Below are 56,490 nucleotides of genomic sequence, written 5' to 3' on the forward strand. Positions count from 1 at the left end.
ACAGGCACGGGTATGATGTTGCAAAATCCTCGGGTCTACTTGGCATGGAATTACAAGGAGCAATGGCTATTTTCACCGTTAACTTGAAAAGAATATTGAAATTAATGGCCTAAAAAAGTGACAAACAGAAGCAAAAAAAGACGATTTCCATTCAAGTACCGAATGAGAATCGTCTTTTTTTAATTTGATTTACCGTACTAGTTAGAAAAACGTGAGTTTTTCAGCAGCCTCTTTCATGAAAGGGCTCTTTTTGCATTATGGACCTTTCCGATAAAATTTTTTTGCCGTTCACATTTAAGTGTTTCCATTAGGAGAGGGAATGCAAAAGTTATATGTTAAAATTAAGGTGTTGAAATCAGAAAATATAGATAAAGGAGGGCGAAGAATGGATGTTTATAAAATAGCGGTCATTGCAGGTGACGGAATAGGCCCTGAAGTGATTAATGAGGGTGTTAAGGTCCTAAAAAAAGTGGCTGGGATTGCCGGGGATTTTTCTTTCGAGTTCACATATTTTCCTTGGGGATGCGAATATTATCTTGAGCATGGTAAAATGCTGCCCGAAGACGGGCTGGAACAACTTATGAAGTTTGATGCCGTGTATCTTGGGGCGGTTGGTTATCCTGGTGTCCCGGATCATATTTCATTACGTGAGCTTCTGCTGAAAATCAGAAAGCAATTTGACCAATATGTAAATGTTCGACCCGTTAAATTGCTTCAAGGTGCACCTTGTCCATTAAAAGACGTGACACGGGACCAAATCGATATGATTGTCATCCGTGAAAACAGTGAAGGGGAATATTCCGGCGCTGGTGATTGGCTTTTCAAAGGCAAGCCAGAAGAAGTTGTACTGCAGACGGGGGTCTTTTCGCGAAAGGGAACGGAGAGAATCATCCGTTATGCGTATGAACTGGCGCGTAAAACGGGCAGGACGCTAACGAGTATAAGCAAGGCGAACGCATTGAATTATTCAATGGTTTTTTGGGATCAGGTTTTTGAAGAAATCGGGATTGAGTATCCGGAGGTAGAAACGAATTCCTATCTGGTCGATGCGGCAAGCATGTTTTTTGTCAAACAGCCCGAACGATTTCAAATCGTTGTCACCTCCAATTTGTTTGGTGACATCATCACGGATTTAGGTGCTGCCATTGCAGGCGGGATGGGTTTGGCAGCCGGAGCCAATTTAAACCCGGAACGGATTTATCCTTCGATGTTCGAACCGATTCATGGCTCAGCGCCGGATATTGCCCATCAAGGCATCGCCAATCCACTTGCGGCCATATGGTCTGCCAGTCAGATTCTTGATTTCTTCGGGCATAAGGAGTGGGGTGCAAAAGTGTTGGACGTGATCGAAAGGGTGATGGTCGATAAAAGGGCACTGACGCCTGATATGGGCGGGGTAGCCTCTACAGAGGAAGTCGGAGATGAAGTGGTGGCACTATTAGCCGCTTTATAAATAAATCAGGTATAATCATCATGAAAAATGGGCATCCTGCACAATAACTATCATTATAGTAAAAGGGCAGGGGAAAGCCGATGATACAAGTCAAATTATTCGATTATGAGCATGAAAAGGATCTAGAGGATGAAATGAACGTTTTCTTGGAAGACATTCGTGATAATCAAATCGTTGACATCAAATATAATGTCGCCACTACAGGTGAAGAGGAAGAGGAACAGATCTACTGTTTTAGTGCGATGATCATTTATAAGAAAAAATGAAGGCGGGATTCGCCCTATCGTTTTCCGTACATATAAACAATATGAGACTACCTATTGCTGTAATTCGGGCAAATCAAGGTAGTCTTTTTTCGTGAATATTCCAAGAAAGTGGATTTCAAGGGGGAAGATTATACGATTTGGAAAGTCAGGATGATGTCGTTTCCCCGCCGTTTACATGAAGTGTTTGTCCTGTCACAAAACGGGAATCATCCGAAGCAAGATAAACAAAGGTGGGAGCCAGTTCAAACGGCTGGCCTTGGCGCTCCATCGGGTTCTCTGCTTGTGTCACTTCGTCGGCCGAGAAACTTGCCGGGATGAGGGGGGTCCAAAACCTTCCAGGCGCAATGGCGTTCACCCGGATGCCTTGATCGACAAGACTGTTTGCCAAGGCACGGGTAAAACCGATATTGGCCCCTTTAGTCGCTGTGTAATCAATCAATTGCTTATTCCCATTAAATGTAACGACAGAAGATGTATTAATGATGGAGGACCCCGCCTTTAAATGGGGAAGGGCAGCCCGGGTCGTGTAGAAGTGGGAATAGATATTCACTTTAAAGGTATCATCGAATGGCTCATCCGTAATATCCAGCAAGCTTAATTGCTGAAATTGAATACCCACGTGGTTACAAAGAATATCGAGCTTTCCAAATGTTTCGATGGTGTTTTCCACGATATCGATGCATTGCTGTTTATCCCTTAAGTCACCAGGCAGCAGTATGCAACGTTGCCCAAGCTCTTCAATTCGCGTTTTTGTGCGATTGGCATCCTCATGTTCATCCAGATAAGCGATGGAAACATCTGCGCCTTCTTTAGCAAAAGCGATGGCAGCCGCTGCACCAATCCCGCTGTCACCTCCAGTTATCAATGCGACCTTTCCCGTTAATTTCCCGCTGCCCCTATAATTGGGATTTTCGATGATTGGCCGGGGCACCATTAATTTTTCTACACCAGGTTGGCGAAATTGGCGTTGCTCGGGAACGGTGATGGGGACGTCTTGATAACGAGTTATTTTTCCATAGTTCGGATGCATGGGATAGTCTTTTCCAGATGATTTCCTTTTCTTATCTTCTGCCATGAGGAGTCCTCCTAAAAAAGAATTTAGTCGGATTACTTTATGTAAACCAGGTAAATGCCGTGCATGAAGAACAGGTTTAGGTACGGGCTCGTTGCCGTGCTGTTGGAATATGCTAAAGGATAGGAAAAAAAATTTTGGAGGCCTCCATATGCCATATTATTATAGCGAAAATGTGAAGTTGCTATTGGTCGGACAATCGGATGAAAAAGTGGAGTTGTTATATGATTCCAACCCCAATACCTTTGAATTGCCCCTCATAGGTCCAAGACCGCCATATTATTATAACCCGCGTTATGTACCGTATTATCCCGTGATTTAAATACGAACATCAAATTGGGAAAATACATGAAGAACGAGCCTGTTGAATTGGGCTGCTTGGTCTTTCACCGTGTGGACTAAAAGCAGCCCCAATTCGAATCAACAAATAAAACAGCTGTGGATTTCACCCCTTTAATTAAGAAAAACTGACTATATTCTTCTATGAATTTTACAAACTTGCTGATAATGGGTAAAGTTAAACGTAATACATAGGAACAATTGGAGAAAGTGCATCTTATTAATAATTTTGATTTTTATTGTTTTCAGGGAGACTTCCATCCTTCAAAAATGCTTGAAAAACATCGATACATATTCTAAAACGGAATCAACTCGTGCGGACATGGGGCAATGAGGATCAAGTTAGCGAGCGATAGGGGCATATGAAAAATGAATCGATAAATTGATCAATGAACGAGGATTGATTTCTGTCTATGCTTACGATGACTGTAGAGTGCCTGCTGAGCTTAAAATCGACTTGATCAAGCATCATGGGTTCCTGATAACCGATAAAAAAATTACGATTGGTAAACGGATAGAACAAAGGGGTGAGTAATTTGGAAAGTTTTACAGAACGGGTGATTAAGATCATTCAACATATCCCTTCCGGCAAAGTGATGACATATGGTCAAATAGGACAGCTCGCCGGAAGTCAGCAAGGTGCAAGGCAGGTCGTAAGGATCCTTCATTCAAGCAGCAAAAAACATGACCTTCCTTGGCATCGGGTTATCAATGCAAAAGGCGAAATCGGCATAAAAGCAGAGGGAGCCGCAGAACACCAGAAGGCGATGCTGGAGAGTGAAGGCGTCACATTCACGAAGAGGAATACCGTTGACCTCGAAGCTTTTCGCTATCATCCAGAATTTTTCAATGGAAAGCCGGAATAAAGAGGAAGCGGTCGAATAAATTGCAAGAACGGCCGAAAAACCTGCGCCAGCGCCTGAATTAATGTCCATCAAGCACTGAATGATTATAAATCGCATAAAAAAGAGGCTGATCCAAACGGATCAGCCTCTTTTAGGAATTATGAACGGGCATACATGGCAGCATTCATTCCGGCGAGTCTTCCGGTTACTAATGCCGAGGTGATATTGTAGCCGCCAGTGTATCCGTGTATATCCAGAATTTCACCGCAAAAATACAGGCCATCCATTATTTTGGATGCCATTTCTTTTGGGTGGATTTCCTTGACGGATACGCCGCCCCCCGTGACGAAGGCTTTTTCTAGCGGCTGGGTGCCATGCACTCCAAATTGGAAGTCCTTGCATAGTTCAGCAAAGCGGCGGATTTTTTCATTTGATATCGTCGCTCCTTGTTCTTGAAGATCGATGCCGCTTCGCTCAAGCAGAAAGTGAAGGTATCGTTCAGGAACTAATCCTTTTAACGTATTTTTAATGGCTTTTTTCGGTTCGGCTTTGATTTCTTTCATGATATCTTGAAAGACCTCTTCCTTGTTACGGTCGGGAAGGGCATCGAGTTTCATTGTCACTTCCGATAGGTTCCATTTTTTCATCGCCTTCACGACGAATTGGCTGCACCTTAGAACAGCTGGACCGGAGACGCCGAAATGGGTGAAGAGCATATCCATTTGGTGTGTGATCAGGACCTTGCCTTTTGGGTTGAGGACACTCAATGCAACATCCCGAAGTGCAAGGCCTTGAAGTGTTCGATCTTTAATGAATGTTTCATGGCTAAGTACGGGAACTTCAGTTGGGAACAATTCGGTAATCGTATGCCCCGCCTTTTTAGCCCATGCGTAGCCATCCCCGGTTGAACCGGTGTGAGGAACTGATTTTCCGCCGACAGCAATCACGACTGCATCTGTGTCAATGGTCTGTCCATCTTTTAACCGGACCCCGCTTGTTTTTCCATGTTCATAGAGAACTTCGGCAACTGGTGAGTTCTTATAAGTCGTAACCTTTAAATTCGACAGGCGCGTCAGTAGGGCATCCACGACACTCTGTGCTTTATCGTTAACTGGGAACATCCGGCCATGGTCCTCTTCTTTTAGAGCCACACCCAATTTTTCAAAGAATTGAATAATGTCTTCATTGTTGAATTCTGAGAAAGCACTGTATAGAAATCGCCCGTTTCCAGGGATATGCTGAATGATTTCATCGATGGAGAGCCTGTTCGTCACGTTGCAGCGTCCGCCGCCCGAGATTGCAAGTTTCCTTCCAAGCTTCTCGCCTTTATCCACTAACAATACATGGGCACCTTTTTCCCCGGCTGCAATTGCTGCCATCAATCCGGAAGGACCGCCGCCAATTACCACTACATCATATTTCAAATTGATCACCACTTTATCATTTTCAGTCCCTTCATTATATAGCAAGAGCCCGTCAGATTGCGAATGTAGAAAAAGAGAAATTATTTGTTTGTGTATTATCTTCGAAAAAGATAAACTTGAGAGTAGTTTTTATAGAAAAATTACTTTATTATGTTAAGATAAAAAGCGTGTAAAACGTAACTGACAGAGGCAGGATGGGATTAGATGTCGTCTAAATTTTTAAAAGGGGCTTTTATATTAACGCTGGGAGCAATTATTTCCAAGATTCTTGGTTTGTTTTATGTCATCCCCTTTGAACATATGGTTGGGAATAAAGGGGCTACCCTCTATCAATATGGATACGTTCCATATACTATTTTCATCAGCTTTGCAACGGCAGGCATGCCGCTTGCTGTTTCTAAATTCATTTCGAAGTATAATGCGCTCGAGGAGTACGCCGTCGGTGAGAAGTTATTTAAATCGAGCCTGAAATTAATGGCTGCCACCGGTTTTCTCGCTTTTTTGATTCTCTATACCATGGCACCGATGTTTACTGGAATCTTTGGAGTCAAGAAGGAAGATGTAGGGGATGTCACGGAGATCATACGGGCTGTCAGCTTCGCCTTGATTTTTGTACCGTTCATGAGTATCATCCGCGGCTTCTTTCAAGGTCATGAAGCGATGGAGCCAACGGCCATATCTCAGGTTGTTGAACAAGTTGTCCGCATCGTGTTCCTTCTGGCCGGTGTGTATGTTGTTTTAAATGTCATGGATGGAGAGTTAGTGAAGGCCATCCAAATGGCTACATTCGCGGCGACGGTCGGGGCTGTCGGCGGTTTAGTGGTGTTATTTTGGTATTGGAAAAAACAAAAGCCCCATTTGGACAGTTTGATGGAGAAAGACCGGGGAACGCTGGAAATTTCCCTGCCGGAGATTTATAAAGAAATATTTCTTTCGTCGATTCCTTTCATATTCGTCGGGATCGCGATGCCAATGTTTCAGTTTGCGGACTTATTGTCTTTCAATAAAGCGATGTCGTCCATCGGATTACAGCATGTCGCGGAAGATGCTCTTGGGGTTTTGAACGTGTATGCCCAGAAACTTGTCGTGATTCCAATGACGCTTGCAACCGGGTTTTCGATGGCACTTCTTCCTTCGGTGACGAAGGCATATGTAAGCGAGGATTCGGAAGAGTTCAACCGCCAGCTGAACCAGGCCTTTCAAATTTTGTTGTTCATTACGATTCCCGCGGTCGTTGGCATGTCGGTGCTGGCCGATCCAATCTATAGTGCCTTTTACAGCCATGACCCGCTTGGAATCAGTGTCCTGAAGGCTTATGCTCCCGTTTCCATCTTATTTGCGCTCTTTTCCATTTCGGCGGCTGTTTTACAAGGGATCAATCAGCAAAAATATACGGTGCTCAGCCTGCTAGTTGGCTTTTTAATCAAATTGAGCTTGAATATCCCGCTGATCAAGTTGTTTGAAACGGAAGGATCCGTTTATGCCACGGCCTTCGGCTACTTGGCAGCTGTCTTACTGAATTTATATGTCATTACCTACTTTACTGGCTATCGTTATAGCATTACCATCAAAAGATCCGTATTGATCACTGTATTTTCAATCATAATGGGACTGGCTGTATGGGGCATGAACAGTTTATTATCGCTGTGGTTTACAACGGAAGGGCGCTTTCAAGCGATTTTGATCGTGGCCGTTTGTGCAACCTTTGGAGCTCTCATTTTTGCAGCGCTATCCTTAAAAAGTAAACTTGCCCATCGTTTGTTCGGTACCCGGATCGATCGGTTAAAAGCTAAATTAGGATTATAAAGGATAGAAGTTTGATGTGTAAAAAAAAGGGTATGATAAAGTGAATCCCGGATTAAATATTTTGCCTTGCCTGCCATTATAGTGGGCAAGGCCTTTTACTGAAAAGGCTTTAGGAGGAAATGATGAGAATTGATAAGATATTATCCAATATTGGGTATGGAAGCAGGAAAGAAGTGAAAAAGCTCCTGAAATCCGGCGCCGTCAAGGTCAATGAAAGGCTGCTGAAGGATCCGAAAGAACAAGTGGACCCTGATAAGGAAATTGTGACGGTTCATGGTGAACGGGTTGAATACAGGGAGTTCATATATTTAATGATGAATAAACCGCCAGGCGTATTGTCGGCAACGGAAGACAAACACCAAGAAACGGTCATCGATATCTTGGAGCCAGAGGATTCGGTGTTCGAGCCATTCCCTGTGGGCCGTCTGGATAAGGACACAGAAGGTTTATTGCTGATCACGAATGACGGAAAGCTTGCCCACCAACTGCTTTCCCCGAAGAAACATGTTCCTAAAACATATTTTGCCGTCATTGATGGCGAAGTAACGGAACGGGATATCGAGGCATTCCGCAACGGCGTGACCCTAGATGATGGGTACGAGACAAAACCAGGGGAATTGAATATTTTAAAATCAGGACTGACATCGGATATCGAGTTGACGATCATGGAAGGAAAGTTCCATCAGGTGAAGCGGATGTTTGAGGCCGTGGGCAAACGTGTCGTCTACCTCAAGCGCCTTTCCATGGGAAGTTTACAGCTGGATGAGGAACTTGAGCTTGGTGAATACCGTGAGTTAACGGCGGAAGAGCTTGAACAGTTAAAGGCGGGCCAACCTGCTGAATGATAAATAAGCATGAAAAAATGAGGCGGACAAATATTGTCCGCCTCAAAGTATTTTTTTTACATATCGATTTTGTTCGGGTGGTCGTTCTTTTTACGATGACATCTTCACCTTTTTACTTGTTGTCGTCCAAAGGCCACGGCTGGGGCTTTGAACAAGGTCATTGTACGCTAAGACATTTAAATCGCGCTGCACAGTTCGAGGAGTGATGCCAAATTCTTCTACAAGCTCTTGAGTAGAAACCGTACCGTTATTACTAATGAACATATAAACGGATTTAATACGGGTTAACATGCGATTTGTTGAAGGTTTCAAAAAATCACTCCTTATTCTTTTCATTGTTATTCTGAACAAATGAAAACAACCGATATGTCGGACAGCATTTCAGCTGTCACTATGTACTTGCTTACCCACCCTATAACTCCTCGGAAACATTTAGAAAAAATAAGATGTCATTAGCTTCATTTTACCCCTTTATAAAAGCAAATTCTATAAAAAGATACCAATTGACTAAATATTACATTTATTATATCAAATTTTAACAAAATTATTCTCTTTACATATATAAAAATTAATAAAGGTTGTGTTGCTCCATTTGTTCATACGCATATTTTTCCAAAAAAGGATGCTAATTATGCATCAAGAGATGTCATACAACACGAACGTTGACTATGATGAATTTACTTAAAATGGAAATAGAAGTCATTACGTTTTGTGTCTGATTACAGGAATTGCTTGATGGCTTGCGGTTACGGTGTCATAATGAGGTGTTGAGCAATGTAGCCTTTTCATACATGATCTCAAGGAATTAAATATTAACAAATTCGAGGTAGAGCCGCATGAACGAAAGATTAATGGAGTTTTTATTGCGCGACGAAGTGACCAGACTTTCTGGCGTGAAAAAACAAGTGTATGAATTCATCGTGAGCGAGGAAGATTATCTTGCATCGAAGGCGGACACGGTCGATCAATTCATGAGATTGCTGGTAAAGCATTCTCCGCCCCGGCTTGCAGCCCGTCATTTCAATATGCCTTATGGGGAAATCATTCGTTTCATGAATGAAATAGAAGATGAACTGAATGAGAGATTAGAGGAAAGATGCAAGAAAGTAAAGTGGATGGACTACACGGAAAAGGACCAGCAGGCATTTGTGGAATATCATAGGAAGTTATATCTTTTCGTAAATTAATAAATTGGATTATGAAAATGCCCTCGGTATGAAAGGGCATTTTTTTATTTTTCGGATGAAAATGAATCAATGACTAACCGGAACACTTAATAGCAATACAAAGCCATATTCAGTAACGAAAGATAATACCATACGTCTAATTGAATGGAGGTGTATGATGAAGAAAAACATATTGGTTTTCATGTTAATCGTTTGCATTTTTTATTTGTCGGGTTGTGTTAAAACAGAAATCAAAACCGTGACATCTAAAAATCCAGATGCAAAAGAAATATTAAATCTTGATAAAAATGCAGACATTCTCCAATGGGAAAAGATCATTTATAAAACGGATATTGAATGGGTGAATGAGCTTAAACTGACTAAGAACGAATTTGTTGGAGAAATTACAGAGGAATTCTCAAACGATTTCAGTAAATCTTTTAAAGATGGTATGGCCAATCAATTACCCATAGGAACAAAGATATACACCACAAAAGAGCGAGATGATGTTCTAATCGTTGAATATAATGGGAAAGTAAAGCATTACTTAGCACTTACCGAAGGCTAACTACCCTTAGTCGTCTTAATTAGTGGATGCAAACCCAGATGATAAGCCTAATGCGGATCAAGAAAAAGCAAACAAACAGATATCAATAAACGGAACATTCCGATATTTCAGGAAACGAAGTTCTGAAAAAGTGGGGCATTTGCAGTAGGACGTGAGACGCCATTGTTGATCATTCCTTCGGTATGGAAATTGATTTGACTGTTTTAAAGGGAATTAAAAGCTCCAGGGCCTAATGGACCCTGGAGCTTTTTAGATTATAGTGATTCTTTAATGACCTTCTTGTAATGAAAAACGGATAGGATTCCGAAGATTGAATACAATGCCGTGTATAGTGCCATAACGATGATCATCGGTGTCCAAACTTCGGTCCCGAAAAAGAACCATCCTGATTGGACTGCGAAATAACTGTGAAGCAGCCCGACGATTAAAGGAATACCGAAATTGAAAACTTGTTTTGCTTGGATTCCCTTTAGTAAGTCACCTCTCGTGAATCCCAGTTTTCTTAAGATCGTATAATTGGATTTTTCATTTTCACTTTCATCCATTTGTTTGAAATATAAGATACATCCGGATGTGACAAGGAAGGTTAATCCCAAGAAGCCGACGATGAACATGATAAGACCCATATTCTTCTTCTGGTTGTTGAACATTTCTAATTGGGAATCATTCACATGTTCTTCTTTGAAGCTCATTTTATTGAAAATATCATTCGCCTTTTTAAGCTCAGCTTCATCCTTCACATCAATGCCGATATTGACAGAGGATACCATTTGGATTTTCGGGTCGACATCCTTTTTCAAACGATTGAATATCGTTTGGTCTACAATAACAACGGGCAAACCACCGTGCGTGAAGTAATAGTGCAGGAAGGTATCATCTTTTAATCCCATATATGTTAGCGGAATCACTTCATTTTTGCCCTTCAGTTCAATCTTTCCGGAATCCTTCAAGGACATGACCTTTTCCATCATATTACTGTATCCGCTGAAAAGGGTCTCGTCTTCAGCGAGATTGATTCCTTTAACGGATTCATCACTGATGACGGGAACGGTCATGATGTTCGGATCGAAGTTCACTTCATTGAGGCTGGTCTCCATTATTTCCTTTACATTGGCATCCACTTGAATGACATCAATCACCTTTTCGTCATAATCAATTTTACTGGCTGATAAAGCTTCTTTGAATGCATCCGCATCTTTCATATCCGTCATCGAAAAATCGGTGGGGATACTGCTTTTTGCACTCTTCTCCGCAGAGTAGTAGGAGATATAGCTTAATGATAATAACCCAATCGCTAAAGCGGAAACGGTCGTGATGATCGTCAATAATACCGCATTCGATTTCATCCGGAACATGATGGATGAAAGGGACAATACTTCATTGATGTTCAAATAGCCATTTTTCTTTTTACGAATGATATTAAAGATGAAGCTTACGGATCCTTTATAAAATAGGTAGGTCCCGATGATGACGGTAGCCAAAATGAATATCATGGCCATGAAAAGCTCGGTCATATCTGAAAAAGCTCCATCGAATAATTTGGCTGAAACAGCATAGCCGGCAATGATCAAGATGATCCCGAATATCCCGATGATCATTTCGAACATCGAAACCTTTTTCACTTTTCCTTCCGTCATTGAAGTCACTCTAAATAATGAAAGAATGGTCTGCCTTCTAATGAAGGCATAATTCATCAACATGATGAAAAGATAGATGGCGCTAAAAACGAGAATGGTTTGAACAAGCGGCTGAAAAGAAAATTGAAGGGTTGCGATCGCCTCGACACCCATTATTTTAAATAAAATCATGATGATTAATTTTGAAGCGGCAAACCCTACAAAGATTCCCAGGAATACGGAACAGAAATACAGGATCAGGTTTTCCACGCTCAGGATCCGGAATATCCTGTTCTTTGTCATGCCGATCAATTGGAATAAGCCAATTTCTTTACTGCGCCTTTTTATGAAAATGCTATTGGCATATAAAAGGAATATGGAAACGATCGCAACAAGCAGGATCGATGCAGCCTTGATGGCCGCGGCCCCTTTCACTGTACCCTCCGCTTCATCCAAGGATGGGTCATATTGCAATGTGACAAAAGCGAAATAAAGGGAGGCGCTGAAGACTAGGGCAAACACATACAGATAATAGTTCTTCAGATTCTTTTTCAGATTTCGAAAGATAAGTTGATTAATGCTCATTTTGAACCCCTCCCAATACACCTTGGGTTTTCATGATGTCCTTGAAGAAGACTTGTCTGGTTTCTTCGCCTTTATTCAATTGTGTATAGATTTGTCCATCTTTAATGAAAATGACTCGGCTGCAATAACTGGCTGCCACTGGATCATGGGTTACCATGATGATGGTCGCTTTGCGTTTTTGATTCATTTCGCTCAGTTTGTTCAATAAATCGGAGGCTGATTTAGAATCAAGCGCCCCAGTCGGTTCATCCGCAAAAATGATGCTTGGATCATGGATGAAGGCCCGTGCTGCAGACGTACGCTGTTTTTGACCACCGGAAATTTCATTTGGGTATTTATCCTTCACTTCATATATGCCCAGTTCTTTCGCTACGGTATCAAACTTTTGTGCCGCTTCATTTTTTGGTGTTTTTGTAATGGATAAGGGCAGAAGGATATTTTCTTTGACAGTCAGTGTGTCCAATAAGTTATATTCTTGAAAGATGAAGCCCAGATGGTTCTTCCGGAATTCGGCCAACTTCTTTTCTTTCATACCTGAAATCTCTTTTCCATCGATCGTAATGGTGCCGTTGCTGATTTTATCGATCGAGGAAAGGACATTCAGCAAAGTCGTTTTCCCTGAACCGGAGGCACCCATGATGCTTACGAATTCACCTTCTTGTATGCTTATATCGAGACCCTTTAATACTTCTTGTTTATTGAATTTATTTCCATAGCTTTTATGGATTTTTTTCGCTTCTAATATATTCATGTCGATACACTCCTTTTTTTCTATATCCTTATTATAAAAGGCGATGTATTTCTTTTCCTTCGTTTGTCCGAACAAAGAATAAAAGCATGTGACATTTTTGTCACATGCTTGTGATATTCACAAAATCATTTCTTTTTGGGAAGGTCAAGGTAATGGTCGTCCCAGTTCCTAGCTTTGATTTTACAGCAATGGAGATGAATAGGGACTCTGCTGCTTTCTTGGTTAAATATAAACCCATGCCAGTTGCAGCATGGTCACGATGATTTGTAGTGGATGTAAAGCCTTTATCAAATATGCGGGGTATATCCTTTGGGTCGATGCCCCGACCAGAATCCTTCAATTCAAGAATCGTTTGTTCTGCTTGTTCATGGCTGTATATCGTAATATCCGAGTTTTCACTGTATTTAATGGAGTTGGTCAAGAGCTGCCTCATGATGAAGGCCAGCCATTTCGCATCACTAAGCACTTCGGTTACATCCAGCTGTATGTCGAAGCCGATTCCTTTTTGAATGCACCATGATTGCAGCGTTTTAATCTCATCAAAGATTATAGTTTCCAAATCCGTATTCTCAATATACAAATCATTTTCGATGAAAAGAATGCGCCTTTGATGGAGCTGCTGATCAAGAAGTAGGTGAATGCGCAGCCACTCATACGTCAAATGGGATTTCAGCAATTCATCATCCAAGCGGTCAATCATTAAATGCATCGCCGTCAATGGTGTCTTCACTTCATGAATCCAAGATAATAAATCATCCTTCTCCTGCTCCAAAGTCATTTGGCCAATTGCTGCGGATTGCTTGAATATTTCGGTTTGGTTAATGATGCTGTTTTCTATGATTTTTTCGAAAGGGCTTTCTGGTTCTGGTATATTCGTTATATCCAGGCTGTCTTCCCGAGCTTCCAAACTTTTATAGAAATACGTTTCTTTTTTATAGCGGAAAATCAAAAAAATACTGAACATGATCAATGATAAAAAAACGATATACAATATTGGCTTTAATGGAATGGCCGAGTCAAGAAAAGCGACAAAGATGATGAATAGATGAAGAAGTATGTAGAATGTGATCCAGCTGAACCTTTCGAAGAAATATTTTCTGATCATTCATTAGCCTCTTCAATTGCGATATAGCCCTGTCCGACCTTCGTTTCGATAAAATGCCCTAAATCCAGTTCATCCAATCTTTTTCGTAAACGGTTCACATTTACTGTAAGGGTGTTATCGCTTATGAAACGTTTATCATCCCATAAGCTATTGATCAATTCTTCCCGGCTTACGATCTTGTTTTTCTGTTCAATGAGCTTTTTCAAGATGAAAATTTCATTTTTTGTCAATTCGATTGAGCCAGTCTCGGCCGATACCGTGTTTTTCTCGTAATCCACTGTTGCACCGCACCAGGTTTTCAATTCGATCTTTTCTGTATTGTAATTATATACCCGGCGAAGGATCGCTTGTATCTTTGCGATGAGTACATCAAAATGAAAGGGCTTCTGGATAAAATCATCAGCGCCAAGCTGCATGGACATCACCATATCGGTAGGGTGATCACGTGACGATAAAAAGATGATGGGAACATTAGAATGGGCACGGATCATTCTGCACCAATGAAACCCATCAAACTTCGGCAACTGTATATCAATGATGACCAAATCAGGTTTTATGTCCGTGAATTCCTGAACCACTTTACTAAAATCGCCAATTCCGTAAATATCATAAGACCATTGCGCCAATCTATCTTTAATTTCATTGAATAAAGTCGTATCATCCTCTATCAATAGTAGTTTAAACAAAGGGTTCACCGCACTTTCCAGCTTTTCTTAAAAGTATATAGTAAAACCATTATAGGTTCTATAGGAGGGGCAAAACTCAAAAAACATTACCGGTTGTATGCAAACCATTATTATATTAGAATTGACAATAACGAATGGAGGAAGTGAATTTATGTCTGATTTTCCTAATTGCCCTGCATGTAATTCAGAATATACATACGAAGACGGAAGTCTTTTTGTTTGCCCAGAGTGCGCCAATGAGTGGACGATTGAATCGGCAACTGAAAATAGTGACCAAAAGATTATCAAAGATGCAAATGGAAATGCCTTGAACGATGGTGACACCGTTACGGTAATCAAAGATCTTAAAGTGAAGGGGAGTTCATCCGTCTTGAAAATGGGCACAAAAGTCAAAAGCATCCGTTTAGTTGATGGAGATCATGATATTGATTGCAAGATTGATGGTTTTGGTGCGATGAAATTAAAATCCCAATTTGTTAAAAAGGTATAAACGCTGTGTTAATGCAACAGAACGGAAATGTTTTTCTATGATTAATTCTGGTAGATATTGAAATTCTACCAGGATTTTTTTAGTTTATGAAAAGTCGATTGAATAACCTCTTCCGAATCATAATAATATTTCGATATATTCCCAAAATAAATATATATAAATTTACTCATTCCCATTAAAGACAAAAGGTTTTCCAACTTTATAGTTCGTCATGATGTGGAAGAAGGTAATTGTCATGATACGCAAATCTTTTGAAATTCACAATTGGAGCAATCGATGTAAAGAAATAGATGGAGAGTTTTCATGGCGGTCAGTTATTTTGTTTGGCGAGGAGCCTTTTGCTCGGCGTTAATATAGGGACTTTTTTGTTACCTTTTTTTGAAAATGCAGGTTGAAAAGAGGATGAAAACTTCGTAATTGACAAAATACAGAAAATCAAGATATATATTTAAACATTCATTGCTTTCCTGTAAAATAACTTTTATGGCAGAAACTCTGTCAATTTTCTTATCAGGAAGCTTGAGGGAAACATACATTATGGGTTTTGAAAAAAATCTTGAGAAAAGTTGGAATAATCAACCAAACATAAGTTTAAAAGCGTATTTAAAGAAAATGAAGGGCGAAGCGAGGGATAAAGACAGAATTGATTATATTGATTCCTTTGTTTCAGCTATAGGTGGACTCATTGCTATTATTATCATTAGTTTTGTAGCTGTCTATTTAGGGTATCCTATGGCATTGGCCCCTCTAGGTGCAAGTTGTGTAATCGTATTCGGTTCCCATAAAGGTATCTTGTCTCAACCTCGTAACGTTATTGGAGGACATTTAATTTCTACTATTTCAGCACTTATTATTTGGAGCATATTAGGTAAGAGCCTATTCATTATTGGTCTAGTGTTAGCTATTGTATTATTAATAATGACTCTTACAAAAACTGTTCATCCTCCCGCAGCAGCAAGTGCCCTTGTTGCTGTTAATTCTCAAGCTGGATGGGGATTCCTTATTCCGATTGCAATAGGTACAATATTATTGGTTTTTATATCAATGATCTATAATAACTTATTTCAAACAAGACAGTATCCAAAGCACTGGTTATGAGACAAAAAACGTATCTAAGTGAAATAACCGATATGGTAAGTTATTTAACTAACAGAGATGTTTATTAAGTAAAATAGTAATGTGGTTGTCTATGAATAAATTAACGTTCTAATTAGTGCTGCAGCTTCTGGTATCGGTAAAATTGCTCTTTTTCATAGGCTGTTTTCACATACTTTGTTGCTATTTACCAGGTAGTGAGTTGTGGTTGATTTCCCCTCCAGATGCTCGCTTTCCTTGGTGCGGGCGGTGAGCCTCCTCGGCGTAAACGCCTGTGGGGTCTCACCTGTCCCGCTGCTCCCGCAGGAGTCTCGCACTTCCGCTCCAATCAACCTTAAATAGTTTCGTTTAAAAACAACAATCTTTCCGAAAAGAGCCTTTTCATATTAAAACGAGCATATAGCTTTAATTATCTGGATTTTACTAGTCTTTGTAAGTATAAAAAATGATACGCAAAAATAATAAGCCATTTCCATATGCTAGAGGTTAGGGCCTTCAGCATATGGAAATGGCTTAACCCTGTTTGTCCGATAATCATTCATAAATGACGTTAGAGATATACAATAGGATTAATGAGTTATCTGTATAAAAAAGGAATTACCTTCCAACGTAAAGATGAGCAAGTACTTAATAAAGTATCTTGCTCACCAGGTTGTGGAATATAATAATCTTAATATACCTTGTCACCGTTAAAGATAGAATTCTTAACGACCACATAATCCACATTCCGGATGGCATCCAACTTGGTTCCACCGGCATAAGAAATGGAAGACTGAAGATCTTGTTCCATTTCCTTCAACGTATCTTCCAAAGAACCTTTGTGCTCGACAAACATCTTTTTGCCTTCAACGTTTTTCTTTTCACCTTTTTGGAATTCAGAAGCTGAACCAAAGTATTCTTTAAAAGCTTTTCCATCTTTCTCGATCGTTTGACCCGGAGATTCTTCATGTCCAGCAAATAATGAACCGATCATGACCATGGAAGCCCCAAATCTAACTGATTTTGCTATATCACCGTTCGTGCGAATACCGCCGTCAGCTATGATTGGCTTGCTTGCCGCTTTTGCACACCAGCGAAGTGCAGCTAATTGCCAGCCACCCGTTCCAAATCCAGTCTTGATTTTAGTGATGCATACTTTCCCTGGCCCAATGCCTACCTTTGTAGCATCGGCACCGGCATTTTCCAATTCACGTACCGCTTCCGGAGTTCCCACATTCCCAGCAATGACAAAACTTTCAGGTAAATGTTTTTTAATATGCTGTATCATCTTTATCACGGCATTGGAGTGACCGTGAGCAATATCTATCGTAATGAATTCAGGAACAATGTTGTCATCTGATAATTGTTGGATGAATCCGTATTCTTCTTCTTTAACGCCGACACTGATGGACGCGATTAATTCACGTGAGTGCATATCTTTAATGAAAGTAAGACGCTTTTCTGGTTCAAAACGATGCATTACATAGAAGTAACCGTTTTCAGCTAAGTAAATGGCAATCTTCTCATCAATGATCGTTTGCATATTGGCAGGTACTACAGGTAACTTGAATGTATGTTTACCCAACGTAACGGATGTATCACACTCAGAACGACTGTTTACTACACATTTTGCAGGAATTAATTGAATATCTTCATAATCAAACACGTTTTCCATGATATGCACCTCTATATACGAATATTTTTGTCTGTTTATATAAAAATTGTTCGCCCCACTAGGTAATGTACATCATTTTTATCAGTAAGTCAAAAATTTTAATGGGTTTATTTTGTGTAACTTCAGAAAAGTTATGAAAAAAAGAAAGGGAGAAGGGTAACTTAAACGTACATCATCGTTTAATTAACAAAGAGAAAACAGATATTTGGCGGTAACAAATTCTCAGTGAAAAATGGCTTATAGTGCGATTAATAATACTGAATACAAAGCGATCTATAAACAAGTGAGGGCAGCTATTCGTTTTAGGAACTGCGAGAGAAAGGCAAATCACATTAGCACAAAATGCAGAGAAAAATCACCTTCATTTGAAAACAGTAAAAGCTAGGCACTCCCTAGAATTGAGTGCCTAGCTTTTTTTAAATCCTGGCTGCTCTATGCCATTAATGAAAAAATTATGATGAATCAAAAGCTGTTTTCCTTTTTCTATTTCCTTGTTAATTGAGTCAATCATGAGGAAGGGAAGGTAGCGGCAGAAGAATTAAATCATGTCTATTCCAGCGGCAGGAGGGATCATTATACCGATGACTTTATTTCTTGTATCTGTTTGATATGCCTTTGTTCATGTAAGGATAATAATTCAATCCATTGATCCAAAGAGAGGTCCCCGAACATGGGATGCTTGGCCTTCTTTCTATTTAAGATGGTATCTGTATCCATATCATAAAGAACCTGTAATAATCGATCCCTTGATTCTCCCAGTAAATCCATGAGGGTCGATAATTGAAATGGGTTTGCAGAGGGTGAAATGTTATCAGGGGATGCAAATTTCCTTGTTCTATCAGTAACAAAGTAAATGTTTTTTTGAATGATATTATTAAAATCCCTTTCTCGAAGGCCATAAGCTATAGCTTCAGTAAACACCTGTTCCGTGAGATATAAATGATGGCAAATTTGGGCGATGTTCCATACCTCAGGCACAGGCCTATGGTTCAGCATATTTTCATCCAAATCCATAATTTCCTCTATTAATTGGTTTCTTGATTCGAATAGCAAATCATACTCGATAAAATTCATGTGAACTCCCCCTTTTGTGGCACCCCCATTTGAAAGCATCACTGATTTTTTGATATTTAAGAAAAATAAAGGGATATCGGACTGCATGACGAATAAGGCGATGGGAAATTATTTTAAAAAACTTTAAACCGATTTGGATAACAAATGGATTCATGATTTCGATTCATTGCTGGAATATGTGTGATTCATGATTGTATGGGTGCGGCATATGCTTGTAAGGAAGGTCTATTGAGTAAGAGTTAAGAGATACCTCGAAAAGGCATGTTTCATTGGTATGAGCATGATTCCAAAGATTCGCTCTGCTTGTTAGCGGAAGAAATAGATCTGAAGTCAGCTCTGAATTTCCAGGGTTTTGAATTTTTCTTGAGCATCGATACCCTATCATGCTATGCACAAAACTTAGATTTATGCCTGCAATTGACGCATTACTTGTTTAACGGAAATCATGGATGTTGCATAAGTTAAAAAAGATCAGGCCAGGAGTTTCTTCTTTTCATAACACTCTACCATATAAGTTTATCATATGTACTTACCGCTAGCATTCAAAGGGAAAAAGAAACTCGAAGAAGATTGATTACTAATAGAATGATTATAATAAAAAAGACGGGAGGTTCACTCTTCGTCTTTTTTGCTTTTTTATCGAAAGAAAAGTTGCGGGCCAAATGGGAAACTTTTAAACTGAAAATAGACTATACGAAATGGACGGGTGATGTCGATGGCTAAAACAATAGTCGAAAAACTGAATTTACATAAATATGAACGGGTGGCTGTCTTGGATCTGCCAGCAGGGGCGGATTATTTTGCGGAGCTGCCTGATTACGATACAGAGCTTACTAAGGGTGCATATGATCTTATATTTGCATTTGTATTTGATATGGATTCATTAAAAGGAATCGTGGGTAAGGTGATCGAGAAAAATTATCTGAGTAAAAACGGTTATATCTTTTTGGCATATCCCAAGAAGGGAAATAAAGAATATGATGCATATATCCATCGTGATGATTTGATGCAAGGCCTTGGGGCGGATGAAAACGGTTATGTCGGATCGAGTGACATGAAGTTTGCACGTATGGTTGGATTGGATGATGTCTTTACGGTAGTCGGACTGAAAGAGGATTCGGCAAATAGAAACCGTCCATCTACCAAGGCAAGCCAATCGGTGGATGATTATATCGAAATGATTTCTGAAATTGAGAATGATTTACAGGATTCCCCTGATTTGCTTGCGTTCTATCAATCACTTACCCCAGGCTATCGTAAAGATTGGGCTCGCTACGTGTATAGTGCAAAACAAGAGGCGACCCAAGTGAAACGGCGCCAGGAAATGAAAACGATTTTAGGAGAAGGGTACAAGAGCAGGGATTTGTATCGAAGAAATAAATGAGGGTGGAGGAATGTCTTCCATTCTCTTTTGTTTTTTGTCATGTTCACCCTATCAAAAGCATATACTAGACCGATTCGAAACTTAAATCGTAATAATTATGATTTGCGAGGTGGTTGAACATGCTTTTGAAACGTTATACGGGTAATTTGCTGTTATTGATTCTATTGTTTTTGCTGCTGGCATTCTTTTTTCTAGGCGATGTGTTCATTCCAAAAGGGATTGATCTCTCGGGCTACCCGATGCTTCACTCTGTGTTCGTCGTGTTTTTGGGGTTGTTTTTAGAATCGATTCCTTTCCTGTTCCTGGGGGCTATTGCATCTTCGTTCATCCAGTTGTTCATCAGTGAGGAAATCATTCAGCGAATGATACCAAAACGACCAATGACAGCTATTTTTGCTGCGATAGGGGCAGCGCTGATCATACCGGTCTGCGAATGTGCAATCATCCCGGTTGTACGGAGATTGATTCAAAAGGGTGTCCCGGTCCATGCAGGTGTTGTCTTGCTCGTAACTGCCCCAATATTGAATGTCATCGTGTTCGGCTCAACTTATTATGCGTTCCAAAATAACCCGTCCATTCTATATGGAAGAATCATTCTTTGCGTCCTGACAGCCGTAATCGTAGGTTTATTCATTTATATATTCAGCAATAAGGATGTGGTGAAAGAGGAGAAATTTGAAGTGGTTCACGGGCATGAACACGATATTCGATCAACTAAATGGACAAGCTTCATTGATCATACTTCACAGGAATTTTTTATGGTCGGCAGATACTTTATCATCGGGGCTTTGTTTGCCAGTTTATTTCAAGTGCTTATGGATCGGAGCGTAATGGCCGATATTGGTCAGGCGCCGATAATAGGCACGGCATTGATGATGGGGATTGCGTTTGTGCTTTCACTCTGTTCATCTGCTGATGCATTCGTTGCCGCTTCCTTTTCCAATAGTTTTTTACCAGGTTCGATACTGGGTTTCCTTGTATTTGGGCCAATGCTGGATTTGAAAAATATCTTGATCATGATGTCCTGCTTTAAACGGAGCTTTGTCGTAACATATGTCTTGCTTGTTTTCGCAGTCGTCTTCAGCCTATGCCTGATTGCAGGCGGATTGATCAGTAAGGGGGGCTTCTGATGAAACGTTTTTTTATCCAAAGACTTGAGGGATTGCTGCTGCTTGGACTGGGCCTCATGATTTTTAAATTGTATGTTTCGGGACATTTAACGAAATTGATTGCGCCCAAAATGGTTCCATATGCATTGGCGGCGCTTTTTGCTTTTTTAGTGATCAGTCTTCTCCGTATGAAAAAACAAAAACATGGTGTACATCATTGTGATTGTGAATCGGACGGAGAGTCTTCCCCATCCGCGCTGGTCCTGAAATATAGTTTGTTCTTCATTCCGATTCTTCTGGGCTTCATCTTGACCGATTTTACATTAAGCGGGGAAGTGCTGGCGAAAAGAGGGATGGCGAACCAGCAGCCACAGAAGGTAAGCTCGTATGCTAAAGGGAAACATACGAATGGGGAGAAAATTACCGTTACGGATGATAATTACTTTGAGGTACTGGATGATTTACTGAACAACCTCGATACGATCGAGGGGAAAGAAATAGAGCTTACGGGGTTCATATATCGAGAGGATACTTTTACAGAAAAACAAATGGCCATCTCCCGCCTCTCCATGTCCTGCTGTATAGTGGATGCGACGCTATATGGATATATGGTCAATGGGAATGTGGAAGGGATGAAGACGAATGATTGGTACACCATTACGGGTACATTAAAAAAAGGAAGCTATAAAGGGGAAGCCGTACCTGTGATCGATTTAAAAAAGTCGAAGAAAATAAAGGCACCGGAAGAAACTGTATTATCAAGACCTAAATTATAAAAATCCTTAAAAAATAAAGAAGAGCACATATTAGTCATGTATAATATGTGCTCTTCTTTTATTCAATTAAAGCGCCCGTTGACTGAAGACTTGATTTGAAGATAATTCTATTATATTTAGAGGAGTACGACAACGATTCCTGTTTTTTTGGCCATTTTAAACCAGCTGGGCCATATGTTTTACGAATCGTTACCAACTCTCCAAATTGTGGCCTCACTCATTTCAACTGTCCATCAAGTCCTACCAGTGAATCGTTTGATCGCTTCCTCGGTCACCGGCGAGAAGAGGTTAACGAGGTTGCCGTCTGGATCACGGAACAGTATAGCACGGTTCCCCCACGGCATCGTGGTCGGTTCCTTTACCCACTCCTCGATAAACGGCTTTAATCGTTCGTATTCGGCATCGACATCGTGGACAAGGAACTCTATGATGATAGAGTGATTGTCGGCCGCCACTGCTGAACCTTCACCGAACAGTGGCACAGTCTGGGAGTGGCCGATCGCCAGGGTGCACGATGCCGCAACGAGTTCGGCAAAGACGGGCGCGGGACGCTCCGCTGATAAACCCATGACTTTCTCATAGAACTTGACTAGACGATCCACGTCGTCTGTAATGATGCGTACAGAAGCAAAATTCACAAGATACCATCCTTCCAATAATAAATGTATACAACAATACCATATACACTTTATTTCGTTATAAACTTTCCAGTAAAAACCAAATTCATTCAAAAACTGAATCATTTTACTGACTCCGATTATAAAACAACGCTACTGACAACATTATGTCAGTAGCGTTTTAACATTTTTTGGGCTTCCTCACGAATCCGATTTCGAAATGATTCAGGCTCTAATACAATCACATCGGCTCCCCAGCCAAGCACCCATCGCAGCAATTCGTCCAGTTGACGAACGCGTAAGACCACATGCAATCCATCTTGATGCTCTTCCATATCCTCTATGTAATGATTGTTTGATTCCTTCACCTTATCTGCGATGTCTTGGTTAAATCGGAGGCGAACTCGCAAATGCCGATCGTCCGGAGGGGTATACTCCCTTAAGTTAAAATGCGCTGGTCGTTCAAATCGTTCTTCCAGAGCAATAAATTCCGTCATTCGAGACAATCGGAAATGGCGAATGTCTTGGCGCAGTTCACAACGGGCCACGAGCATCCATGATCCTTGAACGAGAACTAATCCATAGGGGGAAACGGTACGAACACTATGGCGATTCCCATCGAAATCTGCAAGTTTTTTTACATAATGAAAGCTGATCTTTCGATCGTCTAATATCGCTCGACGAATCTTTTCTAGATATTCTTTTTCTTTTGATGGCGTGACCTGTTTATCGGAAATGAGCAAACGTATAGCCTTGCGTACACGTGATGTTTCATTGCGAACGCTCTCCGGTAGAATGACCTCGATTTTGCCGCGGGCAGCTTGTGCTCTGACACGATAATCATCATCAAATCGTTGTTCAATAAAGTCCGTTCCCATCAACAAGCTTACGGCTTCTTGTACCGTGAAACTGATCGGCGGCAGGAAATAGCCTTCCATCAGAGAATATCCTGTCCCAGGAGCACCTATGATCGGAACGCCTGCTTCACTTAGCGCCTGAATGTCACGGTAGATGGTCCGAACACTCGTTTCAAATCTAGTTGCCAAATCTTCGGCACGTACAACTTCTTTACGTTGTAACTCCAGCACGATGGCTAACAAACGGTCTGTTTTGTTCATTGGTTTCCCACCTTGATGTTTTTTAATAAAGAATAATAGTACCACGCCTTAATAGAGAAGATGATATAACGAACCTGGTGCTGGAATCTTTCAGGAATCTCTACAAAATAAGGGCAAGGCTTCTGTTTGTGTTATTCCGTTAACTGGCCCTTTAATTGAACAAGAAAGGGAAGGTGCCTCAGCTTATATCATCTTGTAGACTTCTGCATACGCTACCTTTAATTGGTCTCGCAAATTTGATAAATTTCGAGATTGTCCCAAAGGTCCTTATTTTCCATATATCCCTATCTACAAAATAGTTAGTGATTTCATCTATGTGGTTGAAGGGGGAAATTTCTATTAAGTTTTCTTGAATAACCTTAGAAATATGCTCTCGAAATATGGGGGCCGACCTCGGGAAATGTGTAAAAAGGATACATTATTTGAGCATTTTAGCGTAAATAAAAAGAATTCATTTTGAAAAAAGCGTTCAAAATGAATTCTTTTTTTAGTAATCTTTAATCAACTAAACCACCCGGTAGTTTAAGTGCAATGATTCACAATTTTTATTTTAATAAGTAAGAAGAGACCACTATCCTAGTAAAAGTCACTTTTTCTTCTACACTTATTTAAGAAGGTTTTTCATAATAGTAATTATACTATCCTCTCTAACAAATCCCCCACTTTTTCTGCCATGACACGAGGTGGATAAGGCATTCCATTCTTTAACCACCATTCCACTACCCCTACGTAAGCATTTGCAATAAAATGAACAATTACATCTTCATTTTGACTGTGATTTTTTCCTTTTGTTATGTCCACATCTTTCTTAAACTCCTCGATATTAAACTTAAGGAACTGACTGCGAAAATTTGGAGCTCCTTCACTCGCTAACATCGTCGAAAAGAATAAATAATTACTCTTAAAGTATTCCATACAGTGTACAGTCGATTCTATATAATCCATTTCAGTTGCCGACTCACAAAAATTACTCATGTTGTTTATATGTTCTTCCATGACTTTATCTAATAGATCAAATTTATCTAAGTAATGAAGATAGATGGTTCCTCGATTAACATTTGCTCTGTCTGCAATATCCTGAATGGTAATGTCATCAAAACTTTTTTCAGACATCAGTTCGATTAGAGCCTTTTTAATGGCTTCTTGGCTTTTGGTTATTCTTCTATCTATTTTCGCCATTGTTTGGTCACCAGACTTTCCTAAAAATAATCAACAATTTTTATTGATTTGTTGAGTAATCAACGAATTGCGTTCATTTAACCATTGAGAGCATCGTGTTTCTATTTATAATTATAAACAGATGTTGATTAATCAATCAATGATGTTTTCTTTTCTGAACGAAGTCAATGTCATCATTATAGTTACAAAAGAATGATTTACAAAAACAAAAAAAGAAAGGGTGTTATTTTAAAATGAAAAAAAAATCTATTATCACGCGTGTACTCACAGTGATAGCACTGGGCCTGCTTTTATCCGCGGCCACCTTTGCATTCAAGACCGGCGTTGACGCTGCATCCAAGACCGACGTTGCATACAAGCCAGACATGTCCAATGGAGCAGACAACTTTTACAAGAGCGACAAGGTAAACATGAAAAAGGTTTCGTTTAAAAATCAATACAACATGAAAGTTGCAGGGAATCTTTTTATTCCCAAAGGTTTGAAGAAGAACACCAAAAATCCGGCGATCATTGTCGGGCATCCTATGGGCGCAGTAAAAGAACAAAGTGCGAATCTGTATGCACAAAAAATGGCTGAACGGGGATTCGTTACTTTGTCCTTGGATTTGTCTTTCTGGGGAAAGAGTGAGGGTCAGCCTCGCAATGCTGTTTCGCCGGATATCTATGCCGAGGATTTCAGTGCTGCGGTGGATTTCCTGGGCACCCGGCCGTTTGTTGACAGGGATCGGATTGGTGTTCTTGGGATTTGTGGCAGCGGGAGCTTTGCCATCAGCGCAGCCAAGATCGACCCGCGCATGAAAGCCATTGCGACAGTCAGTATGTACGACATGGGTAATGCTAATCGTAATGGGCTTAAACATTCCCTGACACTTGAGCAAAGAAAGAAGATCATTGCAGAGGCAGCCGAGCAACGCTATGTGGAGTTCACGGGCGGTGAAACCAAATACACCGGCGGAACAGTGCAAGAGCTATATGAAAACTCGACCGCCATTGAGCGTGAGTTTTATGACTTCTACCGCACTCCAAGGGGCGAATTCACTCCAAAAGGTTCGTCACCTGAACTCACGACACACCCGACGCTTACCAGTAACGTCAAGTTCATGAATTTCTACCCGTTCGAAGATATAGAGACGATTTCTCCTCGTCCCATGCTTTTCATCGCGGGTGAAAACGCTCATTCCAGAGAGTTCAGCGAAGACGCCTACAAGCTAGCGGGCGAACCGAAGGAACTCTACATTGTTCCGGGCGCAGGTCATGTGGATCTGTACGACCGGGTGAATTTAATCCCCTTTGACAAGCTTGAATCGTTCTTCAAAGAAAATCTGAAGAAAAAATAAGGCTTGTGTGGAAAGACGTAGAGAGCTTTGCGTGTCAATGGTACATTGAGTGAATCCCGCATCTCTTGTCGGGATTCACACTTTTTTGTCTGAATAGAATTCCATTCGCTATGTAAATTTGAAGGGTTTTGTTAAGGATTACCATATGTCGTTTATTATACTTGGCGGATATGACGAAGAGAAGATGAATTTACAAGACAATACTTCCCTAAAGATAATCAACATTTTTATATGGTTTGTTCAATAATCAACAAATCGCGTTCATTTAACCATTGTGAGTGAATCCTGTTTCTATTTATAATGATAAACGGATGTTGATTAATCAACAAATGGTGATTTTCTTTGTTAAACGAAGTAAATATCCACTATTATAGTTTTTCAATACACATAAGAAAGGGAGTTATTAATTATGTCTAATATTCAAGATAAAGTTGTTATTATTATGGGTGCATCCAGTGGGATTGGTGAAGCAACGACCAAGAAACTTGCACAAGAAGGAGCGAAATTAGTGATTGCGGCTCGTCGTGAAGATCGCTTGAAAGCTCTAGTTGAATCAATACCAAATGCTGAAATTTCTTATGCTGTTGCAGATGTATCAAAAAAAGAGGAAGTTCAAGCAGTTATAGATTTGGCGGTCGAAAAATATGGCCGTGTAGATGTGCTCTACAACAATGCTGGAGTCATGCCAACTGCRCCACTTTCGGAAACACGCTTTGATGAATGGCGTCAAATGCTAGACATTAACATTATGGGTGTTTTAAATGGAATGGCTGCTGTATTACCCATTATGAAAAAGCAACAGTCCGGTCATATTATTTCAACTGATTCCGTAGCTGGTCATGTTGTTTACCCGGGATCTGCCGTATACTGCGGTACAAAGTTTGCAGTTAGAGCGATTATGGAGGGACTGCGCCAGGAAGAAAGAGAAAATAATATTCGGTCAACTATTGTTTCACCAGGTGCTGTAAGTACTGAACTTTATACAACAATTAATACTCCTGAAGATCAAGAATGGGTAAAGAATCTTATGGATTCAGGAGAAGGTTTTTCTTTGAAATCAAGCGATATTGCAGATGCAGTGGCTTATGCGATTAGCACACCTGAAACGGTTGCGGTAAGCGAAATCTTGATTCGCCCAACGAAACAAGTTATCTAATGGAAGTTACCATTAACGAAATGATTAAAAAACTGCCTCTTAGCTTGTTGGGGGCAATTTTTTACTAATAACAGTCTTTAGGATAATCCCTGTTCATTTATGTTAGTTTCCAAGCAATTATGAATAAAAATCAGGAGGGCATATTGATGGGAAAAGGGTATAAATGGACTCTTTTATCTATATTGGCTACTTCAACGTTTCTAACAGCTTGTGGCAGTAGTAATAATGAAAAAAACATCAAGGGCAATGATAATGTAAATACTAATTCAAGTACTAATAATGTAGTTAAAACTGATAAAACGGACAATCAGAATAGTGAAGATAATGAGGGTCTTATTAATATGCAAGACGTTAGAGTGAAATTGACATGTAATAACGAAAAAGTAATTGTGAAATTGTACGATAATCCAACAAGTAGAGATTTTTTTGACCAACTGCCATTAACAGTTACTTTTAAAGATTATGCGAATATCGAAAAAATTAGTGTCCTAGACCAAAGATTAACTACTAAAGACGCACCATCTGGCAGTGACCCTTCAGTTGGAGACTTTGCTTATTTTTCCCCTTGGGGAAATATTACTTTATTTTATGGGGATCATGGGCTTTCAAATGGATTGATCAAATTAGGTAAGATCGAATCTGGAGTAGAAAAACTTAAAAGCATACATGACGATTTTAAAGTTACAATCGAAAAACTTGATTAAAAAGAGGATGATCGGAAGGGAGGATATGGTGAATTAAGATCTCAGTAGTTTGTTTTGATACAATGCCTGAACCTGCATAAGAAGGTGGAGAAACGTTTCTGCCTAATTGTAAATAATTGAAGATAGGAGTTGCTTTTTGCTTAAACGAAATAATTTACTTATATATATATTGATGATAGGGGCTTTCGGCATCATAAATACTGAAATGGGGGTTATAGGGATATTACCCTACATTGCTGATCACTTTCATATCAGTGTATCTAAGGCCGGGTGGCTGGTGAGTCTCTTCGCACTTACTGTTTCAATGTCTGGTCCAACCATGCCGTTATTATTTTCGGGGATAAATCGCAAGAAGGCAATGTTACTTGTACTTGGAATTTTCATTCTAGGTAACATTGTCTCTATATTTACATCTAACTTTGCCATTGCAATAATTGCGCGTGTGATACCAGCCATTTTTCATCCAATCTATTTTTCAGCAGCTTTTACATTGGCTACTAACTCAGTTCGTAAAGAAGAAGCTCCAAAAGCTGTTTCAAAAGTTTTTATTGGAGTATCTGCGGGAATGGTACTTGGTGTACCTATCGCAAGTTTTCTTGCCAGCACAGTTTCATTTCAAATATCAATGGCATTTTTTGCCATAGTGAACGTTATAGTATTTGTGGCTACATTAGCATTTTTCCCTTCTATGCCTGTTAAAGAAAGACTTTCTTACGGAGCTCAATTATCGGTATTAAAAAAACCAATTACTTGGCTTTCCATTGTTGCTGTCATTTTACTAAATTCAGCCGTATTTGGGGTGTATAGTTATCTTGCTGAGTATCTTAAAACCGTTACGAATACCTCCGGGAAATCGATTAGTTTAATGTTAGTCATATTCGGAGGGGCAAATATTATTGGAAACATTGTGGCAGGGAAGTTACTTACTAAAGATGCCATCAAATCTGTAGTATCTTTTCCTTTTGCATTGGGAGCCGTTTATATCATATTATTCTTTTTAGGACAGTTTACTTTTCCTATGGCTATCATTACTTTAATTTGGGGAATATTGGCTGGTATAGGAACTAATATTAATCAATATTGGATTACGTCTGCAGCTCCAGAAGCTCCTGATTTCGCTAATGGATTATTTTTATCATCCGTTAACTTAGGAACAACAATTGGTACAGCTGCAGGTGGATTATTTATTTCAGAATTAGGTACACAATACGTCGTATTAGTGGGATTATTATCGTTAATATTAGGGTTGGTATTTATTTTACTAAGAAACTATATGTATAGTCCTACAAACCAAATTTCTTGATAAGGAATTAATTAAACATCCTTTATAAAAAGGCTAGGTATGTCTGAATTGCCCCCTTTGTAAAGGACATTAAAAAAAGTTGAAGGAGATGCTGTCTTTATTTTGCAGGCGGCATCTTTTTTAGATTCCGAATAAATCCGTCTTTCATAAAATGCGAATGATTGGTTTTAATTTATGTAGCGAATTTAAGGCAATATCTAAGGTGATCTTATCCGATATTTCATAGGCTGACAGCATCCCGCCCGTTGTGCCGATCAAGCTGATATCCATTATGAATAAAGCGGGTGCCAATAGCAGGGCGCTAAAACTAAAGATGACAGTATTGCGCCAAGTATGACGAGTAAAAAGGGGTATTTTTCCTTCAGGGAAGATCTCCTGTGATACAGATTTACCATTTAGCCTATATGTTTGTGAATCGATTAAGTCCAAGGGTCCATTTGTTCGGGAGAACGTAACATAGTATAATGGGCTTACTATGGATAGGGGTGTAAGGGGGATAAGCATGTCATCAGGTAATCGAAATAATCAAATTGGACCGCCGCGGTTTGCTATTGCCATTCACTCTCTGGTTTGGCTCGCACAAAGCGAAAAGCTCCTTACAAGTTCCGTAATCGCCTTAAAGGTTAAATCACATGCCACTTTTTTACGAAGGGTGATGGCTCAGCTTGCAGCGGCGGGGATCGTCGAAACAAAGGAAGGACGGGAAGGCGGATATAGCTTGAAGGTGGCTGCCTCTCAGCTTACTTTGGCCGATGTGTATCAAGCGGTACGGCCGGAATGTCTAGTTTGTATGGAAACGAGCGAATGCGGTGAAGTAGGGAAGCAGCTGGATACGGCTTTGGAGGAAATCATGAATGAGGCCGAAAAGGAAACATTGCGCTTATTAAAGGGCTATACATTAGAAGAATTCATGAAAAAAGTCGATTTGGCCAATTTTGAAAATGAGTGTCTAGGGTAATATCCTTGCAAGAGGATACCCAAGATTATATAATGTGCTTAATGTGATTGCATTTAAAATGAGGGGGTATTTACATGAAGGTGGAAATTTGGTCGGATTATCAATGTCCGTTTTGTTATATAGGGAAGCGTCGATTCGAAGAGGCTTTGAAACAATTTGAAAATAAAGCTCAGGTAGAGGTTTCATTTCGCAGTTTTGAGTTGAACCCAGAGGCTGAGCGGGATATCAATATGTCTCAAAATGAAATGCTGGCCAAGAAATACGGCATGTCTCACGCGGATGTGGAAGCGAACAATCAAAACCTGACACAGCAGGCTAAAGAATTGGGTCTCGAATATCATTTGGACAAAGTGGTTTTAACGAATTCTTTCGATGCACACCGCTTGATGCATTTTGCTGAATCAAAAGGTAAAGAGAATGAAATGAACGAGCTCCTGTTCAAAGCATACTTTACCGAAGGCAAGCATATTGGCGATCATGCTATATTGGTTAATTTAGCTGAAGAGGCTGGCCTTGATAAGTCTGAGGCAGAAGCCATGCTGGCAGGAACGGCATTCACGGCGGAAGTAAGGGGCGATGAGCAGGAAGGAAGCCAGCTTGGAATTACAGGCGTTCCATTCTTTGTCATTAACCGCAAGTATGGCATCTCCGGCGCACAGCCAACGGAAGCGTTCCTGGATACGCTGAAAAAAATATGGGCTGAGGAAAATCCGCTGCAAATGGTGAATGATCCAGCAACAAGCGATGCTTGTACGGACGGTTCTTGTAACGTGCCGGAAAAATAATGCTGTTTATGAAGACGGAGACCCGAAATTGGGGTCTCTTTTTTATTTTGGTCTAATATGGAATCCCCTTAAGAATTGAAGTGAAGTTCAGTCTAAAAAAGGAAATAGTGAATATGGCAAAGAATATAGTGTAATGGATGTCCTTTCCGAAGGTCCGAAATAAAAAGGAGCTAAAAAGGTGTATATCATAATTGGAATACTAGTCGTCGTGATTGCATGTGTATTAACTGTCAAAATAACTTCCTATAAATACTGGACTTGTATCTATACGGCATTTGGAAATGATAATTATTTTAAGGTGATAGCGAAATTGGAAAACGAGGGTATACAATTCAAAACGAAAACGCCTATGAATTTAGGTTCCCAGGATTTTCAAAATCGCCATAAAACTACTCAATATGATGTTTTTGTGAAAAAAGAACATGAGCAAATTGCCCAAAGGGCCGTGCACAAGAATTGATAAATGGAAACTGGCTGTCCTGGTGGCAGTCTTTTTTTTACTTGGAAGGAATGTTAAAAGGAGAGAATTTAAATTTAATGAAGAATTTGGGCTTATAAATAATTTCGGAGAAAGGGAATTGAAAGATGAAAAAACAATTGCTTAAAATTTCTGAAAGAGAAGAGCTTGTCGAATTATACTCGGATGCAAATGATTTAAGGAAATTCGGTGTGGCTAAGATACTAAAAGTGTCAGATGCGTTTGTAGTGGCAGCTAATATTACTTCAACCGGGCTGTATGATGGATACAGTTTACTTTATCTTGAAAGCATTCACCAAATCAATGTCAATACGAAATACATTAAGAAAATCAAGAGATTATATATGGAAAAAAAACAAAATCATATTGAATTCGTTGATGGAAATGAAGATTTACTTTTGAGTTTTCTGGATTTTGCACATGAAAATAACTTCATGGTTTCAGTTGAACTTTTTAATGCGGGATATGGTGATGTGCAGGGTTTTATTAAAAACCTGGAAGATGATATATTTGTAATTTCAATGGTGAACGAAGTGGGGGAGCTTGATGGTGAAGCATTCATTAAGTCGGATGCCATACATACCATTACGTGTGATGGTGAAAATGAATTCAATTTAATGCATTTATACTTCAGGAAATGAAAGTTCAAGGGTAATGCTGCTTTCTGCAAAGTGCTGCTAAACTATAATTTAATAAAGGATAAAAGAAAGAAAAAGGCGCAGATACTTTTGTTTTTTATAGTTTCAAAGACTGAAAATTTGTATAATGGTTGAGATGGATTAGAGGTTTCAAAAATGAATGTACATATAGGAGGGGCATGGATGAGTAAGCTTAATGGCAGGACCATTGCTTTATTGGGAGCGAGGAAGACGGAAGAACTTAGTAAAATCGTTGATAATCTTGGGGGAGTCCCGCTCGTTCGTCCAGCACAGGGGACGGTATTCCTTGATGATTCCCATTTGGAAGAGGATGTCACCCGTTTGATGGCAGGAGAGTTCGATTGGATCATCCTGACGACGGGAGTGGGGACGGAACTATTATATAAAACGGCATTGAAGATGGAAGCGGGAGATCGTTTCATAGAAGCTTTGCAGTCCATGAAAATTGCGGCTAGGGGCTATAAAACAGTGAATATGCTGAAAAAACTCGGCTTGCAGCCATTAATCCGTGATGATGATGGCAGTACGGCAGGGCTCGTTCGAAATCTGGAAGGCCATCTGTCCGGAGATGTAATGGTCGCTTTGCAGCTTCACGGCGATCCAGCGCCTCTTTTGATGAATTGGCTGGATGAGCAAAAAGTGGAACATAAAGAAATCCTTCCATACGAACATATACCGCCCGAAAAAGAAACGATGCGTCAGCTGATCGAAGAAATTCTTGGAGGGAAGGTAGATTCTGTCGTGTTCACGAGCGCACCTCAGCCTCGTAATTTGATGAAATTTGCCCGTGAACAAGGTGTGGAAGATAAAATAATCGACTGGTTTAAATCCGATGTGATTGCTCTTGCTGTCGGAAAAGTAACGGCACAAGTGGTAATAGATGAAGGAATCAAGCGGGTCATATATCCAGAAGATCAACGGATGGGCAGTGCAATGGTGGAGCTGGTGAAATATTATCAGGGCATTGCAAGCAGATAAGGGTGAGTGCGGCATGAACAAGGGCAAAGTCTATTTTGTGGGGGCAGGTCCGGGTGATGTGGGCCTGATTACCGTAAAAGGACAAAAGGCGATCGAAAAAGCGGATGTCATTTTATATGACAGATTGCTAAATCCCAAACTATTGGAGGCTGCCACTCTTGATTGTGAGTTGATATATTGTGGTAAGACACCTTATACGAATGGTATCAGCCAAGGGGAGATAAATGAGCTGCTTGTGTCCAAAGCAATGGCAGGGCATCGGGTCGTCCGTTTGAAGGGCGGTGATCCTGCCGTCTTTGGAAGAGTCGGGGAGGAAGCGGGATCGTTGAAAGAACAGGGGATCCCATTCGAAGTCATTCCGGGGGTTACGTCTGGCATTGCCGCATCCATGTACGCAGGAGTTCCCGTCACGCATCGGGATTATGGATGTTCCTTTGCGATGGTTACGGCCCATGACCAAACGAAGAAGGATATAGATTGGAATGGGCTTGTGAATAGTATGGATACGGTTGCCTTTTATATGGGTGTGGCCAACCTTCCTTATATCCGCGAAAATTTGATCAATCATGGAAAGCCAGGGAATACGCCGGCACTCGTCATTCAATGGGGCACTTATGGAAGACAGGAAACGGTCGAGGGGACCTTGGACGATATCGTCGAAAGGGTATGTGAAAGGTCGCTTGGCAATCCGGCGGTCACCTTGATAGGAGATATCATTTCACTAAGGGGCAAACTGCAATGGTTCGAAAACAAGCCTCTTTATGGACAACGATTTTTAGTGGCCCGGACCGGGACGGCAAAGAGTTCATTGGCAGAAGCCCTGCATGAACTTGGCGGTGATATCATTGAGTTTCCTAAATGGAATGCGGCAAAAGTGAAAATTGAAGAAAGTCAGCTGCTCTCGTTTCTTTTGTATGATCGAATTCTCTTCACTTCACCCGAAAGTGTCCATGGGTTCTTAGATTTACTAGCTGAATATGCCATTGATTACCGCCGGATTTCTTCGGAACTTTATGTATTATCGAGGAAATCGAAGAAGGTTTTACAACAACGCGGACTGATTGCCAAGCTCAAATCCGAGATGGTGGAAACTGGGACACTGTTGGTTATTGGGGATAGGGAACAGGAACAAAATTCGGAATATGGGGCAGAAGCTTATTTTCAATCCATCGATAAATTTGTTGATGAAAGATTCCTTGAAATCCTTCCAGGAATGCTGGACGGGAAAGAAGTCGATACGGTACTTTTTTCGAATCAGCATTCAGTGGATATGCTGATGGAATACGGGAACAAGGCAGACGTGGATATTGAAGCGCTGCTAAATCAAGCCTCCATCGGGGTAATCGGGAAAAGCACCGGCAAAAGACTTGAAGACTATGGATTTGCACAAGATATGATGCCAAAAGAGCCGTCTGTCGAAGAATTGGTGGCGTTGATCGTGAATAGGAATGTTTAATAGACTCTGAAAAAAAGCAGAGTCTTTTTCCTTTTTTTACCCAAAAAACTGGTGTTAATGATATGCTTTTCCTTTGGGTATTTTTCGTAAATAGGGCGTTGGTTAGCTGCAATCATCATATTAATATTTAATTTTGCCATACTGCCTGTTCTTTTTTCAAAAGAGCTAAGCACTGGCACTTTTACTATGCATCAGGAAAAGGATGATACCCAATGGGCGCTCACGAGATTTCGTGGAGGAAGGAATAAAAGTCTTTTATTTCTTCCCAAATTGGGTATCATATATAAGTGACTTTTCTAGGGAGGCGAAGCAAATGAAACGCACATGGGAATTCGTATTAAGTATCATAGGCGTGAGTATCGCTGCGATTTCTTTAATCGTGACGATTATAGCGGCAGTTTATCTCAACAGTATCGATTTGACGGAAATGATGGACTACTCATTAATGACAGATTCCGAGTTTTCTACATCTGAGGTGGATATGTCAATCAAGTTGTTCATGGGCTTATTATGGGCGGGGGTCATATCGCTGTTTATTGCATTGGCAGGCGGCTTGATCGCTATCTTTCTATTAAAAGGCGGCAAAGCGAAGGGAGCCGGAATCTTAATGGTCATTACGGGCATTCTGACGGTCTTTCATGTATGGCCGCTTATCTTCTTCATCGTGCCGGGAATCATGTGCCTTGTAAGGAAACCAAGGGAAACGGTGGAAGTGATCGGATGATCCAACACTATACATAGTTTTGTAATTTGAAACAAAGGAGCTGACCCGAAGATGCGGGTCAGCTCCTTTTATTCTGAACTGGAAAAATAGTGGATATTTTAGGGGAATATACCTTTTTGTACCTGCAATCACCAGTCTATCATGTTACTATTATTATAAAGTTAAATATTAATAGACTGGAGTTCGATCAATGAAGATACCTTTAATGAAAGTTGGAATAATGACCTGTTTAACATTCGGTTTGTTCAATGGACAGGCTCTTGCGGAGTCAGGAGTAACCAAAGTCTGTTCAGCTTTTGGTGAAATCCAACCGGAGAAAAATCCTTCCCATAAGCAGATTAATTGTTTACTGACGAATGCGGCAATGGTGGCTGAAATCCCCCCTGAAGTAGTAAAAGCGGTGGCTACGCAGGAAAACGGGGATTGGAGGCAATTTAATGATGCGGGCCAACCCATAAAGTCCGGCGATGGCGGTATCGGTCTAATGCAGCTTACCAATAAAAGTGGGTATGACCAGAAAAAGCTGGAAAGTGATATAGTCTATAATATCGAGGCAGGCGTCGAGGTACTGAGTGGCATGTATTCTAGAAGGGATTTGCCCAAGATCAAGGGTGCAGGACGCAAGGTCATTGAAAATTGGTATTTCCCAGTAATGGCTTACAATGGGACAAAACCGGTGAACAGTCCTCTTTACCAGGAAAACGGGAAAAGAAATGCGAATGCCTACCAAGAGAAAGTATTTTCCGAATTGGAAAACCAAAGTTTTTTGAATGGCACTAAACTGGCATTCTATCCATTTAAAACATCGGACTTTCAATATGACCGGGAGAGCACTGAAAATATCACCTTTAAAAAGCTGGAATACACACTGGCAGATCAAACGCATGACTCTGTTTATTGGTTCAAGGCAGGAGACAAAGTGGTGACGACATCCAGCGCGAATATCAGGAAAGAAATAAGCACTACGGCAGGTGCAGTATCTGTGCCGCTCAATACAAGCTTAATCATCACAGGGAAATTTGACTATCACGAATCTAAGGGAAATAAATTTGTCTGGTATCCTGTACAAACGGAGGACAAAAAGATTAAGGGGTATGTTTCATCAGCTTACATCTCCAATAGGCTATCGATTGTCGTCCCTATCAAGGATACGAATAAACCTGTGATATCAGGGGCTGCTAGTAAATCCATTCCTTTCAACTCAACTTTTAATCCTAAAACCGACGTAAAGGCAAAGGATGATAAAGATGGTGACTTAACGAGTGCCATCCGTGTGGACGGTAAGGTGGATACCAAGAAAGTGGGCACCTATAATTTGACTTATACGGTAGCTGACAAGGCTGGGAATGTTGCAAAGGCCACAAGGAAAATAACCGTTTATGATCAAGTCAAGCCTGTGATTTTTGGTGCTGGGAATAAAACCATCAAACTTAATTCTTCATTTAACCCAAAAACAGACGTGAGTGCCAAGGACAATGCCGATGGCAACCTGACAAGTAAAATCAAAGTGACGGGTACAGTGAATACGAAGAAAAAGGGGACATATACATTGAAGTATACGGTCACCGATCAATCGGGAAATGCAGTGACAGTCACCAGAAAGATCACGATAGACGGCACCAAGCCGGTCATTTCCGGTGCCAAAAGTAAAACCATTGCCTACAACTCGACATTCAATCCTAAATCAGGTGTATCTGCGAAAGATAACCTGGATGGCAACTTGACAAGTAAAATCAAAGTGACGGGTACAGTGAATACGAAGAAAAAGGGGACCTATACATTGACTTACACGGTTACGGATAAATCGAAGAACAAGGCAGAGGTAAAAAGGAAAATTACAGTTAAATAGATGGAAAAAAGGATTCCGGTAATAGTGGAATCCTTTTTTGATGAGTGGAATGATTTTGGCTAAAGCTGGTATAAATAATAGAAGGTATTCAGTGATTTGATCTTCCAGGGCGGAGTGGATATTGATAAAAATGCTATAGTTGTAAATAGATGTAATTACAATTGATCTGAAGGGAGATTGTTTATGGGCATGTAAACGGGATGGATCAGGTTTTTAGGATTATGAAAGGGACGGCTGGCTGAAAAATAATCCTGGCCTTGGGAAACCGCTTCCGGAGTCGGCACTATCGGGAGATATATATGAAAGACTTCTTGACGAAGGCCAAGGATGCCGGTTACCTGCTATCCCGAATTGGTTCGATTGAAAAAAATCAATGAACCTGAATCGGAATTAATGAAACGAATTGACGATATTAATGAGAAAGTCCGTACATATAATGCGATTTGTCCGGCGCAAATGCAGCGCAGGGAAATAGAGTAGGAAAGTATAAAAATTCAACGCGGAATTGGGAATTACTGTTAATGCGTAAAATGTAGGTATTTGTATGAAGTGATCATACAAGGATTATGATATAATTGCATCAATAAAAAACAGAGAGAGGGACTACAATTGGAAAAAAGAAAAGAAGTTTTTTCATGGATAAAAGCGATTGGGATTGCAGTCATTCTAGCTTTTTTAATTCGAACATATATTTTTGCACCGATTGTCGTGGACGGTGAGTCAATGATGCCGACTCTGCAAGACCACGAACGAATTGTTCTTAACAAGTTTGGAACGAATATCGATAGTATCCACCGGTTTGATATTGTTGTTTTTCATGCAACGGTAGATAAAGATTATATAAAAAGGGTTATCGGTCTGCCAGGTGACCATATTGAATATAAAGACGATACGCTTTATATTAATGGGAAAGCTTATAAAGAACCATATTTGGACAAATATAAGAAACAGATGGCAGGGTTGCCGCTGACTGAGCCCTTCAAGCTCGAAGATAAAACAGGCAGCATGACAGTGCCGGATAACCAACTGTTCCTTATGGGGGACAATCGCCAAAATAGTTTGGATAGCCGTGAAATCGGCACGATTTCCGTCGATGAAATTGTCGGCAAGGCGAATCTAGTGTATTGGCCGATCAAGGAAATGAAAATTGTGAAATAAGAGGAAGCGGACTCAGATATCGAGTCCGCTTTTTTTTGCCGTTTTTCATTACCGTAATGGGGAAACATTGACTGCCATTATCATACAAGTCCTTCAACAAAAAACGTGTCCATTCTTCTTTTTTTTTCTTTTTTTATGAAAATCAACTCATATGGGTTAAATTAGGTTATCCTATTAAAAAGAAGTAATCACGTTACCCAGGCCCGCATCAGAAATTGGATTACTTTATTAAAAGGGTGCTGAGATGGAGTACTATAGATGGATATAGTAAAAGATTTAATATCAAACTATGGTTATTTTGCGATATATGGACTGTTGGCCATTGGGATTATTGGCTTACCGGTACCTGATGAGTTCATGATGACTTTTGTCGGCTATTTGTCATCCATCTCCGTTTTGAATGTCCAGGGGGCATTCCTCGTCAGTTTCCTTGGATCGATATCCGGGATGCTTGTCAGTTATTTCATCGGGAAAAAGGTGGGTAAGCCTTTTTTGAGAAAGCATGGCAAATGGATCAAAATGACTCCCGCGAGGTTGGAAAAACTAGAGAATTGGTTCAATAAATACGGTCCTTGGACCATTATCATAGCCTATTTCATCCCAGGAGTTCGCCACTTCGCCAGTTACATGTCCGGAATGAATGGAATGGGGAAAAGAAAGTACTTTATATTTGCAGGTACAGGGGCTTTCAGCTGGTGTTTGGTATTTACGACTTTTGGCTATTTCATTGGTGTGTTAACTTAACTTATTACACTCATAGGTCAAATTACCAAGTTGAATCGGAAAATCCCGTTTCTGGATTTCAGAAACGGGATTTTCCATTTTCAGCTTTTATTATTGAGCAGAGTATCCGCCGTCGATGACAAGCTCGGCACCCGTAACGTATGAAGCGTCATCGGATGCTAGATAAAGCACGGCATTTGCAATATCTGCCGGCTGACCCAAACGCTGTAATGGAGTTGCCTTTATCATTTGATTCACTAACTCTTTTGACTCTACTAATTTTTATGTAATGGGTGTGTCGTCATCCTTCATCCTTTTCCAGCTTTCGTCTGAAGATCCCTCAAGTACAGTTCCATAGACGCTATCCAATCAGTGATAATGGCCMTTTTATTAGTCAATCTTCCCATCATGATCACTCCGGATTAGTTGTTATGACGATGAATATATGTTCAAGCTTCTTACTGGATAAAAAGTAGTTGTATATCTTAAATATTGCCGGAAAGTTGATATATTTTAATGGGCCTCCCATAACCCCTACAGGTTGCAATCGTTTTTAATCTTTTGAGATTGATAAGTTTGACTCCGTAGATTGTCAATATCCAAAATGGCTTAACCATTCTATTCGAAACTATTCATAAGTAACCTTGTAGAGGCAGCGCATGCATTAGGGTCCTCTATTTCCTGACCACTTTGGTAGGGGCACAACATGTTCAATTTTTGTACTTTTAATATATTTTTTATAACGTCATTCCAATTTTAACTTTTCAGACCTGAAAAAGTATTTTATGTAAAAAGGAGATCATTCAAATATGAATAACAAAATGTATCTTTCCTTGGCCATTCCGCTTACGATTTCGACGATGAGTACGCCCTTGCTCGGTGCGGTTGATACGGCTGTTGTTGGAAAATTGAGTGATCCCGCTTATATAGGCGGGGTAGCTGTCGGAACCATTATCTTTAACACGATGTATTGGCTTTTTGGATTTCTTCGTGTCAGTACATCTGCCTTTGCAGCACAAGCGGAGGGAGCGAGGGATGAAAATCAAAGCCTGATGGCTTTGATTCGGCCTTTTTTCATAGCAGCAATTATCGGTCTTCTTTTTATCGTGATCCAAAAACCCATTTTGAATGTTTCGTTAGGTGCAATCGGTCCGGAATCGGACGTTTCCGCCTTTGCTGCAGATTACTTCAGCATCCGGATATGGGGTGCACCTTTTGCATTATTGAACTATGTCATCCTAGGCTGGTTAATCGGGAAATCCAGGATAAAAACATCTTTGTTCATACAAGTTTTCATGAACGTGATCAATATTATCTTATGCCTGGTTTTCGTAAATGGCTTTTCATGGTCAGTATCAGGGGTTGCTGCCGCTTCATTGATATCAGAGATTGCCGCTTTTTTCCTGGGCTTGTGGGTGATTCGGAAAGCGGTTATCATACCGGATGCTTTTTCATTCCGGGAGGGGTTCGATCATGCTTCCCTGAAGAAAATGATGGTGGTCAACAGGGATTTATTCATCAGGACCATTTGCCTGATTACGGTTTTCAATCTTTTTACGGCTAAAGGAGCCACTTTCGGGACAGAGACATTGGCGGCCAACGCCGTACTCATACAAATCCATTACCTGATGGCCTATTGCTTTGATGGCTTCGCGAATGCGTCCAGTCTTCTAATTGGAAAGGCCATTGGTTCGAGAGATATCCACCTTTATAAAAAAACTCTCTCACTTTCTGCGCAGTGGGGCTTGTATGCCTCGCTCATACTTGCTATATCATACTATCTATTTAGCGATAAGGTCATACTCCTTTTCACGAATATCCCAGGTGTCATCGAACTGGCCCATGAATACGGACTTTGGATTGTCCTATTCCCTTTCACTGCCTTTATCGGACTCATTTTCTATGGGGTATTTACCGGTGCGACTGAAGCGGTTCCTATAAGAAACTCGATGCTCCTTGCACTATTGGCCTTTCTATTTGTCCAATTCTCAGCAGTCCCCCAGCATGGCAATCATGGATTATGGCTTGCATTTCTGGCATTCAGTTTAGGACGTTCCTTATTTTTAGCGTTATATATCCCAAGACTAAACCGAAAAGTAACGGAGTTAATGGATGAAGAGAGTCCAGTGAAATCACCTTCTTTTTAAAAAAAGAGGGTGTTTTTTATAATAAGGGGAATTTATCGGTAGTTTGACATTCGCAATAAAACGGGAATACGAAGAAAAGATAGCTACGCTTGGCGAATCAGATAGGAAAAGTGATAAAATGTAAAATATATATAAAAGAGGAGTTGACGTATTTTGAGTGAATTGAATTGGCGAGAAGAAGTTGAAAAACGGAAAATGGACCTATTGCTGGACACACAAAACTTATTGAAAATAAAAAGTGTATTGGATGAAGAGCATCCGACAGAGGAGGCCCCATTCGGTAAAGGGGTCAAGGAAGCGCTTGATTACATGCTTAAATTAGGCGAAAAAGACGGTTTTACTGTGAAAAATGTCGATAATGTCGCTGGCCATATTGAAATGGGTGAAGGCGAGGAGTTAATCGGTATTTTATGCCATGTCGACGTGGTACCTGAAGGAGATGGATGGAGTTCGGATCCGTTTGGCGCTGAAATCCGTAATGGCCGCATATATGCTCGTGGGGCAATCGATGATAAAGGACCGACGATGGCTGCCTATCATGCAATGAAGCTGGTCAGGGAGCTAGGAAAACCTTTGAACAAACGTGTAAGGATGATCATTGGAACGGATGAAGAATCGAACTGGCGCTGCGTTGACCGGTACTTTGAAGTTGAGGAAATGCCATCGATGGGCTTCGCACCAGATGCTGACTTCCCGATCATCAGTGCGGAAAAGGGAATTTGGGATTTCTCGGTTATCCAACCTGCCGATGCAGGAAATGGTACGAGCTCAAACGTGAATGTTATGGAATTTTCTTCAGGCCGAAGGACGAATATGGTACCGGATTTTGCTACGGCGACTGTGGAAGCGGCTAATCCAGTTGAAGTAGTGGCAAACTATAAGGCTTATTTGCAAAAATACTCATTGAAGGGCCAGGCCGTTCCGCAAAAAAATCAAGTTCTCCTTGAAATGAATGGTGTCTCGGCACATGCGATGGAACCGAAAAATGGAATAAATGCAGGTCTGCATTTAGCCGACTTTTTAGCTGGTCTCACTCTTGATCCGCATGCAAAAGCTTACTTCACTTTCATCAAGGATCGTTTGTTTGAAGATTCCCGTGGAAATAATTTAGGTGTGGCTTATTCGGATGAGCAAACAGGAGAATTGACGGTCAATGCCGGCGTTTTCAATTATTCTAAACAAAGGGACAGCTCGATTGGGTTCAGTATGCGCTATCCAGTGACGTTTGAGTGGGAACAGGAAAAGGCGGCATTGGAAGAGAGGCTTGCGGCATATAATTTGAAAGTGAAGACCAATTCGCATTCTACTCCACATTATGTGAGCAGTGAAAGCTTCTTGATTAAGACGTTGCAGCAAGTTTATGAAGCGGAGACAGGTGATAAAGCTGAGCTTCTTTCGATTGGCGGCGGCACCTACGCCCGTTCATTGAAAGAAGGTGTTGCATTCGGCCCACTTTTCCCTGGCAGCGAAGATATTGCGCATCAAAAAGATGAATATATTGATATTGAAGATATGCTAAAGGCCACGTCCATTTATGCACGTGCCATTCATGAATTGGCTAAATAAAAGGCTGAGAAGGAGAAAGACATGGGAAAAATCATTTTTAACGGCGACCTTAAAAGCAGGTCCGAAGTACAGGTTGACATTGAAGATCGGGGATATCAATTCGGTGATGGCGTCTATGAAGTCATCCGGGTTTATAATGGCGAATTATTTGCGGGAGACATGCATCTAAACCGGCTGATGGACAGTGCGAAGTTGATTCAGATGAAAGTTCCCTTTACTGTAACGGAAATCAAAACCCGCATGGAAGAGCTGATCGCTGAAGATCAACTGAAGGACGGTATCGTCTATATGCAGCTGACAAGGGGCGTATCTCCGCGAACACACTCATTTCCAACTGATGAGGTGGAACCGGTCTTTGTAGCCTATACGAAGGAAACGCCTTATACAGGAAAAATGAAGCCAGGGGTCAAGGCTGTTACCACCGACGATATACGCTGGCTGCGCTGTAATATTAAGAGTCTAAATCTGCTTGGTAATATAATGGCTAAACAGCAAGCGGTTGAAGCTGGCTGTGATGAAGCGATCCAGCATCGAGATGGCACGGTTACGGAGGGAAGTTCGTCAAATGTCTCAATCGTGGTGGATGGACTACTTAAAACGCATCCGGCCACCAACTTGATCCTGAATGGAATTACCCGTCAGGTGATGCTGAAACTTTGCGCTGAACATGGAATTCCCTATGTCGAAGAGACCTTCACTGTCGAGGACATGATGGCAGCCGATGAAGTCCTTTATACGAGCACAAGCGTCGAAGTGACACCAATTATAAATATCGATGGCCAATCGATTGCAGCCGGGGAACCCGGTCCGATAACCCAAAGAATTCAAAAACTGTTTTCCGAGGAAATCGAGAGGCAATGCGGTTCGGTTAAATAGATACAAACCCCCCTTTGCCGAAACTGGCAAGGGGATTTTTTTAAAATGCTTCTACTTTAAAGCCGGACATGAAAGATTTTTATCGTGCAATTGCCTGACTTCTAGTCAGAAGTATCCGAACCTCTTTTTACACCCCTTCGTTCACGTTAAAAACATCCACCTCATGCAGTTAAATTCATGTAAAAAAATTTTTTTGACATTTTCAAGATCCAGGAATATAATTGCTAATAACCTAAAAAGTTTACCCATTGCAACAATTTAAGTTGCGTGTAAAAAGGAGCTGAAATAGAAATGTCCGATGTATTGCATCAATCTTCCTCGAGAGGGATCAAACAACTGCTTCCTTATCTAGGGCCGGCCTTTATAGCAGCTGTGGCCTATATTGATCCAGGGAATTATGCTACCAATATTACTGCCGGATCTAAATATGGCTATACATTATTATGGGTTATCTTCGCATCTAATTTAATGGCTGTGCTGATTCAATCACTATCCGCTAAATTGGGGATAGCGACAGGAAAGAACCTACCTGAGTTATGCAGGGAGAAATTTTCGAAAAAGACATCATTCTTATTATGGATTCAAGCCGAAGCAGTCATAATGGCAACGGACTTAGCTGAATTCATAGGAGCGGCACTGGGAATTTATTTGCTATTTGACTTACCGCTCATCACATCGGCCATTATTGCAGCGATTGGTTCTTTTGCCATTTTGGAAATCCAGCGTAGAGGTTATCGGACATTCGAAGCCTTGATCACGGTCATGATATTTGTTGTGGTGATTGCCTTTGGTGCTCAAGTTTTTTATGCGAAACCTGACACTTCATCCGTTGTCTTAGGACTCTTCACTCCAAAATTCGAGGGAGTGGACAGTATTTTACTATCGGCAGGTATGCTTGGAGCTACCGTTATGCCACATGCGATTTACCTTCATTCCTCTTTAACTCAGAAGAGAATTGTCGGTAAAAACGATTTCGAAAGAAAAAGAATTTTTCGTTTTGAGTTAATTGATATTATCATTGCCATGTTGATTGCAGGTGGGATCAATGCCGCAATGGTCATTGTTTCAGCTGCCCTATTTCATAAGAATGGAATACTTGTAGAGGATTTGGATGTTGCCTATCAACAATTCGGTGCCATGCTTGGACCCTCTGTCGCGATGCTCTTTGGAATAGGCTTATTATTTGCCGGTTTATCCAGCTCATCCGTTGGTGTATTGACAGGTGATGTAGTCATGCAGGGATTCATTAAAAGACAAATACCGATCTATTTGAGAAGGGCCATATCGACGGTCCCGCCTCTGCTGATAATATTATGGGGAGTGAATCCATCTAAAGCACTTGTGATGAGTCAAGTTGTACTCTCGTTTGGCATCGCGTTTGCCTTAGTGCCATTGATCATGTTCACAAGCAATAAAAAGATCATGGGCAACCTGGTCAATCACAAAATCACCTCAAGCACTGCATGGCTCATAGCTGTACTCATCATCGGACTGAATTTGTTCCTTCTTTACGAAACGCTGTTCAGCTAAAAGGAGAAGAGGCAGATAAGGAACATTTTGACTGCACACCAATTGTTAGACAACATCTAACAATTGGAGGTGCAGTTTTTTTGGTTAATCCGTCCTTCCTTGCAATAATCCGCCCCAAACTATTATGAACAATCCCTCTGAAGGATTACTTCCTCTATAGCTTCGTTCACAGTATGGAAGGCAGGGATTCCAGTCTTTTTTTGATGGAGGGAATATTTATAAGGAAGTCCATGAAAGTATAGGTAATGGGGATTATGGTAAAATTAATGGGAAAACAGGAAGGGATGTTTGTGACCATGAATACTCATTTTTTCTTTGCTTTAGTATTACCTGATGATATTAAGTCTTATTTAAATGCTGTTACGGAACAGCTGAGGTCAGACTTTCCATTTAAGAAATGGCTGCATCCAGCCGATTATCATATTACGATGGCATTTTTGGGCAATGCCCCCGATCCATTGAAAAAGGACGCTTTGGAGCGTGTGGAGAGCAAGCTTGCTAATGAGGCCTCATTTGGTTTGAGACTCGGCGATATCGGCGGTTTTGGCAAGAGTGAGAGTCCAAGGATTCTATGGGCAGGTGTCAACCAGCAAGATAGGCTTTTTACCATTCAAAGAAAAATTTATAATTCATGTATCGAGGCCGGTTTTGAACTTGATAAAAAGCCGTTTAAGCCTCATATAACCCTGGCAAGAAAATTTGAGGGGGAAAGTCCCTTTTCGTTGGAGAGCGTCCGGCGGATGGCGAATTTGGAGGATAAGCATTTTGAAGCTGACCAGGTTGCGTTATATCAAACACATCTTGGAGCCTCGCCGTCATACGAGAAGATTTTCACGATACCCCTTGAAAAATAGAGTGAGAGGGGTGGTGGCTGTATGGCACAGCTCATAAAGATGCAGGATTATATTTCCCGGTATGAGCAGGATATTTATCGATATCCAACACAATTTGCACGGTTGAAAAAACAGCAATGGGATACATTGAAGGCTGCTTATAATGCGGGTGAGCTAGATCGGTTGTATAGCGAGTATGCTGAAAGTGGAACACAAGTCAAGATTGATACTTCACAGGAAGGGTCAAAGGGCCTGTTTAAAAGGGTGAAAGGCATATTCCACAGGGCAGATAAACAGGAGGCAGAGGCGGAAGAGTTGGCAATACAGAACCATGTTGAAAATACGAATGTATTTTCATTAAAGTTTCCGTTCCGTCCGGCCAGTCTGGATGAATTAAAGCAGAATTTTTTAAATCAATTGCTCCGCTTCCAAATGAAATGGGGAAGTTCGACGCTTCGAGAAAAGTCATTTGTGGACCAATCATTCTTTTTGGATGAAAGGCTCCGCTTTTTTCTGCAGCGTTTTCCGGATACGTTTCTTGTATTATATAAACCAATTTTTCTATTGAAAAATGCTCCTGTTGAAGTCGATGTCATTTTATTGACCCCAGTTGACGCTTGGTGCATCACTTTTCTGGAGGCCGAGGAAGACGCTGCTTTCATCGGTGGGAGTGATCGGTTCTGGGTCCGCAGGCATCATAAGCATCCTGATAAAAAAGTGCTCAACCCTCTGCTGGGCGCAAATCGGATGGGGAACATCGTCTCCCAGTTATTTGAGCTTTATGAAGTGAACGTGCCGATTAAGAAGGTGATTCTATCCCGGAATGGATATGTGGATTATCCCAAAGCTCCTAACGATATTACGATATTGGATAAACGGACCTTCCCGGATTGGTTTGATAGGCTGCGGAATATATCATCTCCTCTTAAGGCACAGCAGTTAAAAGGCGCACAGGCATTGCTGGAATATTGCCAAACTACATCCAGCCTGCGACCTGAATGGGATGCCGAATATAACCAAACAGAGGGAAATGAACATGCCGCCCCTTAATGACACGCTGTGTTACATTGTCAATCCAATGGCCGTGTAGAAAGCCGAGGAAATACTGAAATCAAAAGCTGTTCCCTATGAGGTGTTTTTTACAAGGGAAAAGAGGCAACGCTAAGATTGACGAAGCAAATACTATAAGGGACAAATCAGGAAACCCGGATGATCGCTGCTGGGGGAGATCAACCATTAATGAAATGATAAAAGGCGCAATTGGTTTTCTCATGCGATCATCGGCTCCCGTGCGGCAGGGTCTGGCAATGATTATGTAAGGGGCATTCAAAAAACTGAGAGTGTGGAAGAAGGCCTTCCTTTATTTTAGGATAACGATTTAGTGCAGTTGCCAATAGACAGTTCGAGTCGAATGATAAGGTTGGTTATTTTATGAATAGCCTTGGCATGGGAATTGATGCTGAAGTTTCCGCTGAAGGGGCCGTTCCCTTTTGAAAAAATGGTTTAATTTTGTCAGAGCGGGTAAATTTATTTATCTGTTCATTTTTATAAAAAAGTTATTTTCTTATCAGCCCAGCGGTATGGAGTTGCTCATTGATGAAAATCGGCAGCTTTTGAAACAGTATGGTTCATTGTCATTGCGAGCCAGCCATACTTTGGCGGTAGAATGAAAATTTCAACGATGTCAAAGCTGGATGATGTCAGGTTGAATGTGATTGCGGTCCATGATATTACATGGTTGAAATTATTGACCGTATTCATTTCACCTAAATATTAAAAATGTTGATTCTTTTTCTGGTAAAATGATAACAATGAGGAATCACATGTCAGTAAAAATCCAGTCTGATGGGGAAATTGTTGGAATGGATGAAGCAGCTGCAGTGGTTCTGAAAGAGAAAATCCGCTTCATGTTCAAGGATGATATTCCATGCAAAAATATGAAATGATTTATTTGTTTTTGTTTTATGCGTATAATCGTTCTATAGTACTTGACGAAGAAACCGTTTTTCAACTAAAATTTAATTTATGGCTATTGTTTAATTGCTCAATAGCTATTTTTTTATTTCTCTAAATGAGGATGTTTTTAATTGCGGGTATCATCCCGATGCACGTATATATGCAGCTTCGCCAGCAGGCGGATTTTTTATTAAACATGGACTCAAAGTAGTGGTATTACATACACTAGGTGAACGTACCCATATTTGTATGATTAAGCGAGGAAATCGAAGGTGAACCAGTTGGAACATTTATTAGGTCAGGAGTGGGATATATCCCCTGCTGGAGGAGCTACGGGAGAAGCCTTTATTGCCGAGAAAGAAGGGCAGAAGCTCTTCCTTAAACGAAATTCATCGCCATTTTTAGCTGTTCTTTCAGCTGAGGGCATTGTTCCAAAGTTAATGTGGACAAAACGCCTGGAAAATGGGGATGTAATTACGGCCCAGCATTGGATGGAAGGCAGGGAGCTATCTCAGCAGGAAATGAACAATATAAGAGTCGCAAAGCTGCTTCAAAAAATTCATCAATCCAATCCTTTGTTAAGCATGCTCAAAAGGCTTGGGAAATCCCCTTTACGACCTGAAAGTATACTTACAGACATAGAAACCGGGTTAACTTCGGATGTTACGGATATTCCGATTATCAAGGAAGCCATCCATTTTTTACAGAACAATCTCCTGTTGATTGAATGCGACGAAAAAGTCGTCTGTCATTGTGATGTGAACCATAATAATTGGCTCATGACCGAAACCGACGGATTGTTCCTGATTGATTGGGACGGAGCGGTCATTGGCGATCCGGCCATTGACCTCGGCATACTCCTGTATTCATATGTCCCAAGGGAAGAATGGAATCAATGGCTTGCCCGCTATGGCAAGAAGCTTGACGCAGGCCTGGAGATGAGGATGAAATGGCACACGGTTTCACAACTTGTGCTTTCCATCCAATGGCATCATCGTAGAAAGCGGTACGAGGAAAGAAATGAACTACTGCAAAAACTTGAAGCATTATTGATGGTTGACTGATCAGAATTGATCTATATCATCCACCCACTGGGACAAGTCGTTCTGGTGGGTTGATATATGTGCATCCAAATCGGCGGTACCGATGCCTGTCTGACTGTATTCGTAAATCTCTGTCAGTATCGTTTTCACATTGCTGTCAATATCCATGTTGATCATTAAGGATTTGACGAGCCTTTCAACCTGTTCACATTCAGCAACGGATCCGCAGCAGTCTTTTTGATGATTGGTTAATATATCTTTTAATAGTGACATTTGATGTTCATGGGAAATCGGCATTTAATACCTCTCCTTTCTTAAATATGGATTCTAGGGATTCCCAGGTGGTTCTCGCCTGCCCTTCACTTATTTATGGTGTGTTTTGCGGAAAGTTTTATACATGAAAACTACAGAGACTGTCGCCTGGATGGCCGGCAGTTTTTTTATTTGTTCAGTGGGTGCATGCAGGCTTTTTACTAAAAAAATCAACTTGCAGGAATCCATCCACTCGTGTTATGGTTTGAACGATTATATTATAAATAGGGGTGTCATCATGCGTTTAAGAAATAAACCTTGGGCTGAAGACCGTTTGAATGATTTTCCACAATATGTGATTCATCAGCCAGTGAGCCATAAAGGTAAATGGCATGAAGTTTTTGGTAACGATAATCCGTTATATATTGAAGTGGGTACGGGGAAAGGCCGTTTCATTACAGAAATGGCAAAAGCCCATCCTGATGTGAATTTCATTGGAATTGAAGTATATAGAAGCGTCATTGTAGCTGCACTGGACTTGCTGATTGAAGCAGAAGTTCCGAATTTAAAGCTGTTGAATGTTGACGCAGCGAACTTAGGCGAATATTTTGCAAAAGGTGACGTGGATCGCGTCTACTTGAATTTCTCTGATCCATGGCCAAAATCACGCCATGCAAAACGTCGGTTAACGTATAAGACATTCCTCGAAGTATATGAAGGAATCCTGCCAGACAATGGCGAGATTCATTTCAAGACGGATAACCAAGGGTTATTCGAATCTTCCTTGAAGAGTATTTCCGAATACGGCATGCTCTTGAAATATGTAAGCCTTGATCTGCATAACAGCAGTTTTGAAGGGAATATCATGACTGAATATGAAGAAAAGTTCTCGAGTAAAGGCAACCGGATATACCGATTGGAAGCAATGTTCCAATAATCATCGTTCAGAAACCAGGTGCACAGCATCTGGTTTTTAGTTTGTTAAAATCAAAAAATGTTCATATCTCCCTTATGTAAAAGACAGGATTAATGCTGTTAATCATCAAGGATGTCAAGGAAACTCAAGAGAGATTATATTGAAATGTATCCACCATTATCGTCCTACTATGGATTTCCTGGATTTACGTGAACGAGATGGATTGTTATCAATTTCAATATCTGGAAGCGGGTGTTAAACTAAAGGAAGAGGAGGGGTAAAATGGAAACGATGCAAATAGGGGAAATTAAATTAACATGGTTGAATGGCGGTGTAACTCACTTGGATGGTGGCGCGATGTTCGGTGTTGTACCGAAACCGCTTTGGGCCAAGAAGTATCCTGTTAACGAAAATAACCAAATCGAGTTACGTACTGATCCGATTTTAGTGCAGGCAAATGGATTGAACATGCTTATAGATTCCGGTATTGGTAATGGAAAGATGAATGACAAGCAAAGACGGAATTTTGGGGTGACGGAGGAATCCAATCTTGTTGAAGATCTTGGCAGACTTGGGATTCAGCCAAATGATATCGATTACATTTTAATGACGCATCTACATTTCGACCATGCCTGCGGTTTAACGAAACGTAAAGGTGAAAATTGGGTTCCTGTTTTCGAGCGTGCAGAAATTATTACAACCCAAACTGAATGGAAAGAAATGCAAAACCCGAATATTCGTTCAAAAAGTACATATTGGGCAGAAAACTGGGAGGCGGTCGCTTCTCTTATTCGTCCTTTTGAAGGGGAGCAAGAAATTACGGACGGCATTAAAATGGTCCATACTGGAGGTCATAGTGATGGACATGCAATCATCATCATTGAAGATGGCGGGGATAGATTGATCCACATGGCAGATATCATGCCGACGCACGCGCATGCGAATGTCCTCTGGGTCCTCGCTTATGACGACTATCCTATGACTTCCATCGAGGCGAAGGAAAAATGGATGAAATCCGGACTCGAAAATGGGTCCTGGTACAGCTTTTACCATGATGCCCACTATTGTGCCATCAAGTGGGATGTAACGGGTAAGGATATAATAGCCGAATTGAAACGGAAACGGTAAGCGGGAAAGCAAAAGGAGGACGTCATTTTGACTGCCCTCCTTTTTGTATCAATCATTTTGTGCATTAAGTTCCAATATCGTTCCTGTAGAGGCATCTGCAATAAATTCGAATTGCTCGCGTTGTCCCTCTGTGTTTCTAGTGATCCCGCCTTTGTACACTTCATAGTCCAAATCATTTTTTGTATAGTTTTCCGGCTTCATCAAGATCCATGAGCCATATATATTTCCATCCTTTTTGACTGTTTCCTTCACTTGGGCCAAGACTTTATCCGGAGAAGGTTTACTTGATTGATCCAATATTTGTTTTGTTGCATAGCCAGCGGCAAACCCGGCTGCAGTACCTAGTAAAAACGTTTTCCAATTCATTTATTTCTCCTCCATAGCATTTTTTAAAACCACTCCCACTAGTATACAGAAGAACACATTATTTGACTAATAATTTGAAATTTTAACCATTAACTGATAAATTAGAACTTTCTAGTGTAACATGAAGCTAAGTTCTGTAAAATAGTAAGTAACAATACAATACATAGGTTAGGGGTAAAAAAATGAATCATGAGACTTTAGAACTATTTAAAACATTGACGGAATTACCAGGAGCCTCGGGAAATGAACATGCAGTTCGGAGTTTCATGAGGAGTGAGCTGGAAAAGTATTCGGATGAAGTCGTCCAAGACCGCCTTGGCGGAATATTTGGCTTAAAAAGAGGGAATGAAGAAGGGCCGACTGTCCTGGTTGCCGGGCATATGGATGAGGTGGGCTTCATGGTCACTTCCGTAACGGAAAATGGAATGATTCGTTTTCAGACCCTTGGAGGCTGGTGGAGTCAAGTGCTTTTGGCCCAAAGAGTCGAAATCATTACAGATAACGGCCCGGTCATTGGTGTAATCGGTTCGATTCCTCCTCATTTGCTTGATGATTCGCAACGCTCAAAACCGATGGATATCAAAAATATGCTGATTGATATCGGGGCGGATGATAAGGAAGACGTGAAGCGAATCGGTATTAAGCCCGGTCAGCAGATTGTACCGATTTGTCCTTTCACGCCGATGGCCAATGAGAAAAAAATCCTTGCAAAAGCGTGGGATAATCGTTACGGGTGCGGACTTGCAATCGAATTGTTAAAAGATTTAAAAGATGAAACATTACCGAATATCTTATATTCCGGAGCAACCGTGCAGGAGGAAGTGGGATTACGGGGTGCGCAGACTGCAGCTCATATGATCAAACCGGATCTTTTCTTCGCTTTAGATGCAAGTCCGGCGAATGATATGTCCGGCAGTAAAAGTGAATTTGGCCAGCTAGGGAAAGGGGCACTACTCCGCATTTTTGATCGTTCGATGGTTACGCATCGCGGCATGAGGGAATTCATCCTTGATACGGCAGAATCGAATGATATTCCGTATCAATATTTCGTTTCCCAAGGAGGCACGGATGCAGGGCAGGTCCATATTGCAAATGAAGGAATTCCAAGCGGGGTGATTGGTATTTGCGCCCGCTATATTCATACACATGCATCCATGATTCATATTGATGATTATGCCGCTGCACGTGAACTGATTGGGAAATTGGTTCGTTCCTGCGATAAATCGACATTTGAGACTTTGATAAATAACGGTTGATGGAGGAAGCTGAAATGGAAAGGGATGCTGTCATGTATCCTTTTCCAGCAGCTTTTTTTTACATAGAAGGAAGGTAAGTATATTGAAAATAGCAGTAGGCAGTAAAAACCCGGCGAAAGTAAAGGCAGTGCTTGATGTATATGTAGAAGCTGAAATCATTTCGCTTCAAGTGGAAAGCGGGGTCTCGGACCAGCCATTTTCAGATGAGGAAACGTTGGATGGGGCAATGACACGTGCCCGGAATTGCTTAATTCACAGTGATGCTGAAATCGGTATCGGACTTGAAGGCGGTGTCGTGAAAATGGAACAGGGCCTATTTCTGTGTAATTGGGGTGCGATGGCCACGAGAGACGGTAAGGTCTTTGTAGCTGGCGGAGCGAGAATCCCACTACCCAAAATTGTTGCTGAGAAGCTGCTGGGCGGTCAAGAGTTGGGCCCGGTGATGGACGCCTTCACAAAGCAAGAGAATATTAGTAAAAAGGAAGGGGCGATCGGCGTGTTTACAAATGAGCGAATCACCAGGGGGGAAATGTTCCTTCATATCATGAGGATGCTTGCCGGTCAACACGAGTATAAGCTGAAAGTGAAAAAAGAGGATTTTTGAATCATGTCATGACAGAATGCATACTTCGGATCGGCGAATGCGGGTTCGAATCATGAAAAAAGAATACTGCCAAAACAGAGCAGGATCTGACAGGATTTTAATGAGCGGGGTTGCTAGTATAAATGACAAGGGGTGAAGCGGAATGGGGTGGGTTGAATCAATCCAGAAGGCGATCGGGTATATCGAGGAGCACTTATTGGAGGATCTGACAATCGAGAGCATTTCCAGGCAAGCGAATGCATCAGCTTTTCATTTTCAAAGGACATTCACCATTTTAACGGATATTTCGATTGGTGAATATATCCGGCGTCGAAGGTTGACATTAGCGGCCCAGGAGATTTCATCCACAAATGGCAAGGTCATTGATTTAGCCTACAAGTATGGCTATGACACTCCCGAGGCATTCTCAAAAGCTTTTCGAAGGCAGCATGGAGTATCTCCAAGTGAAGCCCGAAAGTATATGGGGAAGCTGAAATTCTATGAACGCCTGGTGATACAGGTGATTTTGAAAGGGGCAAAACCGATGAAATACAATATCCTCGAAAGGGATTCCTTTCAATTGATTGGAATCAAGCAAGAGTTTTCCTTGGTTAATGAAGAAAATTTGGTTGGGATTCCGATGTTGTGGGATAAAGTGAATGCGGATGGAACCAGCGATAGGTTAGGGAAGTTGAATAATGGCCAAATAGATGGCTTGATTGGTGTATGTGTCGATAAGCGGGCAGTGGAAAAAAATGAAACAATGGATTATTGGATAGGTGCAGAGTATACCGGGAAAGTGCCTGAAGAGTTTTCAACACTTACGATACCGGCTTCCAAATGGGTTGTATTTGAAGTTCACGGGCCAATGCCGGATGCCATTCAAAAAGCCTGGAAGCAAATTTTTTCCGAATGGTTCCCTACCAGCGGTTATGAACATGCCGGGACACCTGAATTGGAAGTATATGCGAATGATGACGCATCAAATCCTGATTATTATTCAGAAATTTGGATTCCCATTAGAAAGGGATAAGTTTTAACTCATAAAATATTGTTTTTCGCTTGTAGGGAGATTAGGCTCATCTCACTTTCCCTACAAGCTTTTTATTTAGGTATAGACCTTTTCTCGTTATCAATCAATCCACCCACATAGGGGGTCAAGCTCTTGGCCAGGAAGAATTACCGCCCATCTTCAAAAATATAAGAGAGCACCTTCATGGCTTGGTTCACGGATTCGACCGTGACACTCGCCTTTTCCGATAATTCCTTTAAGGCATGATGATGGGATTCTGAGCGAATCAAAATAAGCGGTTTACCCAGGGAAACGGCGGTGGTAGCGTCCATGGCAGTATTCCACTGTTTATATTTCTCGCCAAACAGAGCGACGACAAGATCAGCTTTTTTCATCATAAGACCTGTCCGCAAATTATTGATTTGGGAAGCGGCGGCATCCTTCAGAATAGGGTTCGGCTGTTCTCCGAGAATATCTTCACCAACATTATCGGAGCGTTCATGGTTTTCCATCGGACCGACAAATTCTAAGGGAAGCTTCAAGGCAGCGGCCTTATCTCTCAACTCACTTCTCCAATTCGAATGAATCTCCCCGGCAAGATACACGGTTAATTTCATAGTTTTCCTCCTCGGTATTTAAATTGCTTTCATTGTATCATGTTTTTTAGAAAATGGATGAATTCCATAAATAAGGATAATAGTATCCATAAGTGAGTACAAGAGAAGGCTGGAGGAATGACGATGGCTTTATCGAATGAAAAATTTCTTGTTTTCGTGTTAATTAGCAGTTTGCTTGTTGGTTGCTCAGGCATCGAGAGACAAACCGAAAAGGCGATGAAGGCTGCTGAAGTGGCTTTTCGTGACGATGAAAAACAGCCCAATATCGAGGCAGGGCTTATTCAGGTCTATCTGCCAAAGGATTTCAATGTAGTAGAAGAACATGAAAATAATTTGATTTTACAAAAAGGTGATAAGGCCTATATATTATTTGTCAATCCAAATGAAAAGGAAGACAGCTCCGTATTATTTTTGGCAACAAAGTTGCAGGGGGATCAATATTTAGTGCTGCATTCTTTTCAAAATGATGAAAAATTCGGCTTTATCTCGATAAAAGAGGCATCGAAGGAAAAGTATGAGCTTGCGGTGGGGATCGGTGCGGTCAAGCTGACAACCGAAACGGATAAAGACCACTTAAAAACCGATGCGAAACAAATGATGCAAGTCGTTTCATCTGTGCCCCAAAAATAAAATGCACCCCGAACTTTCCGGCCATTCAACCGATCCATATTAATGGTTGATTCGGGGAGAGTCTGGTATGATGGGATTATATAAACTGTCATTTAGAGCAGGAGGAATATTCAAATGGAAAATTTACAAACTATTGAGCAATTTGATACATTAAAAAATGAAGGCAAACATATTTTTCTTTTTTCAGCAGCATGGTGTGGAGATTGCCGTGTAATCGAACCGATAATCCCGGAGATTGAAACGAAATTTCCTGATTTTACGTTCATTCATGTGGACCGTGATGAATTCATCGATGTGTGTGCAGCTAATGATGTATTCGGTATACCAAGTTTCATCGCTTATGATAATGGCAAAGAGCTAGGTAGATTCGTGAGCAGGGACCGAAAAACACAAGAACAAATTGAGGAATTCATTCAATCACTATAATCAATTTCCCCTTCTCGCAGGGGATTTTTCAATGAAGAGGAGGGTCAATCATGAAAATGGAC

The 56,490-nt window shown here is 40.9% G+C and carries 64 protein-coding genes and 1 pseudogene (1 of these 65 only partly in view); 46 read left to right on the forward strand and 19 right to left on the reverse strand.

Annotated features, from left to right (window positions below):
• Positions 1–385: 385 nt before the first annotated feature.
• Both AC1DVK_RS11215 and AC1DVK_RS11220 read left to right on the forward strand, forming a co-directional pair.
• Positions 386–1,453, forward strand: a complete 1,068-nt coding sequence (locus AC1DVK_RS11215) for a tartrate dehydrogenase (protein ID WP_477626504.1) — start codon at positions 386–388, stop codon at positions 1,451–1,453.
• Positions 1,454–1,533: 80 nt separating this feature from the next.
• Entirely contained in the window at positions 1,534–1,719 is a 186-nt protein-coding gene (locus AC1DVK_RS11220) for a sporulation protein Cse60 (RefSeq protein ID WP_057913195.1), read from the forward strand.
• Positions 1,720–1,864: 145 nt separating this feature from the next.
• Here AC1DVK_RS11220 and AC1DVK_RS11225 read toward each other — a convergent pair whose 3' ends face one another.
• Positions 1,865–2,794 (reverse strand): SDR family oxidoreductase, encoded by a 930-nt coding sequence (locus tag AC1DVK_RS11225; protein WP_477626505.1) that lies wholly within the window; start codon positions 2,792–2,794, stop codon positions 1,865–1,867.
• Between the two features lie 148 nt (positions 2,795–2,942).
• Between AC1DVK_RS11225 and AC1DVK_RS11230 the strand changes: the two genes are divergently transcribed.
• From AC1DVK_RS11230 to AC1DVK_RS11240, 3 genes are all read left to right on the forward strand, one after another.
• Positions 2,943–3,113, forward strand: coding sequence for a hypothetical protein (locus tag AC1DVK_RS11230; protein ID WP_167555996.1), 171 nt, complete (start codon positions 2,943–2,945; stop codon positions 3,111–3,113).
• A gap of 399 nt (positions 3,114–3,512) precedes the next feature.
• Positions 3,513–3,665 carry a hypothetical protein gene (locus AC1DVK_RS11235; RefSeq protein WP_176432084.1) on the forward strand — a complete coding sequence of 51 codons (153 nt, stop codon included), beginning with the start codon at positions 3,513–3,515 and terminating at the stop codon, positions 3,663–3,665.
• Between the two features lies 1 nt (position 3,666).
• Positions 3,667–3,996: an MGMT family protein gene (locus AC1DVK_RS11240; protein WP_081108891.1), complete on the forward strand. Its 330-nt coding sequence runs from the start codon at positions 3,667–3,669 to the stop codon at positions 3,994–3,996.
• Between the two features lie 137 nt (positions 3,997–4,133).
• Here the strand turns inward: AC1DVK_RS11240 and AC1DVK_RS11245 are convergent, their stop codons facing one another.
• Complete coding sequence (locus AC1DVK_RS11245; protein ID WP_410863468.1) at positions 4,134–5,399, reverse strand: BaiN/RdsA family NAD(P)/FAD-dependent oxidoreductase; 1,266 nt, start codon at positions 5,397–5,399, stop codon at positions 4,134–4,136.
• 204 nt (positions 5,400–5,603) lie between these two features.
• Between AC1DVK_RS11245 and AC1DVK_RS11250 the strand changes: the two genes are divergently transcribed.
• Positions 5,604–7,205, forward strand: a complete 1,602-nt coding sequence (locus tag AC1DVK_RS11250; protein WP_089364993.1) for a putative polysaccharide biosynthesis protein — start codon at positions 5,604–5,606, stop codon at positions 7,203–7,205.
• Positions 7,206–7,327: 122 nt separating this feature from the next.
• On the forward strand, positions 7,328–8,050 hold the full coding sequence (locus AC1DVK_RS11255; RefSeq protein ID WP_061464464.1) for a pseudouridine synthase: 723 nt from the start codon (positions 7,328–7,330) through the stop codon (positions 8,048–8,050).
• A 90-nt stretch (positions 8,051–8,140) separates the two neighbouring features.
• On the opposite strand, the gene AC1DVK_RS11260 is transcribed toward AC1DVK_RS11255, so the two are convergent.
• Complete coding sequence (locus tag AC1DVK_RS11260) at positions 8,141–8,362, reverse strand: DeoR family transcriptional regulator (RefSeq protein WP_034309346.1); 222 nt, start codon at positions 8,360–8,362, stop codon at positions 8,141–8,143.
• A 524-nt stretch (positions 8,363–8,886) separates the two neighbouring features.
• Here AC1DVK_RS11260 and AC1DVK_RS11265 point away from each other — a divergent pair.
• Both AC1DVK_RS11265 and AC1DVK_RS11270 read left to right on the forward strand, forming a co-directional pair.
• A complete protein-coding gene (locus tag AC1DVK_RS11265; RefSeq protein WP_061464463.1) occupies positions 8,887–9,237 on the forward strand; it encodes a hypothetical protein in 351 nt (116 codons plus the stop codon).
• Between the two features lie 157 nt (positions 9,238–9,394).
• Positions 9,395–9,784, forward strand: coding sequence for a hypothetical protein (locus AC1DVK_RS11270; protein WP_286140967.1), 390 nt, complete (start codon positions 9,395–9,397; stop codon positions 9,782–9,784).
• 254 nt (positions 9,785–10,038) lie between these two features.
• Here AC1DVK_RS11270 and AC1DVK_RS11275 read toward each other — a convergent pair whose 3' ends face one another.
• From AC1DVK_RS11275 to AC1DVK_RS11290, 4 genes are all read right to left on the reverse strand, one after another.
• Positions 10,039–11,985, reverse strand: a complete 1,947-nt coding sequence (locus AC1DVK_RS11275) for an ABC transporter permease (protein WP_477626506.1) — start codon at positions 11,983–11,985, stop codon at positions 10,039–10,041.
• The gene (locus tag AC1DVK_RS11280; RefSeq protein ID WP_089363578.1) at positions 11,975–12,736 is read right to left on the reverse strand and encodes an ABC transporter ATP-binding protein; all 762 of its coding nucleotides are present in this window, start codon (positions 12,734–12,736) and stop codon (positions 11,975–11,977) included. The genes AC1DVK_RS11275 and AC1DVK_RS11280 overlap by 11 nt, the downstream gene beginning before the upstream one ends.
• 100 nt (positions 12,737–12,836) lie before the next feature.
• Positions 12,837–13,841, reverse strand: a complete 1,005-nt coding sequence (locus AC1DVK_RS11285) for a sensor histidine kinase (protein WP_477626507.1) — start codon at positions 13,839–13,841, stop codon at positions 12,837–12,839.
• Complete coding sequence (locus AC1DVK_RS11290; protein WP_477626508.1) at positions 13,838–14,527, reverse strand: response regulator; 690 nt, start codon at positions 14,525–14,527, stop codon at positions 13,838–13,840. Before AC1DVK_RS11290 ends, AC1DVK_RS11285 begins: the two co-directional genes overlap by 4 nt.
• A 151-nt stretch (positions 14,528–14,678) precedes the next feature.
• Here AC1DVK_RS11290 and AC1DVK_RS11295 point away from each other — a divergent pair, with 151 nt between their 5' ends.
• The gene (locus tag AC1DVK_RS11295) at positions 14,679–15,017 is read left to right on the forward strand and encodes a zinc ribbon domain-containing protein YjdM (RefSeq protein WP_477626509.1); all 339 of its coding nucleotides are present in this window, start codon (positions 14,679–14,681) and stop codon (positions 15,015–15,017) included.
• Between the two features lie 483 nt (positions 15,018–15,500).
• A complete protein-coding gene (locus AC1DVK_RS11300) occupies positions 15,501–16,115 on the forward strand; it encodes an HPP family protein (protein ID WP_477626510.1) in 615 nt (204 codons plus the stop codon).
• Between the two features lie 152 nt (positions 16,116–16,267).
• Here the strand turns inward: AC1DVK_RS11300 and AC1DVK_RS11305 are convergent, their stop codons facing one another.
• The 3 genes from AC1DVK_RS11305 to AC1DVK_RS11315 form a co-directional block, all read right to left on the reverse strand.
• Entirely contained in the window at positions 16,268–16,444 is a 177-nt protein-coding gene (locus AC1DVK_RS11305) for a hypothetical protein (RefSeq protein WP_400449752.1), read from the reverse strand.
• A 338-nt stretch (positions 16,445–16,782) separates the two neighbouring features.
• Positions 16,783–17,766, reverse strand: a complete 984-nt coding sequence (guaC, locus tag AC1DVK_RS11310; RefSeq protein ID WP_061464456.1) for a GMP reductase — start codon at positions 17,764–17,766, stop codon at positions 16,783–16,785.
• Positions 17,767–18,339: 573 nt separating this feature from the next.
• Positions 18,340–18,840, reverse strand: coding sequence for a DinB family protein (locus AC1DVK_RS11315; protein ID WP_061464455.1), 501 nt, complete (start codon positions 18,838–18,840; stop codon positions 18,340–18,342).
• 715 nt (positions 18,841–19,555) lie between these two features.
• On the opposite strand from AC1DVK_RS11315, the gene AC1DVK_RS11320 reads away from it, so the two are divergent.
• From AC1DVK_RS11320 to AC1DVK_RS11330, 3 genes are all read left to right on the forward strand, one after another.
• The gene (locus AC1DVK_RS11320) at positions 19,556–20,224 is read left to right on the forward strand and encodes a YdeI/OmpD-associated family protein (RefSeq protein WP_089363583.1); all 669 of its coding nucleotides are present in this window, start codon (positions 19,556–19,558) and stop codon (positions 20,222–20,224) included.
• A 119-nt stretch (positions 20,225–20,343) separates the two neighbouring features.
• On the forward strand, positions 20,344–21,354 hold the full coding sequence (locus AC1DVK_RS11325) for a permease (protein WP_477626511.1): 1,011 nt from the start codon (positions 20,344–20,346) through the stop codon (positions 21,352–21,354).
• Positions 21,354–22,109: a TIGR03943 family putative permease subunit gene (locus tag AC1DVK_RS11330; protein WP_410863461.1), complete on the forward strand. Its 756-nt coding sequence runs from the start codon at positions 21,354–21,356 to the stop codon at positions 22,107–22,109. The genes AC1DVK_RS11325 and AC1DVK_RS11330 overlap by 1 nt, the downstream gene beginning before the upstream one ends.
• A gap of 233 nt (positions 22,110–22,342) precedes the next feature.
• On the opposite strand, the gene AC1DVK_RS11335 is transcribed toward AC1DVK_RS11330, so the two are convergent.
• The 3 genes from AC1DVK_RS11335 to AC1DVK_RS11345 form a co-directional block, all read right to left on the reverse strand.
• On the reverse strand, positions 22,343–22,747 hold the full coding sequence (locus AC1DVK_RS11335; RefSeq protein WP_477626543.1) for a VOC family protein: 405 nt from the start codon (positions 22,745–22,747) through the stop codon (positions 22,343–22,345).
• Positions 22,748–22,896: 149 nt separating this feature from the next.
• Positions 22,897–23,844: a helix-turn-helix transcriptional regulator gene (locus tag AC1DVK_RS11340; RefSeq protein WP_089363586.1), complete on the reverse strand. Its 948-nt coding sequence runs from the start codon at positions 23,842–23,844 to the stop codon at positions 22,897–22,899.
• A 633-nt stretch (positions 23,845–24,477) separates the two neighbouring features.
• A complete protein-coding gene (locus tag AC1DVK_RS11345) occupies positions 24,478–25,023 on the reverse strand; it encodes a TetR/AcrR family transcriptional regulator (RefSeq protein WP_089363587.1) in 546 nt (181 codons plus the stop codon).
• A 233-nt stretch (positions 25,024–25,256) separates the two neighbouring features.
• Between AC1DVK_RS11345 and AC1DVK_RS11350 the strand changes: the two genes are divergently transcribed.
• The 4 genes from AC1DVK_RS11350 to AC1DVK_RS11365 all read left to right on the forward strand — a co-directional run bounded on the left by AC1DVK_RS11350 (position 25,257) and on the right by AC1DVK_RS11365 (position 29,523).
• Positions 25,257–26,360: an alpha/beta hydrolase gene (locus tag AC1DVK_RS11350; protein WP_477626512.1), complete on the forward strand. Its 1,104-nt coding sequence runs from the start codon at positions 25,257–25,259 to the stop codon at positions 26,358–26,360.
• Between the two features lie 409 nt (positions 26,361–26,769).
• The gene (locus tag AC1DVK_RS11355; RefSeq protein WP_477626513.1) at positions 26,770–27,516 is read left to right on the forward strand and encodes an SDR family oxidoreductase; all 747 of its coding nucleotides are present in this window, start codon (positions 26,770–26,772) and stop codon (positions 27,514–27,516) included.
• 146 nt (positions 27,517–27,662) lie between these two features.
• Complete coding sequence (locus AC1DVK_RS11360; RefSeq protein WP_477626514.1) at positions 27,663–28,220, forward strand: cyclophilin-like fold protein; 558 nt, start codon at positions 27,663–27,665, stop codon at positions 28,218–28,220.
• Positions 28,221–28,356: 136 nt separating this feature from the next.
• Positions 28,357–29,523, forward strand: coding sequence for an MFS transporter (locus tag AC1DVK_RS11365; RefSeq protein ID WP_410863456.1), 1,167 nt, complete (start codon positions 28,357–28,359; stop codon positions 29,521–29,523).
• Positions 29,524–29,667: 144 nt separating this feature from the next.
• Here AC1DVK_RS11365 and AC1DVK_RS11370 read toward each other — a convergent pair whose 3' ends face one another.
• Positions 29,668–29,952: a hypothetical protein gene (locus AC1DVK_RS11370; protein WP_477626515.1), complete on the reverse strand. Its 285-nt coding sequence runs from the start codon at positions 29,950–29,952 to the stop codon at positions 29,668–29,670.
• A gap of 73 nt (positions 29,953–30,025) precedes the next feature.
• On the opposite strand from AC1DVK_RS11370, the gene AC1DVK_RS11375 reads away from it, so the two are divergent.
• From AC1DVK_RS11375 to cobA, 6 genes are all read left to right on the forward strand, one after another.
• Entirely contained in the window at positions 30,026–30,481 is a 456-nt protein-coding gene (locus AC1DVK_RS11375) for an RrF2 family transcriptional regulator (RefSeq protein ID WP_089363590.1), read from the forward strand.
• Between the two features lie 74 nt (positions 30,482–30,555).
• Positions 30,556–31,266: a DsbA family oxidoreductase gene (locus AC1DVK_RS11380; RefSeq protein ID WP_477626516.1), complete on the forward strand. Its 711-nt coding sequence runs from the start codon at positions 30,556–30,558 to the stop codon at positions 31,264–31,266.
• A 178-nt stretch (positions 31,267–31,444) separates the two neighbouring features.
• Entirely contained in the window at positions 31,445–31,726 is a 282-nt protein-coding gene (locus tag AC1DVK_RS11385; protein ID WP_477626517.1) for a hypothetical protein, read from the forward strand.
• Between the two features lie 125 nt (positions 31,727–31,851).
• Positions 31,852–32,385, forward strand: coding sequence for a hypothetical protein (locus AC1DVK_RS11390; protein WP_477626518.1), 534 nt, complete (start codon positions 31,852–31,854; stop codon positions 32,383–32,385).
• 180 nt (positions 32,386–32,565) lie between these two features.
• Complete coding sequence (locus tag AC1DVK_RS11395) at positions 32,566–33,381, forward strand: uroporphyrinogen-III synthase (RefSeq protein WP_061464441.1); 816 nt, start codon at positions 32,566–32,568, stop codon at positions 33,379–33,381.
• A 13-nt stretch (positions 33,382–33,394) separates the two neighbouring features.
• Entirely contained in the window at positions 33,395–34,837 is a 1,443-nt protein-coding gene (gene cobA / locus AC1DVK_RS11400) for a uroporphyrinogen-III C-methyltransferase (RefSeq protein ID WP_477626519.1), read from the forward strand.
• Here cobA and AC1DVK_RS11405 read toward each other — a convergent pair.
• Positions 34,834–35,016 (reverse strand): hypothetical protein, encoded by a 183-nt coding sequence (locus tag AC1DVK_RS11405; protein ID WP_477626520.1) that lies wholly within the window; start codon positions 35,014–35,016, stop codon positions 34,834–34,836. The two genes, cobA and AC1DVK_RS11405, sit on opposite strands and share 4 nt — an antisense overlap.
• Before the next feature lie 134 nt (positions 35,017–35,150).
• Here AC1DVK_RS11405 and AC1DVK_RS11410 point away from each other — a divergent pair, with 134 nt between their 5' ends.
• The 5 genes from AC1DVK_RS11410 (at position 35,151) to AC1DVK_RS11430 (ending at position 39,312) form a co-directional block, all read left to right on the forward strand.
• Positions 35,151–35,561, forward strand: a complete 411-nt coding sequence (locus AC1DVK_RS11410) for a DUF4064 domain-containing protein (protein WP_061464438.1) — start codon at positions 35,151–35,153, stop codon at positions 35,559–35,561.
• Between the two features lie 190 nt (positions 35,562–35,751).
• On the forward strand, positions 35,752–37,410 hold the full coding sequence (locus tag AC1DVK_RS11415; RefSeq protein WP_477626521.1) for an immunoglobulin-like domain-containing protein: 1,659 nt from the start codon (positions 35,752–35,754) through the stop codon (positions 37,408–37,410).
• Positions 37,411–37,737: 327 nt separating this feature from the next.
• Positions 37,738–37,890 carry a hypothetical protein gene (locus tag AC1DVK_RS11420; RefSeq protein ID WP_284469996.1) on the forward strand — a complete coding sequence of 51 codons (153 nt, stop codon included), beginning with the start codon at positions 37,738–37,740 and terminating at the stop codon, positions 37,888–37,890.
• Between the two features lie 129 nt (positions 37,891–38,019).
• Complete coding sequence (gene lepB / locus AC1DVK_RS11425) at positions 38,020–38,568, forward strand: signal peptidase I (protein ID WP_089363600.1); 549 nt, start codon at positions 38,020–38,022, stop codon at positions 38,566–38,568.
• A 258-nt stretch (positions 38,569–38,826) separates the two neighbouring features.
• Complete coding sequence (locus AC1DVK_RS11430; protein ID WP_061464436.1) at positions 38,827–39,312, forward strand: DedA family protein; 486 nt, start codon at positions 38,827–38,829, stop codon at positions 39,310–39,312.
• Positions 39,313–39,402: 90 nt separating this feature from the next.
• On the opposite strand, the pseudogene AC1DVK_RS11435 reads toward AC1DVK_RS11430, so the two are convergent.
• A pseudogene (locus AC1DVK_RS11435) lies at positions 39,403–39,570 on the reverse strand (SDR family oxidoreductase); the annotation flags it as partial.
• Between the two features lie 530 nt (positions 39,571–40,100).
• Here AC1DVK_RS11435 and AC1DVK_RS11440 point away from each other — a divergent pair.
• The 9 genes from AC1DVK_RS11440 (at position 40,101) to AC1DVK_RS11480 (ending at position 49,263) form a co-directional block, all read left to right on the forward strand.
• Entirely contained in the window at positions 40,101–41,438 is a 1,338-nt protein-coding gene (locus AC1DVK_RS11440; protein WP_284469997.1) for an MATE family efflux transporter, read from the forward strand.
• 153 nt (positions 41,439–41,591) lie between these two features.
• Positions 41,592–43,004: a dipeptidase PepV gene (gene pepV, locus AC1DVK_RS11445; protein ID WP_477626522.1), complete on the forward strand. Its 1,413-nt coding sequence runs from the start codon at positions 41,592–41,594 to the stop codon at positions 43,002–43,004.
• A 21-nt stretch (positions 43,005–43,025) separates the two neighbouring features.
• Positions 43,026–43,880 carry a D-amino-acid transaminase gene (dat, locus tag AC1DVK_RS11450; protein WP_477626523.1) on the forward strand — a complete coding sequence of 285 codons (855 nt, stop codon included), beginning with the start codon at positions 43,026–43,028 and terminating at the stop codon, positions 43,878–43,880.
• Between the two features lie 291 nt (positions 43,881–44,171).
• Positions 44,172–45,410, forward strand: a complete 1,239-nt coding sequence (locus AC1DVK_RS11455) for an Nramp family divalent metal transporter (RefSeq protein WP_089363605.1) — start codon at positions 44,172–44,174, stop codon at positions 45,408–45,410.
• 254 nt (positions 45,411–45,664) lie between these two features.
• A complete protein-coding gene (gene thpR, locus AC1DVK_RS11460; protein WP_477626524.1) occupies positions 45,665–46,264 on the forward strand; it encodes an RNA 2',3'-cyclic phosphodiesterase in 600 nt (199 codons plus the stop codon).
• Between the two features lie 21 nt (positions 46,265–46,285).
• Positions 46,286–47,293 (forward strand): NERD domain-containing protein, encoded by a 1,008-nt coding sequence (locus AC1DVK_RS11465; RefSeq protein WP_477626525.1) that lies wholly within the window; start codon positions 46,286–46,288, stop codon positions 47,291–47,293.
• A gap of 440 nt (positions 47,294–47,733) precedes the next feature.
• Positions 47,734–47,913 (forward strand): hypothetical protein, encoded by a 180-nt coding sequence (locus AC1DVK_RS11470; protein WP_477626526.1) that lies wholly within the window; start codon positions 47,734–47,736, stop codon positions 47,911–47,913.
• Positions 47,914–48,066: 153 nt separating this feature from the next.
• The gene (locus tag AC1DVK_RS11475) at positions 48,067–48,189 is read left to right on the forward strand and encodes a hypothetical protein (protein WP_284149540.1); all 123 of its coding nucleotides are present in this window, start codon (positions 48,067–48,069) and stop codon (positions 48,187–48,189) included.
• 291 nt (positions 48,190–48,480) lie between these two features.
• Complete coding sequence (locus AC1DVK_RS11480) at positions 48,481–49,263, forward strand: phosphotransferase family protein (RefSeq protein ID WP_284470002.1); 783 nt, start codon at positions 48,481–48,483, stop codon at positions 49,261–49,263.
• Here AC1DVK_RS11480 and AC1DVK_RS11485 read toward each other — a convergent pair whose 3' ends face one another.
• On the reverse strand, positions 49,264–49,539 hold the full coding sequence (locus tag AC1DVK_RS11485) for a YtzH-like family protein (protein ID WP_089363608.1): 276 nt from the start codon (positions 49,537–49,539) through the stop codon (positions 49,264–49,266). It abuts the gene before it with no gap.
• Between the two features lie 253 nt (positions 49,540–49,792).
• On the opposite strand from AC1DVK_RS11485, the gene trmB reads away from it, so the two are divergent.
• Entirely contained in the window at positions 49,793–50,431 is a 639-nt protein-coding gene (gene trmB, locus AC1DVK_RS11490) for a tRNA (guanosine(46)-N7)-methyltransferase TrmB (protein WP_061464427.1), read from the forward strand.
• A 261-nt stretch (positions 50,432–50,692) separates the two neighbouring features.
• Positions 50,693–51,538 (forward strand): YtnP family quorum-quenching lactonase, encoded by an 846-nt coding sequence (locus tag AC1DVK_RS11495; RefSeq protein ID WP_061464426.1) that lies wholly within the window; start codon positions 50,693–50,695, stop codon positions 51,536–51,538.
• 48 nt (positions 51,539–51,586) lie between these two features.
• Here AC1DVK_RS11495 and AC1DVK_RS11500 read toward each other — a convergent pair whose 3' ends face one another.
• Positions 51,587–51,904, reverse strand: coding sequence for a PepSY domain-containing protein (locus AC1DVK_RS11500; protein WP_125160196.1), 318 nt, complete (start codon positions 51,902–51,904; stop codon positions 51,587–51,589).
• 182 nt (positions 51,905–52,086) lie between these two features.
• Here AC1DVK_RS11500 and AC1DVK_RS11505 point away from each other — a divergent pair, with 182 nt between their 5' ends.
• From AC1DVK_RS11505 to AC1DVK_RS11515, 3 genes are all read left to right on the forward strand, one after another.
• Complete coding sequence (locus AC1DVK_RS11505; RefSeq protein ID WP_410863633.1) at positions 52,087–53,160, forward strand: M42 family metallopeptidase; 1,074 nt, start codon at positions 52,087–52,089, stop codon at positions 53,158–53,160.
• Positions 53,161–53,242: 82 nt separating this feature from the next.
• Positions 53,243–53,764 carry a DUF84 family protein gene (locus tag AC1DVK_RS11510; RefSeq protein ID WP_410863632.1) on the forward strand — a complete coding sequence of 174 codons (522 nt, stop codon included), beginning with the start codon at positions 53,243–53,245 and terminating at the stop codon, positions 53,762–53,764.
• A gap of 142 nt (positions 53,765–53,906) precedes the next feature.
• Complete coding sequence (locus tag AC1DVK_RS11515; RefSeq protein WP_089363611.1) at positions 53,907–54,776, forward strand: AraC family transcriptional regulator; 870 nt, start codon at positions 53,907–53,909, stop codon at positions 54,774–54,776.
• A 146-nt stretch (positions 54,777–54,922) separates the two neighbouring features.
• Here AC1DVK_RS11515 and AC1DVK_RS11520 read toward each other — a convergent pair whose 3' ends face one another.
• Positions 54,923–55,372 carry a YtoQ family protein gene (locus AC1DVK_RS11520; RefSeq protein ID WP_089363612.1) on the reverse strand — a complete coding sequence of 150 codons (450 nt, stop codon included), beginning with the start codon at positions 55,370–55,372 and terminating at the stop codon, positions 54,923–54,925.
• 123 nt (positions 55,373–55,495) lie between these two features.
• Here AC1DVK_RS11520 and AC1DVK_RS11525 point away from each other — a divergent pair, with 123 nt between their 5' ends.
• The 3 genes from AC1DVK_RS11525 to AC1DVK_RS11535 form a co-directional block, all read left to right on the forward strand.
• Positions 55,496–56,002 carry a hypothetical protein gene (locus AC1DVK_RS11525; RefSeq protein WP_089363613.1) on the forward strand — a complete coding sequence of 169 codons (507 nt, stop codon included), beginning with the start codon at positions 55,496–55,498 and terminating at the stop codon, positions 56,000–56,002.
• A gap of 114 nt (positions 56,003–56,116) precedes the next feature.
• Entirely contained in the window at positions 56,117–56,428 is a 312-nt protein-coding gene (locus AC1DVK_RS11530) for a thioredoxin family protein (protein ID WP_089363614.1), read from the forward strand.
• Positions 56,429–56,478: 50 nt separating this feature from the next.
• Positions 56,479–56,490, forward strand: the beginning of a protein-coding gene (locus AC1DVK_RS11535) for a DUF1444 domain-containing protein (RefSeq protein ID WP_061464418.1). It continues 795 nt past the right edge of the window; only the first 12 of its 807 coding nucleotides appear in the window; its start codon is at positions 56,479–56,481; its stop codon lies off the right edge, out of view.

This window comes from Peribacillus sp. P4_B1 (assembly GCF_056402395.1).

What these genes read in the sequence shown, in the direction of transcription:
- AC1DVK_RS11215 (WP_477626504.1), top strand. Translation starts at nt 386, where the DNA reads ATGGATGTTTATAAAATAGCGGTCATTGCAGGTGACGGAATAGGCCCT.
- AC1DVK_RS11220 (WP_057913195.1), top strand. Translation starts at nt 1,534, where the DNA reads ATGATACAAGTCAAATTATTCGATTATGAGCATGAAAAGGATCTAGAG.
- AC1DVK_RS11225 (WP_477626505.1), bottom strand. Translation starts at nt 2,794, where the DNA reads ATGGCAGAAGATAAGAAAAGGAAATCATCTGGAAAAGACTATCCCATG.
- AC1DVK_RS11230 (WP_167555996.1), top strand. Translation starts at nt 2,943, where the DNA reads ATGCCATATTATTATAGCGAAAATGTGAAGTTGCTATTGGTCGGACAA.
- AC1DVK_RS11250 (WP_089364993.1), top strand. Translation starts at nt 5,604, where the DNA reads ATGTCGTCTAAATTTTTAAAAGGGGCTTTTATATTAACGCTGGGAGCA.
- AC1DVK_RS11255 (WP_061464464.1), top strand. Translation starts at nt 7,328, where the DNA reads ATGAGAATTGATAAGATATTATCCAATATTGGGTATGGAAGCAGGAAA.
- AC1DVK_RS11265 (WP_061464463.1), top strand. Translation starts at nt 8,887, where the DNA reads ATGAACGAAAGATTAATGGAGTTTTTATTGCGCGACGAAGTGACCAGA.
- AC1DVK_RS11270 (WP_286140967.1), top strand. Translation starts at nt 9,395, where the DNA reads ATGAAGAAAAACATATTGGTTTTCATGTTAATCGTTTGCATTTTTTAT.
- AC1DVK_RS11275 (WP_477626506.1), bottom strand. Translation starts at nt 11,985, where the DNA reads ATGAGCATTAATCAACTTATCTTTCGAAATCTGAAAAAGAATCTGAAG.
- AC1DVK_RS11280 (WP_089363578.1), bottom strand. Translation starts at nt 12,736, where the DNA reads ATGAATATATTAGAAGCGAAAAAAATCCATAAAAGCTATGGAAATAAA.
- AC1DVK_RS11285 (WP_477626507.1), bottom strand. Translation starts at nt 13,841, where the DNA reads ATGATCAGAAAATATTTCTTCGAAAGGTTCAGCTGGATCACATTCTAC.
- AC1DVK_RS11295 (WP_477626509.1), top strand. Translation starts at nt 14,679, where the DNA reads ATGTCTGATTTTCCTAATTGCCCTGCATGTAATTCAGAATATACATAC.
- AC1DVK_RS11300 (WP_477626510.1), top strand. Translation starts at nt 15,501, where the DNA reads ATGGCAGAAACTCTGTCAATTTTCTTATCAGGAAGCTTGAGGGAAACA.
- guaC (WP_061464456.1), bottom strand. Translation starts at nt 17,766, where the DNA reads ATGGAAAACGTGTTTGATTATGAAGATATTCAATTAATTCCTGCAAAA.
- AC1DVK_RS11315 (WP_061464455.1), bottom strand. Translation starts at nt 18,840, where the DNA reads ATGAATTTTATCGAGTATGATTTGCTATTCGAATCAAGAAACCAATTA.
- AC1DVK_RS11320 (WP_089363583.1), top strand. Translation starts at nt 19,556, where the DNA reads ATGGCTAAAACAATAGTCGAAAAACTGAATTTACATAAATATGAACGG.
- AC1DVK_RS11325 (WP_477626511.1), top strand. Translation starts at nt 20,344, where the DNA reads ATGCTTTTGAAACGTTATACGGGTAATTTGCTGTTATTGATTCTATTG.
- AC1DVK_RS11330 (WP_410863461.1), top strand. Translation starts at nt 21,354, where the DNA reads ATGAAACGTTTTTTTATCCAAAGACTTGAGGGATTGCTGCTGCTTGGA.
- AC1DVK_RS11340 (WP_089363586.1), bottom strand. Translation starts at nt 23,844, where the DNA reads ATGAACAAAACAGACCGTTTGTTAGCCATCGTGCTGGAGTTACAACGT.
- AC1DVK_RS11345 (WP_089363587.1), bottom strand. Translation starts at nt 25,023, where the DNA reads ATGGCGAAAATAGATAGAAGAATAACCAAAAGCCAAGAAGCCATTAAA.
- AC1DVK_RS11350 (WP_477626512.1), top strand. Translation starts at nt 25,257, where the DNA reads ATGAAAAAAAAATCTATTATCACGCGTGTACTCACAGTGATAGCACTG.
- AC1DVK_RS11360 (WP_477626514.1), top strand. Translation starts at nt 27,663, where the DNA reads ATGGGAAAAGGGTATAAATGGACTCTTTTATCTATATTGGCTACTTCA.
- AC1DVK_RS11375 (WP_089363590.1), top strand. Translation starts at nt 30,026, where the DNA reads ATGTCATCAGGTAATCGAAATAATCAAATTGGACCGCCGCGGTTTGCT.
- AC1DVK_RS11380 (WP_477626516.1), top strand. Translation starts at nt 30,556, where the DNA reads ATGAAGGTGGAAATTTGGTCGGATTATCAATGTCCGTTTTGTTATATA.
- AC1DVK_RS11390 (WP_477626518.1), top strand. Translation starts at nt 31,852, where the DNA reads ATGAAAAAACAATTGCTTAAAATTTCTGAAAGAGAAGAGCTTGTCGAA.
- AC1DVK_RS11395 (WP_061464441.1), top strand. Translation starts at nt 32,566, where the DNA reads ATGAGTAAGCTTAATGGCAGGACCATTGCTTTATTGGGAGCGAGGAAG.
- cobA (WP_477626519.1), top strand. Translation starts at nt 33,395, where the DNA reads ATGAACAAGGGCAAAGTCTATTTTGTGGGGGCAGGTCCGGGTGATGTG.
- AC1DVK_RS11410 (WP_061464438.1), top strand. Translation starts at nt 35,151, where the DNA reads ATGAAACGCACATGGGAATTCGTATTAAGTATCATAGGCGTGAGTATC.
- AC1DVK_RS11415 (WP_477626521.1), top strand. Translation starts at nt 35,752, where the DNA reads ATGAAGATACCTTTAATGAAAGTTGGAATAATGACCTGTTTAACATTC.
- AC1DVK_RS11420 (WP_284469996.1), top strand. Translation starts at nt 37,738, where the DNA reads ATGCCGGTTACCTGCTATCCCGAATTGGTTCGATTGAAAAAAATCAAT.
- AC1DVK_RS11430 (WP_061464436.1), top strand. Translation starts at nt 38,827, where the DNA reads ATGGATATAGTAAAAGATTTAATATCAAACTATGGTTATTTTGCGATA.
- AC1DVK_RS11440 (WP_284469997.1), top strand. Translation starts at nt 40,101, where the DNA reads ATGAATAACAAAATGTATCTTTCCTTGGCCATTCCGCTTACGATTTCG.
- dat (WP_477626523.1), top strand. Translation starts at nt 43,026, where the DNA reads ATGGGAAAAATCATTTTTAACGGCGACCTTAAAAGCAGGTCCGAAGTA.
- AC1DVK_RS11455 (WP_089363605.1), top strand. Translation starts at nt 44,172, where the DNA reads ATGTCCGATGTATTGCATCAATCTTCCTCGAGAGGGATCAAACAACTG.
- thpR (WP_477626524.1), top strand. Translation starts at nt 45,665, where the DNA reads ATGGTAAAATTAATGGGAAAACAGGAAGGGATGTTTGTGACCATGAAT.
- AC1DVK_RS11465 (WP_477626525.1), top strand. Translation starts at nt 46,286, where the DNA reads ATGGCACAGCTCATAAAGATGCAGGATTATATTTCCCGGTATGAGCAG.
- AC1DVK_RS11475 (WP_284149540.1), top strand. Translation starts at nt 48,067, where the DNA reads ATGTCAGTAAAAATCCAGTCTGATGGGGAAATTGTTGGAATGGATGAA.
- AC1DVK_RS11485 (WP_089363608.1), bottom strand. Translation starts at nt 49,539, where the DNA reads ATGCCGATTTCCCATGAACATCAAATGTCACTATTAAAAGATATATTA.
- trmB (WP_061464427.1), top strand. Translation starts at nt 49,793, where the DNA reads ATGCGTTTAAGAAATAAACCTTGGGCTGAAGACCGTTTGAATGATTTT.
- AC1DVK_RS11495 (WP_061464426.1), top strand. Translation starts at nt 50,693, where the DNA reads ATGGAAACGATGCAAATAGGGGAAATTAAATTAACATGGTTGAATGGC.
- AC1DVK_RS11500 (WP_125160196.1), bottom strand. Translation starts at nt 51,904, where the DNA reads ATGAATTGGAAAACGTTTTTACTAGGTACTGCAGCCGGGTTTGCCGCT.
- AC1DVK_RS11505 (WP_410863633.1), top strand. Translation starts at nt 52,087, where the DNA reads ATGAATCATGAGACTTTAGAACTATTTAAAACATTGACGGAATTACCA.
- AC1DVK_RS11515 (WP_089363611.1), top strand. Translation starts at nt 53,907, where the DNA reads ATGGGGTGGGTTGAATCAATCCAGAAGGCGATCGGGTATATCGAGGAG.
- AC1DVK_RS11520 (WP_089363612.1), bottom strand. Translation starts at nt 55,372, where the DNA reads ATGAAATTAACCGTGTATCTTGCCGGGGAGATTCATTCGAATTGGAGA.
- AC1DVK_RS11525 (WP_089363613.1), top strand. Translation starts at nt 55,496, where the DNA reads ATGGCTTTATCGAATGAAAAATTTCTTGTTTTCGTGTTAATTAGCAGT.
- AC1DVK_RS11530 (WP_089363614.1), top strand. Translation starts at nt 56,117, where the DNA reads ATGGAAAATTTACAAACTATTGAGCAATTTGATACATTAAAAAATGAA.